Source organism: Koromonas humicola, from assembly GCF_059726255.1.
Map to the genome: position 1 here is coordinate 4,382,068 of NZ_AP040873.1, position 57,671 is coordinate 4,439,738.

Genomic DNA, 57,671 nt, shown 5'->3' on the forward strand with positions numbered 1-57,671 from the left:
GCGATCTGGTACCCGATCTTGATACGCTGTCCCTCACCACCCTCATTGCTGTCATTCGCATGGGCGGTCATCTTTGAGCCGCCAATTGTTGCTGCCACACCGAGGCCCAACATCAAAACGAGCAAGGAACGTCTCATGCTTTTTCTTCTCCCTGCGACTCACATCCTTCTTGCTTATTGAAGTGAGTCGCTATTTTGTGTAGGTGGACGGAACGAGATTGAGCCACTCCTGATGGCTCTGCTCGAAGGGGCGGCTGAAAACTCCAAGCTGCCGGTTTTGAGATGCTGGAATAAGTCGGCGTGCCGCTCACGACTAAGCTGCTAATGGAGAAAATTCGAGTATGGAGAAAAGATTGAGAGCCGGATTCGTAGGAGACGCCTCCGGCTCCATTACTAGAAGGTAAGGACGACCTTGCCGAAGTTCTTTCGTTCCAGCAGCAGACGGTGAGCATCGGCCGCTGCGCTGATGGGGAACTTGGCTCCGATGGTGGGCCGTATCTGGCCGCTCTTGATGTAAGGCATCATGGAGTCTAGCGCCTGCTGGATGAGTCCATGATTCAGCGACAACTTGGTGAGCCATAGCCCGTGTGCGCTGAGTCCCTTGTTATACATCGCTGAGGTGTTGAACTTTGCCGCCTGCCCGGTGGCGTTGCCGAACATGATGACGCGTCCGAACTCGGCGCAGCAGGCGAGGCTTTTGCCTGTGTGCTCACCCGCAAGGCTGTCAAATACAGCATCGACTCCCTCTCCTGCGGTGAGTTGGCGGATGCGTACGAGGTAGTCCTCGACGTTGTAATCAATTCCGTGAGTGAGGCCGAGCTGGGTGAGCTGCTTGAGTTTCTCCGGGCTGGAAGCCGTGCCGAAGGTTTCAAATCCGAGGATCTTGCCGAGTTGTACGGCAGCAGTGCCAACGCCCCCGGCTGCCGCATGAATAAGCACGCGGGGACGGTCCTTGGCGCGCGCTGGCGAGGGCTCGACAGATTCCTCCAGCAGTCCGGCTTTCCAATAGAGCAGCCACGCCGTGAAGTAATTCACCGGAAAGGCAGCAGATTGCGCTGACGACCAGCCTTCGGGCTGCGGCCAGTAGAAGCCTTCGGGAACAGTCATGAATTCGGCACAGGCGGAGTGCTGCGCATAGCCCATAACGCGACGCCCGTCCTCAGTGGTTCCAGCGAACTCGCGTCCCATGACGTAAGGCGGGTTTGGTCCGGAGGGATAGCGCCCAAGGGCGCCGAGAACGTCTGCGAAATTCACGCCGACGGCCTCGACCTGTACAAGGATCTCGTGAGCGGCGGGTGTAGGAACAGGAACCTCGCGGAGTTCGAGTCCGGCGGGGCCCTCAAACGATGTCACGACTATGGCTTTCATGCGCAAGATTGTACGGGTAAGCCGGAGGGAATGCTAGAAGAGCAGTTCAGAACGAGAATTTAGGTCAGAGTTGGATAGCTTTGGTTGGAAAACGCCCAACTCCGGGGTATCGCAGAATTCTGCGAGAGAGGCCAACGGCCGCTATAGATGAACTCTGCTGAGCGGATTAGAAAAGAAGAACCGGCGTGCATTCTCCCCCGAGAATAGCAGCGCCGGTTTCCCATCTCCTCAGGCTGCCCTGGGAGACTCAGCCGCTCATCTTTCCCTTGCGGGACGGCTAAAATTGTATCGATAGCGGTTAGCCCCTGATCTAAACAGAATGTTGCAGGGGCTACATAGCTCTAAGGTGCCCTGTGCGGCAGGGTTTTACAATCCCAAACTGGTTTATCGCGATTACCAGTGAGGTACTGTTGCAGAGCTTTGTTCTCAAAAGTTGCAATGTGCAACAAAGCCTGATAAACATTTACCCCTGACTTGACCGCAAGTTGGGTCAACGGACGCAATAAGTTGTAGTGTGGTATATACTTCGGTCTTTCTGTTCGGTGCGCAGGCACCGCGGCTTGGGTTCTGCGGGTTGAACCCCGGCTCTTTGATACGACATGTACTTGAATGCCAGCATATTAAGGCTGGCAATAACCGGGAGCGCCTCATCAGTTGGACTGGTGAATGCTAAGCTCCCGTTTGTAATTGGTACAGGGCCTGCAGGGAGGTCCTCTTGGATCTGGTCATAATTAGGGTTCTATTCATATTTGTAGTAGGCCTGGCGTGCTATCTTCTAGAGCCATTTGGTCTATCGAGGCTGATTGATACCGGCTTGGGCGTGCTCATGGGCGGAGCCGTCATCCTGTTTGAGGTGAGACTGCGTTCGATCAGCTTGAAGCGATTGATCGGCGCGGCTTTGGGCAGTGTGCTTGGTATCCTTGGCGCCTACCTTTTCAGTGTGGTGATCCGCAACGCGGTTCCGGTTGGCCACCTGCAGAGCTTCATGCAGATCATGGTGATGCTGGTCATGGCCTACGTGGGCCTGATCGTCGGTGCAGCCAAGGGTGATCTGCTGAATCTCGCGGCCTTGGGTGGAGTTTTTGGTGGCGAGAAGCAGTCGCGCAAGAGCCACAAGATCCTCGACACGTCGGTCATTATTGATGGCCGCATCGCCGACATTGCTGAAACCGGGTTCATGGACGGCGTCCTCACGATTCCAGCGTTCGTGCTGCGTGAACTGCAGTTAGTAGCGGACTCGGCCGACTCGCTGAAGCGCAACCGCGGTCGCCGTGGATTGGACATTCTGCAGCGCATCCAGAAGCTCACGAACATTCAGGTCATGATCGTGGAAGATGATTTTCCGGCGGTCCGCGAAGTCGACATGAAGCTGATCGAACTTGCCAAGCTCTATGAAGGCAAGATCGTGACCAACGACTTCAATCTGAACAAAGTAGCGCAACTGCATGGCGTAGCTGTGCTCAACATCAATGAACTGACCAACGCGCTGAAGCCGATCGTGCTGCCGGGCGAGATCATGAAGGTGTTCATCCTGAAAGAAGGCAAGGAATACAACCAGGGTGTCGCCTATCTCGATGATGGAACCATGGTGGTGGTCGACAACGCGCGCAAGATGATTGGCAAGACTGTGGAGATCTCAGTAACGAGCGTGTTGCAGACCACGGCTGGCAAGATGATCTTCGGAAAGTTCGATGAACGCGGCGTGACCGGAATGGCCAAGCCTGAAACGCGGCCTCCGGATATGCGGAAGAGTAACCCGCAACCGGCATCGCCCGATCAGCACACTGCTTCGGCCGGCACTGCCGCGACCACGACTGCGCACGAAGAGAATTCGCACTAGAGCGCTTCCTGCGCTCTGCACTCAATTCAGAAAGCGCGAGCCTCGGGTTCGCGCTTTCGTTTCGCGCGGCGGATGAAGACAGGGTCAATTTGCTGTTCGGTCCACCGCTGTTTATACTGACAAGCCCCTATGAAAGTTTACGTAATCATTCCCGCAGCAGGTCTGGGAACGCGCATGGGAGCCGCTCACGCGGGACAATCCCCACTACGCTCCAAGCAGTTTCTCGAACTCGATGGTGTTCCTATCCTTGTTCACACGTTGCGCAAGTTCGCAGCGGCGCCGCAGGTTGACTCCATCTGGATCGCAATGCGCAAGTCGGAAATCGACGGCTTCAAGGCCACGCTCGACAAGGCGGGGCTGGGCAAGCCTGTGCATATTATCGAAGGCGGCGAGCATCGGCAGGAGTCGGTAGGAAACGTTCTGGACGCACTGCCCGCGCATCCCGACGATCTCGTTTTAATACATGATGCGGTTCGCCCGTTCGTGTCTCAGGAGACGATTTCGGAAGTAATAGAGCAGGTGAAGAAGCACGGCGCGGTGATTGCCGGAGTTCCGGCGATTGACACGATCAAGCGTGTGGAACGCCGTCCTGACGGAGCTGTCATCGAGGCCACGATTCCGCGCGAGGTGATCGTGCAGGCGCAGACCCCGCAGGGATTCCGGTATGGGATCCTAAGCCCGATTTTCAACGAAGCGCGCATTGAAGGTTTCCAGGGAACGGACGAAGCCAGTCTGCTTGAGCGTGCAGGACATCCTGTGTACGTCGTAATGGGCTCGCCGAGAAACCTCAAAATTACAACTCCGGCCGATCTTGAGCTTGCTGAATTCTTTCTGGCGCAAGAAGCCCGTTTGCAAGGCGTCGCAAGATGAGCATGCGTATCGGGTTTGGCTACGACTCGCACGAGTTCCGGCAAGGTGTGCCCCTGGTGATTGGCGGCGTCAGGCTGGAACACACGCACGGTCTGGCCGGTCACTCCGATGGAGATGTGTTATTGCACGCCATCACCGATGCGTTGCTGGGTGCGGTAGGCGTGGGCGATATCGGAAGCTTCTTCCCGCCGAGCGATCCTCAGTGGAAAGGCGCGAATTCCGTGCTGTTCCTGGAAGAAGCTATGCGCCAGATCACGATGGCTGGATACCGCGTCGTGAATATCGACACGACGATGATCATGGCCGCTCCCAAGATCGTTCCACACGCTGAGAAACTGCGCGCTCGTGTTGCCGAGCTGCTGAAGGTGGTTCCGGCACGAGTCGGCATCAAGGCAAAAACTCCGGAGGGTACGGGTACTGACAATGCCGCAATCGCACATGCGGTGGTGTTGTTGGAGGCGATTCCGCTGGAGCCGCTGCTGGAGGAAGCCGAGGCCGTTGTGGCAGTGAAAGAAGCAGATGAAGCGGTCGACGAGATCATCGATGGCAATGGAAATGGAACCCGAACAGTTTGAGATCAGGATCTAGCTTGCGTCCGGTCGAAACTCGACGGTGATCATGGTGTCAATCTGTATCGGCTGGCCATTCAGCAGGTAGGGTTTGTATTTCCATTGCTTCACGGCCTGCATCGCAGACTGTGCGAACATGGTCTCGCCCGAGATCAATCGCAACTGAATCACATTTCCGCGTTCATCGATTGTTGCGGTCAAGGCGACCTTGCCTGAGAGCTGCTTGCGCCGCGCCTCTTCCGGGTACACCGGCTCAACCTTGTGTACCAGAAATGCGCGTGCGACATCCCCCGACACCCGTATCCGCATGACCTGCTTAGTGGTGGGGCTATCCAGGGGAAGAGCGTACGCCGATTGCGCAGGCTGCTGTGCCACTCCTGCAGAGATCATGAGAAGTGTCGCGCAGATAAGAGAACGCTTCTTCATGCGAGCAAGCTAGCAGAGACGGAGGCGCGTGTCCATCTGCCCCTCACACGGTTTCCATGGTGCTAATTGGAATCGCTCCCGAGTGCGTGGAATCTAAAACGCGTTGGTGGTGACGCAACATCTGTGGCCGGTTTCCGAATTGTACGTGGATGGCCTTAGAATATGGCTGGGCCGAAGCATGGCCTCAGTTAGAGGCTGACTCTTACTTTTTAGCTGCGCCACCCTTATCGATCATCGCCAAGGCAGAGGCGTTTGGAAAGGGACAACGTGGTCCGGTTGTCCGAAGCCGAGTCATCTCTGAAATAGATCAAATCAGCGAAAGCACGAGCCGCATTCAGAGCATCTAGCTCAAGCAGGCTCGCCGAGACAACTATGGGAACGCCTGGGAACCTGAATTCTGCTACGGAGAGCGCCAGCAAGCGTCCGGCGATCAAAGTATTCGTAGCCACTACGGTGATGCTCAGCTTTATCTCCTTCTGGAGAGCGGCTGCCATCGTGCTTGCTGATTTGGGCTCGTCCGCCTTTTACGTTGGTGGCGATGCCGAAAAGGTCATTGGCAAGAGCGCTCCGTGGTTTGTACTCGCGGTCATGCTGTTCAGCACCGCCGTGAGAATGATCTATATCGAGTCGAGCGCCATGTACACGCGAGGCGGCGTGTACCGCGTTGTGAAGCAGGCCATGGGCGGTTGGCTTGCGAAGCTCTCGGTTTCCGCACTGCTGTTTGACTATGTTTTGACGGGTCCAATCAGCGGCGTTTCAGCAGGGCAATACCTGATTGGATTGATTGTCGATACTGCGGGGCACTTCGGACACCCGATCAACATCAGTCCGCGCGAGACCAACTGGATTTCGGCAGCTTTCGGGTGCGCCGTAACGATCTACTTCTGGCGCAAGAACACGCAAGGCATTCACGAGTCGAGTGGCAAAGCTCTGCAGATCATGAAGATCACCTCGACCATGGTGGTGATCCTGATTATCTGGTGCACGATCACCATCATCAAACACGGTGCGCATCTGCCTCCACTTCCCTCTGCAGGCACGATGAAACTCGATCACGAGTCCCTGGGCTGGCTGTATGGATCGTGGTTGAGCAAGATTCCCTTCATCATGTTCCTGGTCGGGTTCGGGCACTCTGTGCTGGCAATGAGCGGCGAGGAATCTCTAGCGCAGGTCAATCGCGAAATTGAGCACCCGAAGCTGCTGAACCTGATCAAGGCTGGAATCGTCATTCTGGTGTTCAGCCTTGCATTCACCTCGCTGGTCTCGTTCTTCGCCGTGATGATCATTCCGGACGACGTTCGCCCGCAGTACTTTGCCAACCTGATTTCGGGTCTGGCCATGTACATGGTTGGGCCCTACGCGCTCAAGCTCGTGTTCCAGGCGTTCGTCGTAATGGTGGGCGTGCTGATCTTGTCGGGTGCAGCGAATACGGCGATCGTGGGAGCGAACGGCGTTCTCAACAGAATCAGCGAAGATGGCGTCCTCACGCCGTGGTTCCGCAAACCGCATAAGCACTACGGAACGAGCTTCCGCATTATCAACATGATCGTGATCCTGCAACTGGCTACGATCATCGCGACGGGCGGCAACGTGTACATCCTGGCTGGCCTGTACGCATTCGGCGTGGTCTGGAGCTTCTCGTTCAATGGCTTGTCAGTGGCGGTTCTTCGTTATAAAGACAAGCAGAAGCGCGAGTTCAAAGTTCCTCTGAATCCCAAGATCGCCGGAGTCGAGATTCCGGTTGGACTGGGACTGGTCACCATATTCCTGTTCATGATCGCCTTGGTTAACTTCATGACCAAGCCACTGGCGACAATCAGCGGTGTAACGTTCTCGGCTCTGTTCCTCGTCATCTTTACGCTGTCGGAACGCTATACGCAGCGCCACGGGCATAAGGAGATGCGCGAGGAGTTCAGGGTCAGCGAACAGCCGCTGGTCGACCGTGAAGAAATGCGTGTTCGGCCAGGCAATATCCTTGTGGCGATCCGAGATCCGCGCAACCTTTATTATCTGAATACTGTTCTGCAAATCACCGACACCACAAAGCAGGACGTGGTGGTGATGACGGCGCGCATCTACCACCGCGAGCACACATTCAGCGGTAACGCCAAAATTGACACAGATGAGTTGTTCGAAGAATACGAGCAGCAGTTATTTACGAAGGTCGTGGAACTGGCAGAAAAGCAGGGAAAGCATGTGTCGCTGATGGTGGTTCCGTCGGGCAATGTGTTTGACGCTATTCTGCAAACGGCGGCGCGGCTTGAGTCATGCCGGATTGTGTGTGGGCTTTCGAACCGGCTTACGTTGGATGAACAGGGAAAGCTGACGGGCGATGCCTGGGAGCGGCTGCCGGAACCGCGTCCGAACATCGTGCTGGAAATTCACGCCCCGGATCATACGATGCAGGAGTTCTACCTGGGACCGCACACGCCTCGGTTGCGCGACCAGGACCTCGAACTGCTGCACAAGATCTGGCTGGAGTTGAGCGCCGATCCAGAATTGGCCTCGCTGCACCATTACCACATTGTGGGTATGGCGCTGGAACGGTTGCAGGAAAGGCTGCACGGACCACAGCGCGAGCAGATTACGGAGTTGCTGAAGCAGGAGATGCACAAGTCAGACGACGAACTCAATTTGGACTAGACGAGATAAGTGCTCAGAAACGAACAGCGCGACCAAACGGTCGCGCTGTTTTGCGTTCGACGGAAACTAATCAGACGTGGGAAACGTCTGCGAAATTCGGTCGTGCCAGCAGAGAGTGTCCTCATCTACCAGGGCCCATAAGAAACCGAGAGCTACCGAGGCAAAGGAAATGAAAACGAAGCGCGCACGCATCGAGCGCTGCTTCCAGTGAGGAATGCTGCCGTCGAAAGTGCTGAGGCGAATGCCTCGCATCTTCATGCCCGGTGTGCGACCAGCGTAAAGCAGGAAAAGGTGCTGATAGACCGCCCAGAGGACGAAAGTTACGGCGAGCATCATCATCCAGAATGTCTTTGCATGAGGAACGTCGGGCAAAGCCCGGAATGCCATCGCGGCGAATGCTGCACCGCCTGCAGCCACGAATCCCAGATCGGTCAGTGAAGCCAAGAAGCGCTCGGAAATGAGTGCGACCCGCAAGGGTACTTCAATTTCAGGTTCGCGTGGTGCGCTGGACTCCTGTTCGTCCGCATCGAGTCGAATCTCCGGGAACAGCGAGCCCTGCACAGGCGGCATGATGTCCTCCGGCACCTCGAGAATGCGCGGACGATTGCTGATCGGCTCCGCGAGTTCATCCCGCGACGGTTGCGGAGCCAATGGGGGCTCCAGCAGCGGACGCCTGAAGACAATCACGTTACATTGCGGAGCTGGCGGCGGCAACTCTGCCTCAACCTCCGGCTCGAATACTGGCTCGGGTTCGTGCTCGGCCTGCGGAGCAGGCTCGGAGATGCGGATGTCATTCAGGAGCGCCTCTTCGGGCGATTCCGGACGAATCTCCAGATCCAACGCGACTTCCGAAGCAGCCTCTGGCTCGGCAACGTCGGCTGCAACAGACTGAGTCTCGGGTTCCAGCTCCCGTGCAGGCGCAGCGGCAGCAGCCGTGGCTCCAAGCGATACGGGGATGGGAAGACTGCTCTGCGCCAGCGATTCGGCATTGAGACGACGATAGTAGTTCGTATCAAAGGCGTTGCGAGCCGAAGGTGCAGTGGCACGGGTCTGGAGGCGTGGCGGCTCTTGTACCTCGCGCGCCCCAACTTGTGGCACAGGGCCTTGCCCGGTTGGACCGAAATCTAACGCGGGAGCCGCATCCGTGGCAATCTTGGCCTTCCGTCGCCGATAGCTGGTTACGCGTGAGGCGAGTTCTGCACGCCAGGCCTCGTCCGCTCCCGACTGGGGTGCATGATAACGATCGTCTGTAAACTGATGATCCATTGGGTGAGCTGCGTCCATTGTGGCCTTGACTACCACAGATGATTTGGGGACAGCTAATCTGTCCACAGATTCTGATGTGGTGAGGGCGCCGCGCGGGTTGAGATTTCGCGCGGCCACGGAAGGCACGGAGCACGTGCACGGTGTACCGCAGAGCGGACATTCCATGACGAATTTTGGAAAACACCAGAGCGTGCGAAAGGGAATTCCGAATCGTTAGACTTTGTGGCGGAGCCTCTCGCGTGCTAACGTGCAACCGAGGCGGTTTCCGCGCCACATGGATCAGTACAACGCATCCCGATGACCCTTCGCATTCTGAGAATTATCACAGTCACGATCGTAAGTCACCTGTTCTTGGCACCGCTGGCATTTACCAGTCAGTTGCCCATCGCATCTTCCAACTCCACCCTCGCGCCGCTTCCCTCACAAGAGGTGACGATCAAGGCGCAGCAACAGGAAAAGCAGGGCGATGTTTACAAACTCGATGGTGACGTCGAAATCTCGTATCAGAGCTACATTTTACGGGCTGAGCACGTTACTTATAACGACGCCACTGGCGCGGTAGAGGCGACAGGGCGCGTGGTTTTCGAAGGCGGTCCGCACGACGCTCACTTGACTGCGGGGCACGCGACCTACAACGTGAAGGATGAGACGGGCACGTTTTTCGATGTGGCCGGGACCTTTGGCGCCGTGACGAGGGGCCGCACGGTGGTGCTAACCACGAGCAATCCTTTTGTAATCGCGGGAAAAGAGGTTCGGAAAGTTGATCGCGACCGCTACGTTGTGCTGCACGGCAGCGTCACGTCCTGCGCGGAGCCGACGCCGACTTGGACATTCAACGCGCAGAAGATCGAAGTGGTTGCTGGCGAGGATGCGAAGCTCTACCACTCGAGCTTCAGGCTGATGAAGCTGCCGATCTTCTATTTACCCTATGTGCAGGCTCCGGCGACCCAGATGGCGCGTACCAGTGGTTTCCTGCTGCCGTCTTTTGGAAACACGAATGCCAGAGGAATCACGATTGGTGAGGCATTCTATTGGGCTATCAACCGTTCGAGCGATCTCACGGTTGGTGCAGAGTATTTCTCTTCTCGTGGCTGGAGTCAGTCGGCACAGTTCAGAATGAGGCCAACCGAGAACAGCTCGCTCGAAATGCACTACTTCGGCGTGCTCGATCGTGGCGATCCGTCAACGCACCAGGATCAGGGCGGCGAAGATGTCACGCTGATCGGTGAAACTAGTCGCGACCACTGGCGCTCGGCAGCAGATGTGGAATACCTGAGCTCGTTCCTGTTCCGGCAGGCGTTTTCGCAGACCTATACTCAGGCAGTGAATTCGGAAGTGAAGTCGGTTGTGTTCACGTCTCACAACCTGGCCGGGTTTTCTTTGAATGCCACCGCGCAACGTTATCAGAATTTCTATCAGGACAAGACGACCAACTCGTTTTCGAACCAGATCAAGATTCTGCACCTGCCCGTGGTGGAGGCTAACGCGCTGGATCGATCAGTCGGAGGCTCGCGATTGGTCTGGGGTGCCGATGCCAGCATTGGCGGTCTGCAACGGAGCGAACCGGGATTCGTGACTGCGAATCTGGTAGGTAGGCTAGATCTTCATCCACGGCTTGCGCTGCCGATCGAATGGAAAGGCTGGGACCTGCGTCCGGAAGTCGCGGTGCACGACACGCTCTACACGCAACAAAACTCCTCAGCAACGACTACCAATCCGCTTGGAGTAGCCAGTGGAAACTCGCTGAACCGCCGGGACCTCGAAGCCTCATTCGAGATAAGGCCGCCCGCGATAGAGAGAGTTTTCAATCGCGAGGTCCTGGGCCGCCGTCTGAAGCACGTCATCGAACCGAGTTTGACGTATCGCTACACGAGCGGCATCGAGCATTTCCAAAACATCATTCGTTTCGACGCCATGGACGTGCTGAGCGACACGAATGAGTTTGAGTACGACATCATCCAGCGAATCTATGGCCATCGCCGCTCCACGCATCACGAACCGGGATGCGAACCCGATGAGCAGGTTCCGCCTCAGGCTTCGGGCAAGGCAGCGCCTTCGAGCAGCACAGGGAACACGGCTTACATTCCGGGAATGACAGCGGCACGTGCTCGTTGCGAGGACGAGAGCAAGCAGACTCGCGAACTGCTGAGCTGGGAAGTGCGGCAAAAATACTATGTCGATGCGCGGTTTGGGCACGCTCTCGTACCAGGGCGTCGCAACGTATACACGAACACCGTGGATTTGACAGGTATTGCGTTCCTGGACGCCCCGCGCAACTGGAGCCCGGTCGTGAGCAAGCTCCGCATCCAGACCTCGGCCAATACCGATGTGCAATGGCAACTGGATTACGACACGCTTCGAGGCCGCATAAATTCAAGTGCGACGTTCGCGGAGTATCGTTTCGGGGAATACTTCGTTGGCGCTAGCCATTCCTTCTTCCACGTTCCCGCGAACACGGAAACGATCAGTCACGAGCCGCTTGTGTTCAACCAGATCCGAATGCTTGTGGGGTATGGGCATCCGAACAAGCGCGGTTTCTCAGGCGGATTCAGCACGGGCTACGACCAAAACTATGGCCTGATGCAATACACGGCGGCGCAGAGCAGTTACAACTGGAACTGCTGCGGTCTTAGCTTCGAATTCAGACGCATCGACGTACCGGGCGTTCGAACCGAAAATCTGTACCGCTATGCATTCAGCTTGGCGAACATTGCGACGTTCGGTAACCTGCGCAAGCAGGAGAGGCTGTACTAGAATCCGTCCGTCTGGCTTTCAGGTGGCAATTCGGGAGCAAAGATAATGAAGACCATTACCGTCCCGCTGCAGGCAAGGAAGAGGATCGCACTTGTGGCACATGATCACATGAAGGCGGACCTCTATGACTGGGTGCGCACCAATGTTGGCATGCTGCGAGAGCATGAGTTGTATGCGACCGGCACAACCGGTGCTCTGCTGGAGCGGGAGCTAGGGCTGAAAATCAGCCGACTCGAAAGCGGTCCGTTGGGCGGAGATCAGCAGATCGGCGCCATGATTTCGCGCAACGAACTCGACTTCCTAATCTTTTTCTGGGATCCGCTAGAACAACAGCCGCATGACCCGGACGTGAAAGCATTGCTGCGGTTGGTGAATGTCTGGAACATTCCCGTCGCAGGCAATCGCGCTACGGCTGACTTCATGATCTCCTCGCCGTTGTTGTCAGAGGTATATCCGCGCAGAGTGCCGGATTACGCTGCATACCGCACACGACGCATTGCGGACACGAGCGTAGATTGATCTTCAAGGAGTGGAAAAGCCGCCTCACCCGAGGCGGCTTTTGTTTTGGGACGCGTGAGCTAGTTTGCGCTCAGCACGTCATAGTTGTAATTGATCAGCAGGCGCTTGGGCATTACGCCATTGAACGGAATACTCTGCGTGAATGTCTGGTTGCCTACGAGTAAGAGTTGTCCAAGCTTTCCGACACGTCCGTCGTTAAGTTCGTAGTACACAGGCACCACCATGCGGAAGTTTGGGCTGACGCCAGACTGTGTGAGCTTCAGGGTGATATTGCCAGCTTCGCTGGTCGTCTCCAGCGAGTAGCTGGGGATTTCGGTGCCGTACACCCACTCATCGAAGAACCAGTCCATGTTGCCGGTGCCAGCTTGCCTCATGGATGTAGTCATGTGCTTCTCAACCATGGCTTTGAAGTCCTCGGTGCTAACGGACTTGTCACGGTAGGTATTCACGAAATCCTGCATCATCGCTTTGAAGTTCGCGTCGCCGGTCTTGTTGTCGTACATCATCATGCGGAGCATGTGCAGGATATAGGCGCCTTTTGGATAGATCACGTTTTGTCCGGTCCAGTTACCCACTTTGCCGGTCGCGACGCGATAGCCCATGGTGACGGAACCCACGTCGATGGGGCGATGACCATACTGATCTTTCTCAACCATGCGGTCGCGCAGGTCTTTCCAGAACTGCAGGTATTCCTTGCGATCATTGCGGACGTACTGCACGAACAGCGATGCTGAGAAGTCGGCGAACCCTTCACTCATCCACTGGTCGCGGTATCCGGTCCAGCTGACGGTGTGGCCCCACCATTCGTGCGCGACTTCGTGGGGCTCGACTACCTTCCAGTATTGCCCCTTCAGATCGTCAAGTCCGAGCTGATGACGGGTGGTGGTATCAAGGAAGTAGTAGATTGGCAGAAACACGAGTCCGGGCCACGCCTGGCCGTAGTTGCCTGCCGTCTGCTGTGTAACCTCTAGAGTCTTGTAGGACATCGGGCCGAAATAGTCGGAGTACAACTGCACCGAGAGCTGCGCCTCAGCCAGAGACTTCTTCAGCATAGGGAGGGTGCTCATCGTGCCGAGCGCGACCCCATTGGCGCCTACTTGGCCAAACCTGTCGTCCTGGTGTTCTACAGCTAACTGCAGTTGCTTGAAGCTGTCGGGGATTTCCTTGTTTGCGAACGCTGTGACCTGAACTCCCTGCTTCTCCAACTTGACGCTTTCGGATTTGAACTCGCCGAAGTTGAACCCTGCAACCGAGAGCGGCACGTCGGACTTCCACTGGGTGACATTCTGGCCGTTCTCTTCCTTCTGACTGACCTGATTCCCAGTTGCGGCCATGGTCAGGCGCTTCGGAACGCGCAGCGTCATGTCGTATTGAGCGAAGTCACCGAGGTGAGTATTCGGATACCAGGTGGAGCGCGCAACCGGGTAATAGTTGCCATCACCTTCGCGGCGCACGGCGTCCTTGCCGTTGTAGGTCGAAGTCACGACGACTTGCTCGCCCTTCTTGGCCGGTTTGGCCAAGACAACGAAGTAGTCTCCGTCTTCTTCGTGCTTTTCCTGAATCCAGCTCAGCGGCGCGCCATTGGCATCGGTCACCTTGGAAACGCGCAGCTTGGTGAAGAGATTGAACGGAACCACTCGGAGGTCATCCACCTGTGCCGTGAACGTTTCGGTGGTAGTGGCTGAAAGCTGCCCACCACGATCAATCGTTGCATCAATCTTGTGGCTGACGGGCTTTATGAAGCCGGTCTCATGCGATGTGTGCTTCACCTTCCAGCCATCGTGAGGCTCGGTTAGCAGGTGCCCACCGTACCAAATGCCTGACTTGGAATCCGCGAAGTCGATAAGCGCGACTTCTTCAGGCTGGAGCTCTCCGAACTCAACCCCGCGTGGATCAACCAGGAATCCAAGCTTGCCGAGCTTCTGGCCCTGAAAGAAGCCGAAGAAGTAGCCATCCGGATGTCCAGAGAGAACGGGTTGCAGGAGCCGCGCGGCAAGGTTGTACTTCAGCTCGGTGCGCAGATACTTCTGGTTTTCTTCCAGCAGATCGACAGAGCACCCGCCTGACGATTTGGTCGTGAGCGCAGCTTTCAATTCTTCCGGCGTGTTATCGGCAAAACGCAGGACCAGCTTCTCAAAATTCTCGCTGATTCCGGGGCCGTTGGTGAGCAGTTTCATCTGCTTCTGCTCGCGTGGGTCGTTGCTCTCCAGCGTGAATGTGCCATCACCGCGAAACACGGCACCGGTGACCATCCCCTGTACGGGGGCGAGGAGGCAGATAGTTCCGCTGCGCAGCTCAAAAGTGCCTGCATCGCGCACGAGTTTCACATTCTTGATTTCGTACGATTCACCAGAGACCTGGATATGCCGGAGTTGCACATACGCAGGCTCGGAATTCGCCGCAGGGGTAGTGTTTTCAACTGCAAACGTAGTGGATGAGATCAGAAGAAGAGCCGACAACATACTGCGAAGCAAAAGTTTCATTCGCATATTCCTTTGCAGAAAACGACAACGAGATTATCCCTGCAAAGTAGCTGGATTGCGACCAGAAAACACAACATGAAAGGCGCTATGGGTACGAAAAAGCCGCCCCCAAGTTCGGGAGCGGCCGTGAGCGGAATGAAACTTTAATTCTTGCTCAGCACATCGTAGTTGTAATTGATAAACAGGCGCTTCGGGACAGTCTTGCCGAGATGAATGCTCTGCGAGAGGGTCTGATTGCCGACCAGCAGCATCTGTCCAAACTTACCGACTCGACCATCGCTCAACTCAAAGTACACAGGCACGATCATGCGGAAACTAGGACTGACGCCAGACTGCGTAATCTTGATCGTGATTGCACCGCCCTCAATCGAGGACTCTGTCGAATAACCAGGAACCTCGGTACCGTAAACCCACTCATTGAAGAACCAGTCCATCTTGCCGTCGCCTGTGGCGTTGAGCGCGGGTGACATGTGCTTCTCGACCATGGCTTTGAACTGCTCGGTGCTCATCGGTCTGTTCTGGTAAGTGTGGACCACGTCACGCATCAGGGCTTTGAAATCGGCATCACCGGTCTGCTGGTTGTACATCATCATGCGGAGCATGTGCAGGACATATGCTCCCTTGGTGTAGATAACGTCGCGATAGAGGTTATAGCCTTGCTTTCCGCTGTTGAGCCGTCTGCCCATCGAGAGCGGTCCGGCATCCACAGGCCGAATGCCGAACTCATTCTTGTCCAGCAACAATCGGCGCTCGTCTTTCCAGAAATCGAGGAATTCCTGCCGATTATTGCGGACGATCTGCACGAAAAGAGAGGCGGAAAATTCTGAGAAGCCCTCGTCCATCCACTCATCGCGATAGGAGTCAATGCCGACGGTGTGCCCCCACCACTGGTGCGCGACTTCATGCGGTTCCACGGTTCGGAAGTAGCTGTTGTTCTCGTTCCATCCGAAAGCATGGCGCTGAGTGGTGTCGAGGAAGTAGGTGATGGGCATGAAGACAAGTTCGGGCCAGCTCTGGCCATAATTCATGGCCGTTTGCTGCGTCACGCGCACGTCTTTGTAGCTCATGGGGCCGAAGTAGTCGGTGTAGAGAGTGGTGGCGAGTTGTGCTTCGGCCAAGGCTTTCTTGAGCAGAGGGGTGGTACTCATGGTGCCCAGTTCTGAGACGCCGTTTTCGTTGCCGCCGAGCGATGGCGCTCCCCTCACTGCCACTCGCACCGCGGTGAGCTCTTTGAAAATGTCGGGCGGTTCCTTGTTCACGTAGCTTCCTACGGTGACCCCGAGCTTATCCAGCGTAGCGCTTTCCTGCTTGAAGTCACCGAAGTTGAATCCCGCAACGGAAAGTGGAACATCGCTCTTCCATACGGAGACGTTTTGCGAGCCTTCGTTTTTGCTGCTGACGAGCGTTCCGGTGGCTGCCATCGTATTGCCCTTGGGAATTCGCAGCGTCATCTCGTACGTGGCGTACTTGCCGAAGTGCGTGGTGGGATACCAGTTCTCGCGTGCCCGGGGATAGTAATTTCCTGTGCCCTCGTGAGAGACGGCGTCTTTGCCTGCGTAGGCGGTTACAACGGTGTACTTTTCTCCTTTGGCCAATGGCTTCGGCAGGATCACGAAATACTGCATGTCTTCGTGCATGTCCTCCTGTATCCACGGCAGATGCGTACCCGAGACGTCGCTCACGCTTTTGGTGCGCAGTCTCCAATAGAGGTCAAAGGGAATCACACGCAGACCATCGACGTTGGACGTGAATGTAGTGGTTGCAACGCCATCCAGGAAGCCGCTTCGCTCAATGGAAACCTCAAGGTTCTGATGCGCAATGCTGATTGGTCCAACCTCACTCGCGTCGGCAGTGTTGGCGGGATGCTGCGTGAGCTTGCCGCCATACCAGACGCCAAACTTCAGATCGCTGTAGGTGAACATCGCAACCTGATCGGGGTAAACCTCCACCTCTGGCGACGTGGACCGCTCGCCATAGGTGAGGAATTTCGGCACTCCTTGCGGGTCGATGACGAAGATCATGCGATTGCTGTACTTGCGTCCATTGATGAAGGCCAGAAAGAACCCGTCAGGTTTTGCGGCCAACACGGGCTGGAGGAGACGGCCACTGACGTTGTAGCGCAATGGGAGTCGAGTTTCTTTCTGAGAATCTTCGAGTAGGTCCGTGGCACAGCCCACGCTCGTTTGTTTGACCGATGTGGAGCGGGCAATTTCCTCGCCGCTGCCATCGGAAAATCGCAGCACTAGCTTCTCAACCTCCTCGGTCACCCCGGGGCCGCCCGAAAGAGCTTTCATCTGGTTCTGTTCTCTTGGATCCATGCTCTGCAAGGTGAACGTGCCATCACCACGGAATACGGCTCCGGTGATCATTCCCTGTACGGGTGAGAGCAAGCATACCGTTCCGCTGCGCAGCTCGAATGTTCCAACATCGCGAACTATGCGCAGATTGTGCACTTCATATCCCTTGCCCTGAATCTGCACATGGCGTAGCTGTGCATATATGGGGTCGGAGTTGGGAGCTGGAGCAGCGCCTTCGGAAGAGAAGCAGACGGTGGCGATAAGCAGAACTATGGGGATCAGCGAGGCGCGTAACGAAGCTTTCATTTGAGATTCCCTTTAGAGAGAAGCGACGTGGAAATTATGCGTCCAAAGTAGCTGATTTGAATGACAAATCGATTGGAAACTCCCATTACGGAATGCCGGCTGCAGAGGTTTGGTGTTTTCTGTTACGCTGAACCGTTCTGATGAAGATCCATACTTTACTGCTCGGGGTGTGTGGTTGCGCACTTGCGCTTGCCACGGGATGCGCAGCGCCAGGCGCACCTCTGCCTCCTTCACTGCGTCTTCCTGTTGCAGTGGACAACCTGTCTATTACGCGCAAAGGCGATCGCGTGCTGCTGACCTGGTCGCCTCCGACTGAAACCACTGACCATCAGCAAATACATTGGCCGACCACAACGCGAATTTGCCGCGTGCTGAATCAATTCCCTATTAACGAGTGCGGCGAACCGGTGAAGGAGATCAATACTACCGATCTCGTTTCGCTAGCTTCGTCACAGCGACGTCCGTTAGTGTCATTTGAGGATGTGTTGCCATCGAGGATTGTGGACGCAAAGAATCAGGCAACGTATGCGGTGGTGGTATTCAATGACCGTGGGCGTTCGGCGGGACTGTCAAACCAGGTGCGCACATCTTTGGTATCCACGCCTCCTCCGCCGGAGCATTTCCGTGCCACACTCGATGCCCAAGGCCCGTTGCTGGAGTGGGATGCGAGTCCAATTTCTGCTGCTTCGGCGGGAGCTTTGTATCGACTGCGGCTGTATCGCAAAATCCGCGGCAAGGGTGATTTCACTATCGTTGCCGAGCTGCCCTATCACCCAGGAATAGGCGAGGCTCGCGACAGCAACTTCGCATGGGAGCAGCAGTACGACTACAAGATCACGGCAGTAACGATGCTCGCGTCTGCGGAAGGCCGTCCTCCAGTTGAGGTGGAAGGCGATGATAGTGAGTCGGTGCATCTCACCGTGCATGACACTTTCCCGCCAACAGTTCCGAGTGGCTTGCAGGCAGTATTCAGCAGCGTGGGCCAGAAGCCCTTCATCGACCTTACGTGGGCGCCCGACACGGAGAGCGACTTGGCTGGATACATTGTCTATCGACGCACAGCCTCGTCGGGCTATGTGGTCGTTTCTGGTGGCACCCCCGTCAAGGCTCCTGCGTGGCGCGATGACGATGTTCATCCTGGGCAGAAGTACTACTACACAGTCTCTGCCGTAGATCTGCGCGGCAATCAGAGCGCGCAATCAGCCCCGGCGCAAGAGTCGGTGCCTTTGGAGGTTCGATGAAGTTCTGCCGCTTCTTAGGAATGGAAGGATCCCGGTTTGGTCTCGTGGAAACGCGCGACGGTCACGACTGCATTGTGAGCGAACTGGGAGTCCCGCAAATGCAGGTGAGCAGTGTTGGGGTTCCGGAACAGATCGTGATGCCGGAGGTCGGATCGGGCAAGAAGATCGATGATCCATTCCCGCTGGATCGAGCCAAGTTGCTGACGCCCTTTCCTATTGTCAGCAAGATCATGTGCGTGGGCCGGAACTATGCCGCACATGTCCGCGAACTGAATCATGACATGCCGACGGAGCCTCTGATCTTCAGCAAACCTCCTTCATCGCTGCTCGCGCCCGGTGGCGAGATCGTTCGCCCCAAGTTGAGCAAGCGCGTTGATTACGAAGGCGAGTTGGGAGTCATCATTGGACGCCGCTGCCACAAGATGAAAGAAGGCGAGAGCGCCAAGGATTACATCCTCGGCTACACGGTAGTGAACGACGTAACCGCGCGCGATCTGCAAAACATTGACGGCCAGTGGACGCGGAGCAAGGGATTCGATACGTTCTGCCCATTCGGGCCAGTCGTCGATACTGACCTGGACACGTCCAAGGGGATCAGCGTGCAGACACGGGTCAATGGCGAGGTTAAGCAGGACGGGAACACTCGAGACATGATGTTCAACATTGATCGCATCATCCATCACATCTCACAATTTTGCACACTTTTGCCCGGAGACCTGATCGCGACAGGAACTCCCGAAGGTGTAGGGCCAATTCAGGCCGGAGACGTCGTCGAGGTTACAGTCGAAGGAATAGGAACATTGCGAAACGCAGTGGTCAATGAGTGATTGAGCTGGTTTTGTCACCCGAAAGCGCGAGCCCTTCCGTGGGCCGCGCTTTTTTGTCGGAGCCGACACGCTGCTCCGTCTCCTCATTTTCGTAGTAAAGTCAAAGTAGAGCGGTTCCAGAAAGCCGCGCACGATCTCCAATGAATCTGCTGCGAATCTACACTCTCACTGGTGCTGTTGTTTTTGCTGCGGCCAGCTCTGTTCTATGGCGGCTCGGCAGGAACAAGATTACTCCCGAACAGCGCGAAGCCATGCGCCGCCAGCGCATTAGTGAGCAGGGCAGAATCACGGATGGAACCGTGCTCGACGTCCAGGAATTTGAGGCCGAGCCGGGCCACTTGCAACAAATGGTGCTCTACACGTATGACATTGCAGGCGTGCAGTACGAGTGTTCTCAGGATGTGACGAACCTGCATCCATTTCCAGATATTCACCACTGCCGTATCGGTGTTACGACCAGCGTTAAGTACGATCCGCACAGCCCTGGTAACTCCATCGTAGTTTCCGAGAGCTGGTGCGGGCTGCGAACCTAGGCACTTTGGCCAAGGTCTTATCAGCACTCTAGACCAGTGATTGCCAATCTTCTCCGCTCCGGCACCTTCCTCGGTGCTTCCTCTATCTAACCGGGTTAAGAACGTTACACCCCGAAATTCTTTATAGATTCAGGAGAACGGTGATCATGGGAGAGATCAGCGAACGACACCCGTTACGGCAACTTCTGACGGAGAAGATCAGGGAGAAACTCGGACAGGATGTGGGGCTGCGGGACGAGGAGATCTGGGCCTACCTTGCAAATCTGCTTACGGAATTCTGCGACACTCGCAACTTGTATGCGCTTAGGAATGTGCAGGGCCGTTCGCTCGACGACGTAGGCGAAATGCTGCTGGAAAGCGATCCGATCTTTGGCGAAGCACCATCATTTGATCGAGAGCGGCAGGTCCGAAAGCATATTGGGGATTTCACGCTCTTCTTCAGCGGAATGTTTCCTGAGTCGATCAATCGCTTTCGGCTGCGCCGCCAACGGCTGGAGAACTTTGTCGATTTCGTGCAGGCAGGCAAGGAAAGCTATTTCATCGTCAGCCAGTTTGACCAGATGGAATATCGCAAGGTGGCGTCGCTCTATGGAAGACTCTCACAGCAATTTGAAACCTGTGTCTTTGGGTTGAACCTTGTGCGCAAAGACTTGCGCGAAATGCAGTATGCATTGGTGCGGCCCGATGAAATTGTGATGTGAGTGTGAGCGCCAGCAGTTCAACTGGCGCTCATCCGATAGAAGCTCAGCGAGCTGTCCCCCTGATTCAGGCGGCGATAACGTTTCAATTCGCCCTCCCCTTCGCCCGGGTCGAATCGCTTGTCATGTTCAGCCACCACGACTCCGTGCTCGGTCAGAACGCTGGAGCGAGCGATAGTGCGAAACACTTCGGCATAAACGCCATGCAGGCGGTACGGAGGATCGAGGAAGCAGACATCGAACTGCACTCCGGCCTGATTCCATTGGCGCAGCCCTTCGGCTGAGTCGCGCTCCGCAATCTCGGCCTCCAAACCCAGCACAGCAAGATTCTCGCGCAGCACTCTCGCTGCGGGCGCGCTCGATTCGGCAAAGTGAACAGATAGAGCTCCTCGGCTCAGAGCCTCCACTCCTATCGACCCTGTTCCGGCAAACAAGTCAGCCCATCGGCAGCCCTCTACCATTCCGGCAGCGGAAAGAACGTTGAACAATGTCTCTTTCAGGCGGTCATATGTGGGGCGAGTCTCCGTTCCTTGCAGACTTTTCAAAGTCCGGCTGCGAAACTTTCCCGCGATCACTCTCATTTGGCCTCTTCTAAACCCGGCCCTTTGCCGTGTACTGTATTAGTAATGGCTTCGGCAGAGGTAAATCAAATCGCATGAGGCGCTGGTCCATTCCAGTACTCGATGTTTTCGGAATCCATTTCCGGGTGCACTTCAGCTTCCCGCTGATGTTCTGCCTTGTGTGGTTTCTCGAGACCGGACGCGGCCCGGAGGTGGGGCTGCGCAGTTTCGTGCTGATGTTACTCGTGCTGTTCGCGGTAATCACGCACGAGGTAGGTCACGCTGTTGCGGCCGCACGAAATGGAATTCGGGTGCGCAGCGTAGTGCTGTTGCCCATTGCCGGTATCTCGCTGCTGGATGAGCAGGCACAGCGCGGACTGGATGCGCGCCGCGAAATTCGGATCTCGCTCGCAGGTCCAATCGTGAATCTGGCGCTTGCGGCCCTAATCGGCGCAACGACACTACTTCTTCACCCGCATGTGCAGTTGTTCCATTTCCCATGGCTCACGCCTTTTGATCTTCCTCGCAGCTTCTTCTGGGCACAACTGTTCGTGGCCATCCTCAATCTGTTGCCTGCGTATCCGCTCGACGGAGGCCGCGTATTACGCGCAGTGCTGGCGACGAATGGAGACCAGGTGACGGCGACGCGCCGCGCTGTATCGGTGGGACAGTGGTTCTCGCTTGCGTTGTTCCTGTGTGGTGGCGCGATTTTCCTCGGATCGAGTTCGAGAAATCTTTGGATCATGATGGCTGGAGCGTTTCTGTTCCTTGCCGCGCAATTGGAAGATCGCAGCATGATTCTGCAAGCAGTGCTGGAGCGAGTTCGAGTGCGAGATGTGATGATCACGGATTTCATCACGCTCTCACCGGCGGATACGCTTGCCGATGCTCTGCAGCGCTCGGTTGATCCTCCGCAGGAAGAGTTCCCTGTGGTGCGTGACACTGACATGATTGGCGTCATAAGTCGCCAGCAAATGGTTGAGTGCATCGAGGAACAGGGCAATGGATACGTGCAATCAGCGATGCGACGTGAATACCCGGTAGCAAGTCCGCAGGAGTCGCTCGCGGCAGTGCTTCGCCGGATAGGGCAAGGAGGTTTGGCGATGATTCCGGTTGTCGAATCCGATTACCTGGTCGGGATCATCACGTTCCACAATCTCATGCGCAAGCTTACGGCGCTCTCGCTACGCCGTCCGTCGGCAAACACCACTCCGACTAACGCCCCCGCCCCTCAACCGTAAAGGGCAATGCCGCGATCTGCTCGATGCGTAGTCTGAATCGATATTTGTCTATCTCTTGCAAGGTCAGGAAATGTCAACACCAGTACAGGCAAAGACCGTAAAACCGAAAACGCAGAAGTGTTACGTATGTGGCCCGCAGAATCCCCATGGCATGCGGGTGCCCTTTTCCCCGGATGGCCCGACAGGTAGTCGCGCAGTGTACGTGGCGCGTGACGAGCATAATGGATGGCCGGGGATACTGCATGGAGGCGTGACGTTTTCGTTGATGGACGAGGCGCTGGGCTGGGCGGTGCATTTTCAAGGAATGAACGGCGTTACGGCTAAGGCAGAAACGCGTTTCCGCGAACCTATTCCGGTGGGAGCAAAAGTCGTTGTTCGTGGATGGACCATTGAACAGCGCCGTCGCCTAATGACGGCCCGTGCGGAAATCCGAATGGATGACGAGGCGCAGACATTGCTGGCTGAGACCGACGCGACGATGTTCCTGATGGATACAGATGAGAGTGACTGAACCCTTCGCCAAGCAGGCATAATCTATTGTGGTGACCCGGGGTTGCGGGTGATTACTGAAACATGCCGGAACTGCCTGACATTTCCGCATACATCCATGCTCTCGAGCCGCGAATCGTTTCGCAGCCGATAGAGCACATACGCGTGGCCAGCCCCTTTCTGCTGCGCACTGCGGAACCCCGCATTATTGAGCTGGAGGGCCGGGCGGTGCGCGAATTGCGCCGCATCGGTAAACGAATTGCCATTGGTGTCGAAGGCGACTTGTGGCTCGTGCTGCATCTAATGATCGCCGGTCGCCTGCACTGGCGACCCCTTGGTGCGAAGCTTTCCGGACGGCAGAACCTGGCCGCATTCGACTTCCCTACTGGCTCGCTCGTGCTTACGGAGGCAGGCACCAGGCATCGCGCTTCGCTGCACGTTTTACGTGGAGAAGACGGCTTGAGGTCGGTCGATCCCGGCGGCATAGATGTGTTCTCAAGCGACCTTGAAGCTTTTCGTACCGCGCTTACAGTCGAGAATCGGACACTGAAACGCGCTTTGACTGATCCACGTATCCTGAGCGGAATCGGCAATGCGTACTCAGACGAGATATTGCACGCCGCGCAGCTATCTCCTATCGCGCAGACACACAAGCTGAACCCAGAGGAATGGGCGCGGCTCTTCAGTGCGATCCGCGATACGCTGAGAACTTGGATTGATCGGCTTCGAGATGAGGCAGAGAAGAGTTTTCCCGAGAAGGTGACAGCTTTTCGTGATGGAATGGCCGTGCACGGTCGCTACGGAAAGCCTTGCCCAAGATGTGGCGACCCGATTCAGCGCATTCGATACGCCGACAATGAGACAAATTACTGTGCGCGGTGCCAGACTGGCGGAAAGCTGCTTGCCGACCGCAGTCTCTCGCGCCTGCTGCATTCAGATTGGCCTCGCACGATGGACGAACTGGAAGCTCTGAAACGCAGATAGAGTAGCGATTGGCGCTCCAGGGTTGATGTAGCGTACGCATTGCGCTCTCCCACCTTAGCTGCGCACAGCGCGTCGAAGGTGGGGCACCCGTCGACGAAAGCGAATGCAAACCCCTCAGATTCTGATCTTTGTGCTCCAAGGATTTTCGGTCGATGTTGAGTCTCGCGTACCAGGCGCGGTCACCTGTTGTTCCAAAATCGGAGGCGCCATGGGCCGGGGATCTACCGGGAGCAGGTTCGCGTGTTCGGCCGCCCATTTTGCGGCCAAGCCATTGAGCGGGCTTTTAGTGTTGTATTCCTGGTAGGCAATCATGCGTCCTATGCGCACGATGAGGTCGTCAAGCGATTCCGAGGCGGCCCAGAAATCTCCGATGCAGACGCTGCTCTCGTCGAAGTTGGGATGAAAGACGGGAGTTAGCATCCGACATTGCGGAGCGCGGCGCGGATACCCCAGCGTGAGATTCACTTCCAAGGTGTGGGAGCTACGTTCCAGAATCTCGCCGGCTGGCGCGACGTACAGGCCCTTGATCGCGTAATGAAATCTGTACACCTCTGGAGGCATTCCTGCTGTCTCGGTGATCTGGATGAGAGGCCAGTTGGAGAAGCGGCGAACAAGGTTCTCGTGGTCCAACATGAGACGTCGAATTCGTGGTGAAGCCATACGGAGTCCTCAGAAGTGAAACATGTTGCGAGCCGCAGTCAACACGACCAGTGAACAGCCTAATGCAAATCCTACGACGTTGCCGTACCGGCTCAGCCGCTCACGAAAGGACCACAGAACAATTCCTGCTATGGCTAAGGCCGGGAGTAAGGGGTTAAAAACGAATGCGCGAGCGATATCGCCGCGGAGTAAAGCCGCAATTGCGCGAGTCGAACCGCAGCCGGGACATTTCCATCCAGTTATGGAGTGGAACAGGCACGGTGGGTAGAACGCAAATTGTTCGGGCGGGAAGCGAAACAGCACAACGGCCAGAATCACTCCCGCCAGAAAGCACGCGCCTTTGACGCGCTTACTCATACTGTCGCGTATGCCTGCTGCTCCCGAGCCGCGCGAATCTTGTTGAAGTGATACTGGAAATAGATCACGTTGAAGAAGAACGTCATCACGCCACTCAACGAGAGGCCGATGTTCTCCGCGCCATTGAAATGATCTTCCAGAGCGCCTTTCAGGGTGAAGTATCCTGCGATCGTAAAGCCCACTCCCACCAAGTACATCACACCACGGAGAGCGCCGACTGCAGGATCGTGGATCTGTGCGATCCTGATAAACTGCGACCCAAACACCAGAACGATGCCGATCAGATACCAGAGAACGGCCTTGGTTTCCGGTACTAATCGTCGCACATAGCTGCCCTGGACGAAGAACCAGACGATGCTGAAGATTCCGCAGGTCACGATGCTGAGCGCCAGAACGGCAGCCCAATGCAATCCGGGCGGTAGAGGGTACTCATTCTGAACTGGCTGGTACGTCTGCGCCGCCTTGGGAGCAGGAACGGGAATGGTGCCGATGACAGATGAAATGGGCATCCACTCGGTCATTGCTTCACTGCGTGCAAGGTCGGTGAGCAGTATGTTGCCTGTGCCTACGTACCGCTGTAAATCGGCTAGCGAGTAGGGGCCGAACTCCTGAAGGTCACGCTTGATGTAGTAGTTCATATGAGTTCCCTTTATTTGAATGGCACACCAGAAGCATCAACCGTAACAGTGCACACCTCAACGATTGCCCAGATAGCACTGATGAAAGATCCAATGAAGAGTGTGAGCAAGGTGATGAGAAGCTGCGCAACTGCGCGCCCGGTGTAGCCGGCGTAGAAATTGTGGACGCCGAAGACTCCGAGAAAAATGCCGAGAAGGATGTAAGCGATGCGCTCCTTCTGTACGTAACCAGGACGAACAACTTGGGGCTGTGCGTACGGGATCTGTTGAGCATTTGGATATGGGGGGACAGGAGGAGGCGCGCCGATACCGACTCCCGGTTGCGGAGTTGGTGCGATGATGACGGAAACGGGCGTAAACTGCGCAGACCCTTCGGGACGTGCCAACTCCATAGGTTGAATGTTCCCGGAGGCGATGTAGGTGCGCAAATCAGCCTCGGTGTATGGACCGTACTCCTGGTTTCCGCGACGGACAAAGAAGTTCATTGTTCTCCCCGTTAGTGAAAGTCCTGTCCATCGCCATCACGCGTGATGGTGCAGGCTTCGATGATTGCCCAGATTTCGCTCGCGATGGACCCGTAGAAGCAAGTAAACACAGTTAAGCAAAGTTGCCCTGCCGCTTTGCGGTGGTATCCGGCGTAGAAGTTGTGAGCGCCGAATGCTCCGAGAAAAACGGCAAGCAGTACAAAAGTCGTGCGGCTCTTGCGGGCCTGAACTCCGGCATATCGTTCAGCCAGACTCAGCGGTGGCGCTGAACTCATGGTGCTGACGACTCCCGGCATCGGAGGTGGCGGAGGCATGTTGGAGGAAAGCATTGGAGGCGGAGCGATCGCAACTGGCGCAGGCGCTTCCGATACAGTCTCTGGCTGCTGAACTTGAGACAACTCTCCGGCTGAAACTCGTACGGTTGGCTCATCGCTGGGCGCATGTGAGCATCCGAAGACCGTGCAGCCACCGTTCTCCTCAAAGCAATCGGTGTGGTGTGGCGTTTCGCAGCCGGGACACACCGTTCTCGCCTCGCCCTCTTCTATGGGGCAGCGGCAATATGGACAAATCGCACTCACCGCTGCTTCTCCTGGAAGCGGAACGTATAACGCCCAATCTGCACAATATTGCCTGACCCGAGCACCGCCGACTGTCTCGGCTGGCCGTTGACGTAGACTTGGCCGCTCGCCTGCAGGTGGACGTGCGATCCCTTAATTTCAAGCACAGCGTGCTGGCCCAATATGTCTCGATCCTTGAATAGATAAATGTCCGATTGCTGGTTGCTTCCGATTATGGTCCGAGACTTGTAGAGAATGAATTGCTTACCAGCCAGGGGGCCTGCCGTTACATAAAGCCATCGGTCTTTGAGCGCGCTTTCTACCAGGCCCACCGCGACTCCGGTGAATACTGCGAAAAAGCAGAATCCGACAGCGCGGCTCGGGGCTCCGCCGTGTGTTGCAAACGCAATTGGATCGAAGATGATGCCCCCAATGCCAGCGCCTAGCATCCCGCCCAGCACTCCATAACCGGTCTTCTTAGCCGACTGGCCAACAATTCCGTACACAACACCAGCGGCGGCACCAAAGATCATCCAGGCAAACCCGCGTGCGACCCAGAATGCGGGACTGTGGGTGCTCTGAACGCCGAGAGACGCAATCAATGCGATGCCGATATTGAAGAACACATTCGCAATAAGGTCGAATATGAAGCCGAACACGAAACCCAAGGGGAGTGACAGCAGTCCGCGCATGACGGCCTTCTTGGCCGAGCGCTCTACAACGCTTTCTGCGATCGCAAAGCTCAGGCACATCATGGTGATGATGGCCGGCAGCATGAGCGCATTTCCCCAATGATGACCTTCACCGTCCACAAATCCGGGTTCGGAGATGCCCCAACCGATCAGCGCTCCGAGCAAGCCCGACAGACCCAGATACACCCAACCCCGCAGGAATATGCTGCCCTTCTCCTCGGGCGCGACAAAGTCTTGCGGCGCATCCTGGATGCTGCCGTAGTTGCGCGCTCCGGCCGGTGCGGCTTCGGGCTGCGCAGCGGGCGCTTCCTCGGCTATTACCGTGGCGAGGTCTTCCAGCGATATGCGGATTTTGTCCTTATCTTCCACTTGGGTCCTTTCGTGGCAGCATGTCGGAATTCTGCGGCGAAGCTTGCGGCTGTTGAACCTGCGAATTGGGCAATCCTGCATTGGGCGTGGCACCCGAATGTTGCCGATCGTAGATGCGCGGATCGAGAGGCTGGCCAGTGTAAGGATCCACCGGAATCGCAATGACGCGCTCCGGAGGGGTGAATACGTACAAGCTCAGCAGCATTCCCAATCCGAACACGGCAATGTAGGAGAGTACGGTTAAGATCCAGCCAAGGTAGGAGATCGTCGAAGCTTCGGTTTCTGGTTCAGCGATTCTTTCCGCTTCCTTGTGTGTTACTGCACCGAGCGCGGGTTCGGAGCGCTCTTCCGGAGTTTCGCCGCCTTTGGGATCGGAGACCGTGATCTTCTCGGCGCGGCGAATCTCCTCTCCCTGCCAAACGAAGCAGCCTTCCTCATCGCTGACTGGGTCAAAAACCCATGCCACCTGTCCGGGGGAGGAGAAGAAATTGCGATGAATGAAGGTGTCGTGGTCGGAGAGGAAGACGCCAAATCCAGGATGCGAGTGATACCAGCCGATGATGCGATCGTCGGGGAAATCGCGATCCTTCACCTTGTAAATGTGCTGCCACGTGTCCTGGGTGAAGGTGACGTGCGTTCCCGCTTGCTCCGCTTCGAGTCCGGATATGCTTGCCGTAATGACTGAGCGATCCTCGTCACTGCTGCCAATCAGAACTCCGCAAATTTCGGTGTCGAGCTCGGACCGAGCGTGCTGGCGGATATTGCGCAATACTTCGGCATCGATTGTTACGGCATGGCACGTTGCCTGACGTGTCTTCTTACTCATGCGCCACCTCACGGGCCAACGCTCCCAGCACAGTTGCCTCATCTCCGGCGATCAGATAGGCGATCTCGCGGGTGCCATTGCGTGCGATAAAAACATCAAACGGAGGCAGACCCAATGAGTCCAGAGTCCTTTGGCCGATTTCGTCGCGACCGTCATAACTGTGTACGGTCCGCACCACTCGCATCTGGCCGTCGTGAGGGCAGCGGCCCTCTTCAGACGAAACCGATCCGACGGGCACGAACAGCTCCTGCCGCTCGCCGCACGAGGGACATTCCAGTGACGAGATGACATCGCGGCTGAAATCGATTGCCACCTCGTCTGCGTTAAGGTCGCTACAGGCGCGCTTGTATAGCCAGTGCAGCGTCAACGCAGATGACGCGTCAGGCAGGCGAACAATCTCATCAAGCGTGTAGTGACTGGTGCAGTCGGGGTTTTCCGTGTACTCCACTACGTAAGACGTGTGGTTCAATCCCTCGAATACATACCCGCGTCCAGCAAGCGTGGGGAGTCCATGCAGCAGCTTGACCGTCTCCTGCACTTGAATTCCGCCGATAATCGACGAAATAGTCGGCGTTGTTGGTACCTTTCCGGCAGGTTCGGCTTCTCGCAGCAGAAGATTGCAGGACATTCGGCGATTCAGCAGAGCCCAGTCCACTTCGCCGAGTGTGCATTCGTAGCAGGGCGCTTGCCCGGGCAGGAAAACGCGGGCTACGCCATTGATCCCTTCGATTGCACCATCTACCCAGGGGCGGTTCATGAGCCAGCAGCACCGGTTGATCCACAGACGTGCTTCTCGATTATCCAGACCTGCGATGGCCACGTCGCACCAGTCGAAAAGTCCCAAACCTCCAGCCTGCGTGATGTTGAGTGCAAGCGGTTGAATGCGCAGTTCGGGCTCGAGTTCGCGAGCGGCAGAGGCAACGGCCTCGGCTTTCAATTGTCCGACATCACTGCGGCGACACAGCACGGCTCGTGAAAGATTCGACACTTCGAGGCGATCGAGATCTACGACTACGACCTGCCTGAATCCGAGCAAGACGAGGTTCTTGAGAATCTCGTTCCCAAGCGCGCCTGCGCCTATCAGCAAAACCCGAGTACGCGCGATTTTTTCCTGATTCCACCAGGGAATCAGGCTGAACCGGCTGAACCGATCCTCTTCCAATGCTTCTGCCGCAACTCTGATGGATTCCATGGGATGTGCTATCCGGCCGTAATTTCGGGCTGCAAGCGAAGGATGTCGCCGTCTTTTACTGCCGCTTCGGCCAGAGTCTGCGAGTCCTGAATCTGGCGGCCGGAGTTCTTGTGGTGGAACTTGTAGCTGAGCGGAGCGCCATCGGGACCATTGCCAGGCAGATTCAGTTTTTGGACAAGCACGGAGATGATCTTGCCCGACGCGGCATCGTCGGGTAGTTCAACAGGCACCCGCTTGTTTTCGGTTGAGTCGTATACGGTGACGTTAATGTAAGCCATGTTGCTTGCCTTCTCCCTGCATCAATGCGATTGCGACTGCCCACGCTGATTGCGGACAGCTTGCAAGAATGTCCGGTAGTGTTGGGCGCCATCTCCGCGCAAATTCCAGTCGGCTTCGTTCAGAATCACATCGGAACGTACTGCAAAGTTCAGGTTCTCGGAATTCGGATTGAAGCTCTTGTCCATCATCGAAGTAACCACGCCAACTAGATCGCCATTTTCGTCATACACGGGACCGCCACTGTCGCCGGGGCTGACCGGCGCTGAAATCTGGACGGTATTTTTGTCGAGACGCGACACTAGGCCCGTGCTGAGCGTGAACTTCAACCCCTGCGGGTGTCCGATCACGAAAACATTACGTCCGTCCTGCGGAGCTGCAATCGGCTGAACGAAATCTCCTGCTCCGGACTCACGCGGAATCCACAGCAAAGCCAAATCGAGGCGCTTGTGGGTGCCCACAACTCGCGCTTTTGCCCAACTTCCAGACTCACCGGTTACCACGGCCTTATCGACATTCGAAGTTACCGAACCGCTGCCGATCACGTGCCGTGCAGTGGCCACAAGATATCCGTCCCGGTCGGAATACAGCAGCATTCCTGCACCAAACGATGAGGAGGGGAGCTCGCGGTGGCTGAACCAGAAGTGCGACACCGGAGAAACAACGAGCACGAGCGGCTTGAAAACCTTTGCCACTTCAGCGCCGGTCAAAGTTTGTGCGCTTGGCAGATGTGGAAATTCCTGGCGCTCGTCAAATGAGGATAGAGCCCCGGAAATGTACATCGGTGTTGGGCCAGCAGATAGAGCAACAACGAAACCCAAAGTAGTAAGCAGCCCACTGACGATCAGCAATGTCGAACAGAAGCCAGTCCACGCCAGTTTGGTGCGCGCCGGTTGATTTCTGAACGATATTCGCAGCACGAGTACCACCAGGCAGAGGACGGGGAGTAGCAGCACAAGCACCCACATCAGCAATCGTACAGGCCACGAGATTTCAGGCTTTAGAGACGGCGAAAAGGGTGATGGCTCCTGGGTTGCGGAGCTTACCTGTGACAACTCGTCAGTCGAAACAAATACTTTGTCCATATTGTGATACTGCGGGCCGCAGTTCGATACAGGAGGAAAAATTGGACTGGGGCTTACCACATAACTTCTACAACGACTGCCTGCTACTTGGGAACGAAAATCTGACTCTAGAAGTCACCATAGTTACGCAATCAAGATATTGACTTCCGGCTGTTTATCAGTCACCGAGCCGCACGCTTTATCTGAGTTGTAACTCGCGCGAGAAATCTCGAGGTTGATGTTCGCGGTTCGAAGGAAGTTCTCGTGCTCAAGCCTGCACCAACACAAGTTTCCGGAAGAATTCTGGCGATCACTGAGAGGGGCTAATTCACTCGGGCTGGCCGCAAAGGGAGAGCGCCAGAGGGAACGGCAAACCAGAGTGGGTTGACATGCATTCCCGGCCGGTGTTAGTGTCTGGATCGCTAAATCGATTTAATAAATATTTAGCGCAGCGCAACTTTCGGCCGTGGAGATTGTAACCTCATGAACCAACGATCCCGACATTTTGCCACTGTGTTGCCGCTACTACTGATGCTTCTTGTGTCTCTTCCGGTAGTTGCGCAATTCAATGCAAGCTTGCAAGGCACAATTACCGACTCGACTGGCGCGGTCATTCCGAATGCCAAGGTCGTAGCAACGAATCAAGAAACTGGCGTTAGCCACTCGACAATTTCTGGCCCTCAGGGCTATTACCGCATCGGTGCTCTTCCTCCGGGAAAATACTCGGTGGCGATCGAAGCCACTAGCTTCGGAAAGAGCGTCACGACGGACGTCCTTGTGAGCGCTGAGTCGCCTCGCACGTTCGACGCATTGCTGAAGGCGAGACAGTCGTCAGAGACGATCACGGTCTCCGATGTAGCCGCAGGAATTGAAACCTCAACCGCTAACGTGTCAGGCACGCTGAACAGCGTGGACATCAACAACCTTCCCAGCACTGGGCGCAACGTGTATGACCTGTTGCGTTCGGCTCCTGGCGTTTTTGGCGACGCAGCGCGTAACAGCAACGGCACAGCCGTGGGCCTGGTAAACAACTCTGGTCCTAACGGCTCCGCGTCATCGATTTTCCAGACTGAAAACCAGGTCCAGATTTCCGGCAATGGCCAGCGCGTTTCGGCCAACAGCTACGAAGTGGATGGCGTCAGCGTAAACAGCCTCGAGTGGGGCGGCGCCGCGATTCTCACTCCAAACCTCGAATCGATCAAGGAAGTCAGCGTTACAACGAGCAGCTATTCGGCGGAAGACGGACGTAACTCCGGCGTTACCGTAAAGTCGGTTTCGCAGACCGGCACCAACACCTGGCATGGTAGTGCATTCTTTAAGGACGCCGAACCAGGCTTCAACTCTTACGCTCGCTGGGGCGGCCCGAATGGCCAAAAGCCCACCCGCGACAATGACAAGAATCATCAGTTTGCGGGAAGCATCGGCGGTCCGATTCTCAAGGACAGGCTGTTCTTCTTCGGAAGCTATGAAGGTCTGCGCCAGAACAGCAATCCTCTAACGCAGCAGTACGTAATCACTCCTGAACTTACCCAGCAGGTCCTCAGCAAACGCGCCGGTACTCCGATTGCATCGATCCTTGGTGCATCTGGCTATACACCTCGAGTTCGGCAGATCTTGAACGCTGATCCCGCGACCGCTTGCAAGAGCTTCCCGACGGGTGCCTGTCAGATCGTCAACGGAAAGTACGATCTGGGATCGATCACGGGTACGTATGGCAACTATGTTCAGGTGTACAACAACCCGACCGCGGCCGGAGTTGGTGGCGGACTCGATGGCATTCCAGACATCGAACAAGCCGTAGTGGATGCTCCGGGCAAGAAGATCGGTAACCAGTACAACGCCCGCGTCGATTACTCGCGTGGCAAAGACAATTTCGCAATCAGCACCTACATTACATATCTGAATAGCACGTCTGCATACGCTTCGAGTGGTTCTATGCCGGCCGCAGACGTCAACTACAAGCCAATCTCGCCGCTGGTGACATTGCTTTGGAACCGCACCATCTCGCCGACATGGCTAAACGAAGCTCGCGTCAACATGAGCCGCTTCGCCTATAACCAACTCGACTCCAACACCAACGTCAATTGGGGCTTCCCGCACCTGAAGGTTGAAGACCTGCATTCGATTGCCGAACTGCACATCGGTGCCGATCGCTCGGAAGGTACGCCGGGAGTGTTCGCTGAGAATCAGTACGAATTCCGCGACGTTGTGACGCATATTCTGAATAATCACTCGCTCAAGGCAGGCTTTGAATATCGCCGCGAGCAGGACAACAACAACCTCTTGGGTGGTGCTCGCCCGCTCTATTCGTTCGCCACTCTGTGGAACATGGCAAACGGCACGCCGATTTACGAAGCCATCAATGCAAGCCCGGTAACTGGTGGTCCCGCGGATGCTCAGCTTCACTTCCGCAGCACTGACATCGGCATGTTCTTGCAGGACGACTGGAAGGTTCGTCGCAACCTAACCCTGAACCTCGGTCTGCGCTGGGAGTACTTCGCTCCTTTGAGTGATGCGCATTCTCAGACTTCTAACCTGGTTCTGGGGACGGGACCGGGCTTGACGACCGCCCGCATCAAGCTTGGCGGGGACTTGACCAACAAGGACCTGAACAACTTTGCGCCGCGCGTTGGCTTTGCGTGGAGCCCCTATGCTGAAAACAAGATGGTGGTGCGTGGCGGAGTTGGTATTTCCTACAACCGCATCCCGAACTCACTATTCACGAATACGCATGGCAATCCTCCGAACTTCGCTCGCTTCGGACTTTGCTGCGGCACCTCCAGCGATGACTGGAGCACGCCTTTCGCGGGTGGCATGAGCTTCGCGATTGGCTCCAGCAAGTCACCAACGAGCTATCCGGTGAATACGGCTCTTGGCGGTGGTATTGACCCGACTACCAACCTGCCGAAGAACGGTGCCGTGGAAATCTGGAGCGCCGATCCGAACACGCGCACTCCGTACACTTATACCTACTCGCTCGAAATCGAGCACCAATTGCCGCAGCACATGATTGCGACGATTGGTTATCAGGGAAGCAGTGCGAGAAAACTGATCCGCATCGTCAATCAGAACTTCCTGCAGCCCTCTAGTGCCTACCTGATCACGGATAAGATCGCGCAGGACTACCAACCGATGGACGATGTCAACTCGGGCTTCAATTCTTTGAATCTCTCGTTGCATCGCGGCTTTGCCACGGGTTTGCAATTCGATGCGAAGTATCGCTGGAGCAAGAGCATGGACACGCTGTCCAACGAAGGCCCCGGTGCGCAGACGAACCAAGATTTCCCGATCAACCAGAAGTACATGCGTGGTCCCTCGGACTTTGACGCAACTCACTTCGTCGTCGGTTCGTTCATCTACAAGCTGCCCTTCTACAAGGGACGCACGGATGCCGCGGGCCTCGTGTTGGGCGGATGGGAAATCAGCAGCATCTACACCTGGCGTAGCGGCTTCCCTTGGACTCCGGAAACCTACACGCAGAGCTTGAAGTTGCCAACCGAAGTACAAATTGGTCCGGTTCGCCCGGTTCTGTATAAAGGCGGGGCAGGCTCGAGCGCAGACAGCGATACTTTCATGAAGGTCGGTGGAAACTTCCCGAACGCCGGCACGAATGCAGCGAACTACTTCACACCTGGACAGCTGAGCTTAACTACGCCTCCGGGAATCGGACGCAACTCATTCCGCGGCCCACGTTACTCTTCGTTCGATGCGACGCTGGGTAAGAACCTGCCGATTCCACACCTGTCCGAGAAGGCCAATCTTGATCTTCGGTTGAACGTCTTCAACGTGTTCAACAAGCTGAACCTCAATGACTTCGGTTATGCGAGCGACAGCACGCTGTTTGAAAGATCGACCTTTGGCATGGCGTCCGGAGCAAAGGCCGGTCGCGTGGCAGAAATACAGGCTCGGTTCAACTTCTAGGCCGAGTGATTGAAACAAATGGCGGTGGGCAAAGGTCCACCGCCGTTTTGTACCACGACTACACAAAACTATCTTTGCTAGTTGCTGACGCTAAGTCCGACGAGGCAACTGGACTTAACAGAGCCGAAAGGACTCTTTGTGCCCGGTGTGAGCCTGGCCTGATCGATCTGAGTTCAGAACACTGGAGACCCCGATGAGATCTACGAGTCTGAAATCAAGACTCATCCTGCTGCTTCTTATAATCCTTGTACTACCACAGGCAGCTCCGTTTAATTCGACATCATTTGCGAGTTCAGCTACTGCTACTGCTGCAAGCCCGCTATCTTCACCTGATATTGAGCGACGAGTTGATTCGCTCCTGAAGCAGATGACGCTCGAAGAGAAGATCGGTCAACTCAATCAATTTTCTGCCGGAGTACCAACCGGACCGGGCACTGGTCGCAGCGACTACAGCGAGATGATCGAGAAGGGACAGATTGGATCAATCTTCAATCTCTCTGGCGCCGAGAAGGTGAACGAGCTGCAGCGAATCGCCGTCGAGAAATCGCGGCTTCACATTCCTCTGTTGTTCGGTCTCGATGTCATCCATGGATTTCGAACGATCTTCCCTGTTCCGCTTGGGATGTCCGCAAGTTGGGACCCGGCACTGATTGAGCGCACGGCGCGAGTTGCTGGGCAAGAATCGGCCGCTGCTGGAATTCGTTGGACCTTTTCTCCCATGGTGGACATTGCTCGCGATGCACGCTGGGGCCGCATTGTGGAGGGTTCCGGAGAAGATCCTTTCCTCGGCGCGGCGATCGCGCGAGCCTATGTGCGAGGCTACCAGGGCAATTTGGACTCTCCCGATTCGATTGCCGCAACCGCCAAACACTACGTCGGCTATGGCGCGGCTGAAGCAGGTCGCGACTACAACTCTACAGAGATTTCAGAACACACCTTGCGCGAAATCTACCTGCCCCCATTCAAGGCGGCAGCAGATTCAGGCGTGCTCACCTTCATGAGCGCATTCTCGACCCTCAATGCTGTTCCCTCCACCGGTAACGCGTTCACCCTGCGGCGTGTTCTACGCGGCGAGTGGGGATTTAAGGGAATAGTCACCAGCGACTGGGCGTCGATTTCTGAATTGATCAAGCACGGTGTAGCCAACGACGGGCGCATGGCAGCGCAGCGAGCGTTCCTCGGTGGCGTCGATATGGACATGGAGAGCAGTCTCTACCAATCGCACTTGGCCGAACTGGTGCACTCTGGAGTCGTGCCTGAGAGTCTGGTAGATGAGTCGGTGCGCAATGTATTGCGGGTCAAGTTCGCGCTCGGCCTCTTCGAGCATCCATATGCGCCAACGAAAGAAGACGTCATGGTTGCACCGCTCCCACAGGCTTCGCGAGAACTGAGTCGGAAGATGGCCGAGGAGTCCTTTGTCCTGCTCAAGAACGACAACTCAAACGGCAAGTCGGTTTTGCCGCTCCAGGCACAAAGAGGAACGACGATCGGTGTGATCGGCCCATTCTCTGACAGCAAGCAGAACATGCTGGGCTCATGGGGCGCAGCAGGACATGCAGACGACGCAATCACCCTGCGACAGTCGCTGGAAGAGTACGCCAAGCCGCGGGGAATCAAGTTGTTGTTCGCCGAGGGCACTCCGATTCGAGGCGGTAATGGAGACTTTGCACGGGCTCTGAGAGCAGCACGCGCCGCTGACATCGTCCTGCTGACTGTGGGCGAAGAGGCGGACACGATGACCGGCGAAGCAGCATCTCGATCAGTTCTCAACCTGCCGGGGCGCCAAGAGGAATTGGTGAATCAGGTCGCCGCCGTGGGCAAGCCCACCGCGATGATCGTGTTTTCCGGACGCGCGCTTGTGCTGAGTGATGTGGAGCAGAAGGTAAACGCCGTTTTGGAAGCATGGTTCCCGGGAGTAGAAGCGGGTCCGGCACTCGTGCGCACTCTGTTTGGCGAAGTCAATCCGAGTGGACGCCTTACCGCCACGTTCCCGCACAGCGTCGGCCAGGAACCGCTGTACTACAACGAACTCAACACCGGACGGCCAGCGGATGGCGTTGACTTCTCACATCCCGGCACAACCACATTGGAGAAGTTCCGGTCTCGCTACATCGATGAGACGAATCTGCCGCTGTATCCGTTCGGGTATGGGCTCTCCTACAGCAGTTTCGACTACTCTCAGCCGATGCTGAGCGCGACTTCGATTAGCTCTTCGGCGCTGAACGGAGGAGATAAAACCGCCCAGCTCACAGTGTCTGCAATGGTGAAAAACACCAGCCAGCGAGCAGGGGATGAAGTTGTCCAGTTCTATATCGCACAGCGAGGAACCAGCGTGGCGCGACCGCGTCGTGAGCTGAAAGGCTTTCAGCGCATAACGCTCGCGCCTGGGGAATCGCGCAAAGTAGAGTTCGTCATCGACTTCGACACGCTGGCTTTCTGGAACGTAGATGGCAAGTTTACGACTGAACCGTCCGAGGTCAATGTGTGGATCTCGCACGACTCAGAGAGCGGCACACCCGTAAAGCTTGCCGTGCAGTAGCAAGCTTTACGGGTGTGCTTTAAATCCCACCGCCTGCATAGCGGCTTGCGCTTCCGGATTCGCCATGAACTCGTTCCAGACGAATCCGGTGCGCTGGTTTTCTGCCATCAACATCGTGATGCCCTGATCGATTCCCAGCACATCCGGATTCCACCAGTTGGTGAGCGGATTGAATGCGTCCGTAAACCCGTACTTTCCCCATGCCTGCGAGTAGTTCGCGCGGATGTTTCTAAGTACCTTGATGCAATCGGCATAGAGAAATGGGAGAGAGCCTCCGGCCGCGCACGGAACAATCGTCCCGTCAATTGCGCCCTTTGCAGGTGGACCACCCCAGGCCAGATAGCCTTTGGCCGAGTCAGACGCGGTGATTCCCCAGAGCGCATCGGTGTAATCAGAAAACTGGGATTGCAGCGAAAGGCAGAACAGCTTGTGTGCTTGGGTGGCCTTTACTGAGTTCTGGAAGTAATCGGTGTACTCGTCGCTCTTATTGCGGAAATCGAACCACGCGTGCGAGTACTGATGTGTGAAGAGCGGGTCGCCTGACGAAATGTAGCTGATCCCCTGATACGTGTACACCGGACGCGTCCACGCCTTCCATGTGTCGGGCGATAGTGGATGAGTGGGTGATCCAATACCAAGCAGGTAGATCATCATCAACTCGCAGTAGTGGCTCCACGTTGCTGACAGGAAGCCCGATTCTGGCATCCACCCCATCGAAAGCACCGTCCCGCCATTCTGCATCCAGGGCCAGTCCACGCGGTTGTAAATCTGCGTGGCGAGATTCACGATCTGCGCATTGCTGGCGAAGTGCTTGCGCGCGGTTAACACCCCACAGAGCAATAGAGCGGTGTCGATGGAGGAGACCTCACAGTTAAACGCACGCTTTCCCGTGGACCAGTCGATAAAGTGATACAAGAATCCGTGATTGCCTTCTACGGTGTTGAGAACCGTTTGTAGCGTGGTGATGACTCTCTGCTGCAGCGAGGCTGAATCCTTGTAGCCCCGTTGGTCGCCGATGCACAGAGCTGAAAGCGCAAAGCCGGTTGCTGCAATCGAAGCTACCGTATAGCTGTCCGTGCCGCTGACGTTAGCGCGATCCTTTGTGAGGCCGGTCTGCGGGTGCGACTGTTCCCAGAAGTACAGAAAGGCGGCGCGCTCGATGTCATCCATCAATTGGTCGTCTGTTCCGCTATATCCGGTTGGGGTAGAGCTTGCAGGTGCGCTCTTTCCAGAGGCGCATGAAGGCAGCCAGGCGAACGAAAAGACAGGCAATGCAAAGAGGGAGCGTGCTGCGTTGCTTAGGAAGGAGCGACGGGCAATGGACACCGGAGGCTCAACAATCTTGAGCTGCATAAGACCTCTACAAAATCGATTTAATAGCGATCAAAAGCATAACAAACCTCAATGTGAGGTCAATAGAAAAACGCTATCGGATACTTAGTTCTCTTGTCGCGCGCAGTTCCGTGTGCGACACTCTCTGCTAATGCTTCAGCGCAAGAGAACGAGAGTGCCGAATCCGGCAGAAGGCGGACCGAAACAGCCGCTTACGCTTAAGAGTTTGGCGGAGTATCTCGGTCTTTCTCCAGCGACAGTATCGATTGTCATCAATCAGACTCCTCTGTCGGCCTCGATTCCTGAAGCAACAAGGCAGCGCATTCTGAAGGCTGCACACAAGTTCAACTATCGCCCAAACATCGTTGCACGTTCCTTGCGTCAGCAGCGCACTTATTCCATCGGCGTACTCATTCCTGAACTGAGCGATGGTTACTCGGCCATGGTGCTGAGCGGCATCGAAGACTTTCTGCTGAAAAAAGGCTATGCATGGCTCGCGGCGAGTCACCGGCATAAAAAGAAGCTCATCCAGGAGTGTCCTCAACTGCTTTTCAACCGCGCGGTCGAAGGCCTCATCCTGATCGATACGCCGCTTGCGACTGATGTGCAGTGTCCAATCGTCTGCGTCTCCGGACACGACGTCAGAGAAGGCGTCACGAACATCGTCTTGAATCACAACAGGGCCGCCGAACTTGCTCTCGGCCACTTGATATCGCTGGGTCACACGCGGATAGCGTTCATCAAGGGACAGGAGTTCAGCTCAGATACTGACGTGCGCTGGAACTCCATTGTGACCATGGCAAAGAAGATGGGCATCGAGGTGAAGCCCGCTTTGTCCGCACAATTGCGCGGCTACTCGCCTTCTCCCGAGGTCGGCTACCAGGCAACAAAAGAGATACTCAGCCGGGGCGAGCCGTTTTCGGCGCTCTTCTCGTTCAACGACATTTCGGCGATCGGAGCCATCAGAGCTCTGCAGGAGTCTGGAAGGCGGGTGCCACAGGACGTCTCAGTAGTTGGATTCGACGATATTCGCTCGGCAGCGTTCCATATTCCTTCTTTGACGACAATTCGGCAACCGCTTGAGCAGATGGGATCGCTCGCGGCCGAACATCTACTCGCCCAAATCAGCGCTTCCACAAAACCCGCAATGGCTGAACTGCAAGTCGAACCACAGCTCGTGGTACGCGAATCGACCGCTGCGTTTTGCAATTCCTAAGCTAATCAAAGGGGAGTTGATCTCTGCGACTTCGTTCGTAGCTCTTGCGCCGGTGCGCTACGCCAGGATGGAAACTGCATTGTCGGTATCCGGGTCATCGCTGGCAATCTCAGCTAATAGATTTGCCAGTCGGAACTGCTCCCTGATGACATCGGCGAGTTGTGGCCGCGCAGTCTCGCCGAGACCAGAGCTAGGCATAATGCCGTTGGTAGGGTCAATTGCAGGAGTTGGAACTGTGTCAGTGAGCCGTTCTCTGAAGTGCGAGTAGACTTCCGCGACCGTGCGTGGCTCGCCGGAGGGCGCATAAAAGATAGACGTATTTGCTGCGGCAGCCTTCGGCAAAATGTCTGCGCCCAATGCGTTTGGATTATTGCGAACTGTTTTGAGAAGAGCGCCTGCGCCAGACGCTCCGAATAGGTGGGCAAGATAAAGTTCTGTTTCCCCAACTTTGCCTGGCACCTTCTGCTGGAGAGCGACACTGTTTTGTTTGTTCAGCTCGCAAGCCATTTCGGACGAGACGCGTGGGTCGTTCCGAAGGTCGAGAATCGCCTGCCGTACTTGCGGGTTCGCAACGTAGGCCGTACCATTCGCGCCAATCTCAATCTGGCCGGCATAGCTGCCCAATCCGTACTTTGCGCCACTCTGTTTCAGTGTCTGCAACCAGGTCTGTGATGTGAACTGGAAAAGGCCTGCCGCACTGCTATTGCTGGAGTGCGCCGCGGGATTCCCACCGCTCTCAATGCCCGCTTCCTTCATCAGGTATGAAAAGCTGACGCCGCTTCGAAGCGCTGCGCTGCGAATGGCTCCCCGAACTTGCTGCGAAACGCCTGCTGTATTTGCAGTAGAAACTTCGGGCTGTGCGTGATTGATGTCGCGGATTATATGCACGCCTCCAAGCACTAGAGTGCCCAAACTGAGACCAGCAAGTCCCCTGCCATAGCAGGGGACATCTGTGGGCGACGCTAATGCAGCGGGGCTAAGTTCTTGAAGCAATTGGATCAGAAAACATTGAAGCCACAATCGCATCAATCGAGAGCGACTCTTCCAGTCACCCTCGGTTAACGAATTCTAATGACCCTTTAATCGGTGGGAGGGCACTCTGTGATGATTCGCGATCGCTGTATGCGGGCGAATAGAAAACCGACAAGTTCCGGATTCGCGACAACTCGGGCAGTGATTGGGCATTCCTCAATGCACATGTGAACACCGCAAGCATTTTCCCCGTAGGTTCGTACTTGTAATATGGCATCTGTGACTACCTTTATGCCCTTGTTCAATATTGACTCCCTCTTCCGACAGATCCTCAAGCCTGCGCTGGGTTGCACGGAACCCGTCGCCGTGGCATTAGCCTCCGCAGCGGCGACCTGGGCTGCAAATGGCTGGACACCGCAAATCGAGCTTTCTGGCGCGCGTAGCGGACTTGGTGAATTGCGCGGACTGCATGTGCGGGTGAGCCGAAATATTTTCAAGAACACGTTTGCGATTCTGATTCCGAATGCGGCAGGGCACAAAGGAATTCTGATGGCAGCGGCGCTGGGACATGCTTGTGACCCACGCCAAGGCATGAACATTTTCGCGGAGTTGGACGAGGCGAAGGTTGGTGCGGCGAGCTCACTGGTACAGAGTGGCAAGGTGAAGGTGGAGATTGCCGAAGACGCTCCATCGGAGCTGTACATCGAAGTCGAGGCTGAGTTTGCGGCAAGCAGTGGTAGATGCATTGTCCGCGACGAGCACTCCAACATTGCTTGCCTCTCGCGCAATGGCAAGATCGTCTATGGCGCTCTGGAAGCACGGGCGGAGCAGCAAGTCGCCGACGAGGTGACCGCGTTGAAGGCGATGAAGATAGCCGACCTGCTCAAGTTGGTGGATGAGCTACCGGAGAGCGTGATGACGCTGCTGCGCACCACGGCGGAAATGAACGTGAAGGCTTGCAAATTAGGGCTGACGCGTCCCATGGGAATTGGCACTGGTTACTTTGGAACCGTGGACGAGAATGTGAACAGCTTCTCGCAGCACCTGGCTAGCCTGACTGCGGCAGGAAGCGATGCGCGCATGTCCGGGTTTCCTATTCCAGTCATGACTTCGGCGGGTTCGGGAAATCAGGGGATCATCGCTACGATTCCGGTGGTGACCTATGCAAGAACTCACAAGATAGATGAGCAGCGGATGCTGCAGTCTCTCGCACTCTCCCACTTGGTGACGATGTACATGACAAGCTACATCGGATACCTCTCGGCACTTTGTGGAGTTGCGATCAAGGCCGGCATCGGGGGCGCCTGCGGTGTGACATACGCAATGGGTGGCGGTACGGCGGAGGTGGAGCGCGCCATCAAGATCATGGCGGCGACGCTGACCGGCATGATCTGCGACGGCGCGAAGATTGGTTGTGCGCTGAAGGTGAGCAACGCCTCCGAGATGGCCGTGCGAAGCGCAGAACTTGCCATGCGGAAGGCTGAAGTCCCAGACGACAACGGAATTGTGGCCCCGACGGCAGAGGAAACGATTCGCAACCTGGCCGAACTCGGGCGTTCGATGGAGATAGTCGACCAGAAGATTATCGACATTATGCTTCAGAAATTGGGAAAGTCCGCCGCTCAGTCCAGATGAGTATTCGATTAATCACGTTGGCACGCCAATATTCAGACGGGAACGTCGTCCCACACCCATAGAGAAGTACGCTCAGGAACTGCGAGACATGGCTCCGATAATCACAACACTGCTGCTGCTTCTCTCTCTCTCTCTCTCTCTCTCTCTCTCTCTCTCTCTGCTGCTGCTCGTATTTTGAGCAAAGACTTGCTAGTTCAGGCACCGAACTGCGGCTCGTAAGCCATTTATTCTCAGCAGGTTAGTTGGACTGACTTCCGGAATCTTAAACTTAATGTTCGGCCGAAAGTGCTCAAATACAGGTAAAGACCAGCAGTTTGTGCCAATTATGAAAACAGCACAATTCTTGATGCAAGAATATGGCTGTATAGCTTTGCTCGGTAGGGTGCGGCGGCGATTTCGATTCCTTGGGGACTTTGTGCAGCGGCGTGGAGACGAGGTCGAGAGATTGGGTGGATTAGCTACCCTGGAAAAAGGTGTGGAGAGTTTTCATCCAATTCTTCACCTTCGGGCATTTCCCTATTCAGCATCTCTCAACCATCCCTAATTGGAGCAATTGAGTGTCAATGATGGCAGTATTGATCTGCACCGCTTAGCAAGATTCCGCTGCACTGGGCGGTATGCTTTGATGCGCATCAGGAACGCCCGAACTGAGTAGGGCTTTCCATGCCGATTCCTTTTCAGAGGCAACCTTCTTCTCTCCTAGTCGAGTGAATCTACTGCGGTGCTTTAGAGAAAGTCAATTGACGGTGCATTTGTCGGCTCGTAAGTGCTCCATGCTAGCAATGTGAGAGTAGCAATGGCTTGATTGATGACCTACTCTCTGTAGCCAGTCAGCGATGGTGCTATTCGCGGCGCCAGATCGCTCGGCAACATCCCTCATGAGTAGTTCATTTTTGACTTGGCTTACCGGAAATTCTCTACCAAGGTGACGTTGCTTTCCGCTCTTGCGAGTTCGGCCAGGAACAGCTGTTTGCCATCGGGAGTCAATGCGAGTCCGGCAAACGGGGTTGGATCATGTTTCATCACACGGACCACTTCCGTCTGCCCATTTTCTGGATGCAGCAGAACGATCGAAGAGCTTGCCTTGCGGGAATCGAGCAGATAGATTCCCCGAGAAGTCGGAGCCCAATAATTCTGGTGAGCTGTCACCGGGATATCTGCAATCTTGGTTTCGGGGCCACCACCAACTGGGCAGCGCCACAGTCCCGAGGTTTGGAATTTCGTGTAGTAGAGCAAACGTCCGTCGGCACTTTCTTTCCCAATCATGCCTCCGCCGGAGGTCATTTGTTGCGGAGGGGCCGATCCGTCTGCCGGAATTCGCCATATCTGCCAAGCGCCGGACCGGTTCGATCCGAAATAGATCCAACGTCCATCTGACGACCAACTTGGCACGATGTCGTTGGAATTCCCATTGGTCAGCATGCGAGGCTCGCCGCCGTTGGCGTCCATCAAATAGATATGACGAAAGCCATCGGGCCGCCCATCGAATGCGATGAGCTTGCCATCGGGGGACCAGTCTGGACTACCCGCATAATTCCCTGCGTTCGTGAGTTGGACCGGAGCTCGACCGTCTATACCGGCCGCCCAAATCTCTTGTGCTCCGGAACGCCATGACTGAAACGTCATTCGGTCTCCGCTTGCAGAAATTGACGGTGAAGAGTCCTGCTCGCTCGAGGTCAACACATCTTCTTCGGGCGCTTTCGAGCCTGCCTGCAGATTGATCCGAACGATGCTCCAGACTGCGTTTCCATGGCAGTAGGCCAAGCGACGACTCGAACGGGCGATGGTTGGAGCGTATGCGTCATCGGTTCCGACGGCTTCTCGCTGCGGTGTGCCTCCACCAGCCGACACCCTCCAGAGTGCCAGTGTGCCGCCACGATTGGAGGAGAAGACAATGGCAGAGCCGTTCGGAGTCCATGCCGTTCCGATAATCAGCCCGTGGTCAGATGTAAGCCGTCTCGGAGATCCATTTGGCAGATCCATTACGTATAGGTCTCGCACGGAACGGTCAGAACCTCGAACAAACGATAGCAACTTGCCATCGGGCGAAACCGCCGGCATCCAATCTCCGTCCCAGTCCGAGGGAGGAGTTGTAACCTTGCGGATGGCATGGCTCTTCAAGTCCAGTTCGACTATCTCGCTGGGACCGTTCGAGACAGCCCGTTGCGGAAAGATTAGTTTCGTGCCATCCGACGACCAGGTAAGGCCGCCATATTCCCAAACCGAATTGACGGGAAGTGTGTAAACCTGCTGTTCTGAACCTCCAACGGCTGGGACGACTTCAATAATGCTTGTCTGATCGGAGTGGCGAATGAGTGCGATGCTGTGTCCGTCCGGTGACCACGACGGACTCAGCTCCTCTTCGGGCGTAGTCGTTAAACGCACAGGAGCCGCCGAGTTCAACGCCTTTACATAGACGTGCCCGAGTCGCTCATCTGACTTAAGCCAAACGAACGCAATGGCATTTCCATCCGGAGAAAATGCTGGCTGCAGCACCGACCCAGGGTATGTCGTCAGAGGTAGGCTTATTAGGTTTTCAGACGATCGGCTGTTTGTGCGTTGCCAGACCAGGAATATGGCAATCGCGGTCAAAACTCCTATGATCGCGAAAGGCAAAACCCTCCGGCGTGTTCGTGACGTAACTGTAGGCGTTTGAGGCCGAACAGCAGGTTCTGGCTCGCGAGCCGGGGCTACCGCGGCAGCTTGGGGCGATACGGACGCAGAAACTGGTTCTTCAGCAACCGCGGTCACAGGAGCGATAAGCCGATAACCCACCTTCGGAACCGTTTGGATGGTGTGCTGCGACTTTGGGTCATCCTTGAATATGCGTCGCAATTCCGAGATGGCTCGGATCAGCACATCTTCGCCAACGAAAACATCAGCCCATACGGATGCGCGAACTTCCTCTCGAGTGACGACCTCTCCGGGTCGAGATGCCAAAGCCAGCAGCACCTGCATGACTTTTGGCTCGACGTGGATCGTACGGTTCTTGTATTCCACAGAGTTAATCTGTGGCCGAACCAGTCGCCCACCGACTTGGAAATCGCCCCGCAATATCACCTCACGCGATTGAAACGTGCTTGTAACGTTGTATAAACAATTTCTATGGACTCCATAACTCACGTGCTCTCAAGAGCTTGCGGCTACAGGAAATCCTCGGGTAAATGTCGCGCCCGTTCCCTCGCTATCATAAGCTGCTCTCCATATCTTTTGCGATTAGAAAAGACGAGGTGCTGAGAAGTAGTCAGCAGTCCTCCCGCCCGTCTTCTCACTTGGAGGCTGAATGAACCTTCGAATAACAATTCTCCTCGCTGTGGTCTTGGCAGCATTCGTTCCGGGCTGGGCGCAGATCGATACAGGGTCCATTGTTGGCTCTGTCACAGACTCGTCCGGGGCGGTTGTACCCAGTGCGACACTCACGGTCACCAATCAAGGTACGCACACGACGCAAGCCGTGAAGACCAACGCACAGGGACAGTATCAGGTGCTCGCTCTAATCCCAGGAGTTTACTCCCTAACTGCGAAAGCCCAGGGATTCGCTCCCCAGACTTTCTCCAATGTCCGCATCGACGTTCAGTCGCGTGTGGCGCTCAATGTGAAGCTAAAGATTGGCACGGATGAGCAACAAGTAGTTGTCTCTGAGACTGAAACCCAATTGGAAACACAGTCTGCCGATCTGGGCACGGTTGTCGATACCCGCACGATCAACGAACTTCCTCTGAACGGCCGCAATTATGCGCAACTCGCCCTGCTTGAGGCGGGCGTAAACAAGTACTACTCGGGGCCGAATGAAACGGCCGATCGTTTCAGTGTCAACGGAAACTCCGAACTTTCAAACTTCTTCGCACTTGACGGCGTGGACAACAACTCCAACTCCACCAACCTAGAAGAGAGCACGACTCAAGCTGTCCAGCCTCCTCCGGATGCGCTGGAAGAATTTCGGATTCAGACCCGCGTTTACTCGGGGGAATTTGGTAACTCCGCTGGCGGCGTCGTGAATGCCTCCATCAAGAGCGGTACCAACCAGTTCCATGGAGATGTTTGGGATTACCTCCGTAATGAAGCGTTCGATGCGAATAACTTCTTCGACAAGCGCCGGGGCAATCCGCGGGCACCACTGAAGCAGAACCAGTTCGGTGGCACCATCGGCGGTCCGATTTACCGCGATCGCACCTTCTTCTTCGCGGATTTTCAGGAAGTATTGATTCACACCCGTTCCACCCAGACGGCAACGGTTCCGACTCTGCTTATGAAAGGCAAGTCGCCGCTGGCGCCCGGAGTGTTCGACTTCAAAGAACTCAATATGAACGGAGCTACGCTTCGTTCCATCGTCCCTGGGCAGGAAAACTGCTTCAACGGAACCCAGATGGTTGCTACATGTCTGGACCCCGTGGGCGTGAAACTTCTGCAGGCGTATCCTGATCCAAACATCCCTTCGGAAGTGGCGAAAGCCGGAATAGCCAACAGCTTCGGAAACTCCAACTATCAGTACATAGTCTCTACTCCAAACACAACGTGGTCGATGGATTCGCGTGTGGATCACGTGATCGATCCCAAGAACCGCGTTTATGGTCGTTACAGCTACTTCCACTCAAAGGGTGTCAACCCGCAGTGGACGGCTGATCCTGTCATCGGCAGCAGTAACTTCGCAGCAGATACTCGTACTCACGGCCAGTCAGCAGTCGCATCATGGATCTACACTCGTTCGTCTTCGCAGTTGAATGAACTTCGTATCGGAGCCAACCGCATATTGGCTGCTAATGATCCTCCGGGAAATCTTCCGTTGGGACAGTCCGCAGCTGGGAACTATGGCCTCACTGGCGTACCGGTGAGTGCATATACCTACGGCTTGCCTCCAATTAGCGTTTCCGGTCTTCAGACCCTTGGTGGTTCCAGTTGGCGTCCGCAGCATCAGGTATCGCAGGTTTGGCAGTTGCTCGACGACTTCAGCTGGCTGCATGGCCGCCACAGCTTTAAGTTCGGCTATCAGTATCACCGCATGACGAACTCGTTCCTTGACATCCAGAACCCCCAAGGCAGCATGGGTGCTTCGGGACAATACTCCAGCGGGCAGGTTTCCGGCGCTACTGACCTCCTGCTTGGTGACATGAACAGCGCTTCGTATGAGTCTGTAGTTGTTCCTCACCTCTATCAGCCGGGACACAGTTGGTATGCCCAGGATGTGTGGCGTGTGACTGACAGACTGACCGTCACAGGTGGTCTGCGTTACGAACTCTATTCGCCTCTGCTTGAGCGCGATCACAAGATTGCCAACTTCAGCCCGCTGAATGGCGGCGCTATAGTGACCGCAAATCCTAAGGACAACAGTTGGTATGGCAAGTCAATGGTCAACGCCGACCTGAATGACTTCGCTCCTCGCCTTGGATTCACATACCAGGCCGAACCTAAACTGGTGGTGCGTGGCGGATACGGCATCTTCTATCAGCATCGCGACCGCTTTGGTTCAGAGAGTATCCTGAGCCTCAACGCTCCTTTCGTTGTGCAAGCGTCTCTCTCTCAGGCGAATGGAAGCACAACACCGGCCTTCGTTCTTCATAATGGCTTCCCCGGCACATCTCTTGTGGCAAATGCTGGCGTTTTGCCTGCTCTGTACACGTTACAGATACGTGGTGCTGACCCCAACATGCGCACGTCGTATGTCAGCCAGGCTAGTTTCGGCACGGAACTCCTCTTGGCTCCGCAAACGACTCTTAGCATTGACTACGTCGGGAACTTTGGGCATAAGATGGGCCGCATTGTGAACGCCAATCAGGGGCAACAGGTGTGGAACGCTGACGGCAGCTACGCTGGAGCCGCATTCCAGTACCAGAACCTGATCAACTGGAACGGAGTCGGAACGCAAAACCCACATTGGTTCACCACGTCGAGCTTCCTGGAGTACATGAAGCATGACGGAAACACCAACTTCAACAGCCTGCAGGCCGCCTTGCACCACAACATGACCCATGGGATCCAGTACGGTGCGAGTTACACCTGGAGCCACAGCATTGCGGACTTCAATGTTCCAATCAACGGCAATTACGTTGGGCAGAACGCCTATTGGAATCAGCGTGGCGAGCGCAGCGACCAAACGCTCGATGTGCGCCATCGCTTCTCCGGTAACCTGCTGTTCAAGTTGCCATTTGGAGAACATGGTCGCTATTTGCGAGACCAGCGCATCCTGAAGAACGTGGCCGACGGATGGCAGATCAACACGATCGTTAGCCTGCAGACCGGAAACCCGTTCACTATCTACGGTGATCAGGGCGACATGACTGGAAACCATGATGGATATGCCGACTGCATTGGCGATCCGTTCAAGGGTGCCACCAAGGACCCGCATCGGTACGTCGTTGATGGAGGAGGATTCTTCATCAATCCCGCAGCCTATGGGAATCCCACACGGGATTCAAACCTGGGACCTGCGTACGCCTATGGACACTTCGGTACTTGCCGTCCGTACAGCGCGCATGGACCTGGTTTCCGCAACACGGACCTGAGCCTATTCCGCAGCTTCCAGGTGCATGAATCGGTTCGTGTCGAGTTCCGCGCAGAGGCTTTCAATGTGTGGAACAACGTCAACTTTGGCGCACCGTATGGTTACATCGGCAACACGACTGCATTCGGTACTGTTTCGAGCACCGTCGGCAGCCCGCGCAACCTGCAGTTCGCGTTGAAGATTTTCTACTAACAACCATTGCTCGGGGCGGTGAACTCTTCATCGCTCCGAGCGCCTACTCCGCTGTGTACTGACTCATCATTGCTGTCGGTCAGTCTATGCCTGCATGTCTTGTTATTGATCTCGCAGAGTTCAGAGCTCGACTTTGGAGAGCCTTAAAAATGTTCAGCACTGGGTTCGCTCCGGCACTTATAGCAAGTCGCAAGATATGGTCGGTCCTCGCCTTCTTTGGAGTGCTAATTCTGCTGGTTGCCGGGTTTGGGTGCGGCGGAAGTGGTGATTCTTCGCAAACTGTCACCCCGACCGCGCCAGCGGCTCCGAAAGCGCTTTCAGCTTCTGCCGGGAACGCCAGTGTTTCACTCAATTGGTCCGCGAGCGCCGGTGCAGAATCCTACAACGTGTATCGTGCTACGAGCGCGGCAGGAGAGGGTAGCACGCCTCTGAAGGCGGGCATCGCGAGTACGAGTTATTCGGATTTGGGGCTGTCCAACGGCACAACCTACTACTACAAAGTTGCGGCAGTTAACACTGCCGGAACTTCCGCACAATCTGCAGAAGCTTCTGCCACTCCGACCGCTCCAGCACCCGTCCCACCGACGCCAACCGGTCTTTCGGCAAGAGCAGGGAATGGGCAGGTCGCGCTCTCGTGGACAGCAACGAATAATGCTACCTCGTACAGTGTCTATCGTGCGAACACGTCTGGTGGTGAAGGCACAACCGCATACCAAAGCGGCATCACCGCGACTCAGTTCACTGACACCGGATTGGTCAATGGCACTCAGTACTTCTATACAGTCGCGGCAGTTAATGTCAGTGGGGCGTCCGATCAATCTGGCGAGGTAAACGCAATTCCCTCAGCAGGACTGATAAGTGGCGTTGAAACGGATGCGGCTCGCTACGCTCCGGGAGCGACAGCTAAGATTTCTGTCACACTGAGCAACGTCGCGCTGACCGTTGCCGCTGGTGATGTTCAAGTTGCAATCACACATCTCGGCACACTGGTCGAGAATTTGCCATCACAATCGTTCAGCTTGAATTCGGGTGAAACCGCCCAGATGAGTTTTGACTGGACCACGCCGGTACACGACTTTCAGGGATATTCGGTCGAAGTCACGGCAGTTGACGCGACGCGGTCAGTGCTGGGGAGTATGAATTCGGCAATCGATGTCTCCTCGACGTGGACGAAGTTTCCGCGTTATGGCTATGTCGCGACGTATCCCTCGCAGTCGTCCTCCACATCAAGCAACCACATCGCCGCGCTGAATAAGTTTCACATCAATGGAGTGCAGTTCTACGACTGGCAATGGAAGCATCACATTCCGCTCGCTGGAAGTGTTTCCATTCCGTCAGCATCGTGGGTGCAACTGAATAATCAAACGAACTATCGCCAGACTGTACTCGATTACATCGATGCAGCGCATTCGTATGGCATGTCTGCCATGAACTACAACCTGGTCTACGGCGCGTGGGCAGACTATCGCACGGATGGAAGCGGAGTGAAGCCCGAATGGGGGCTGTACTTGGCGAAGAATGCTACAAGCCAATACAACGTCTCGTTCACCTCAATTGCGTGGGCCACTCCATATATCTACCTGTTTGATCCAGGCAATACGAACTGGCAGTCGTATCTGATCGATCAGGAATCGAAGGTCTTTCAAGCGTATCCGTTTGATGGATGGCATGCCGATCAGATTGGCCCTCCGGGAACTGTCTATAACTATTCCGGCCAGCAATTGACCCCCTCCAGCGAATACTCATCCCTGCTGAATGTGGCGAAGTCAACGCTGAACAAGACAGTGGTGTTCAACACCGTTGGCGGATACGGGCTTGCCGACGTTCTGTCTTCTGAGGACTTCGCATATGTTGAGTGTTGGCCGGTTTTGGGACAGACGACCTACAACGATCTCAAGGCCATGATTGACTCGGTTGCGAGCGCGAAGCCGGGAATCGGAGTGGTTCTGCCAGCGTACATGGACTACTCGTACGCGCAATCGAAGACCGGGGTATTCAACGCCCCGGGGGTTCTGTTAACCGACGCCGTAATTTTCGCAAGTGGTGCGTCACACCTTGAACTCGGCGGAGGTTCACAAGGCGTCAGCGGTGTTCAAATGCTCGACAATGAGTACTTCCCGAATACAAATCTGAAACCCACTGCCGCACTCCTACAAAGCCTTCGGAGTTACTACGATTTCGATGTGGAGTACCAGAACCTACTGCGTGGTGGGTTGGCGAACAATAACAACATCATCGAACTCACCGGAGTAAAAAGTAGTAACTCGGCAGTAGCGGGTTCGGTTTGGGCATTCTCGAAGAATGACTCGAACCGCCACATGATCAACTTCATCAACATGATTGGCGAATCGAGCATCAACTGGCGAGATGACAACGCTAATTGCCCGGTGCCAACAAGTCAAAGCAACATTCCAGTGAAGTACTACTACGGGTCCGGTGCAGTGGGCACCGTGAGTTGGGCTACGCCGGATTCTGGCAACGGCAGAATGGCTAGCCTTCCTTTTACGACGGGGCAGGACAGCCAAGGCAGCTATGTCGAGTTCACCTTGCCCTCGCTAGCCTATTGGGACACGGTGTACATCTCCGTTTCGCAGTAAGTCGCGCTCTTCCTCCTCCAAAGGGGGCGGCATACATTCTGTCGCCCCCGATTTTAAAAGCAATTATGGACGCCAACTATCGACCAGAGGAGTCGTTCGTGATCAATCACGATTTACATCCACAACGCACTATGGGTGTTGTCAACCGAGCATTCATTTTCGTTTTCTTACTACTTACTGCTATGTGTGCCAACGCTTTCGGAGAGAGCCCGCTTTATAAGTCGAAGAGCTACACAGTGTGGGCGGATAGGGTCACTGAGGGCTCATTTACCGCACAAGCGATTTCCCCTAGCGAGATAGTCTCCAACTATCCCTCGTCTGCCGGCGCGTCCCAGAGATCGTGGAAGGTCACTGGCGATCTTAGCCGCTATCCACGACTGCAATCCCCTGTGGCACTCACCGACGCTCTGTACAACTTGTCGTTGGATGAACTACGACAGGACACGAGAGCCGATGGCGCCTTTAATGCCGGCGCACAATGGCAAGGCGTGTGGACGAGAGATGTGAGTTACAGCATTCTTCTATCGCTCGCCGCAATCGACCCCGAAGGTTCCAAGAAGAGCCTGCGTATGAAAGTGAAGCGTGACCGCATCGTGCAGGACACTGGGACTGGCGGATCATGGCCGGTTTCAAGCGACCGCATGACTTGGGCCTTGGCAGCCTGGGAGATCTACCTTGTGCAGGGAGACCGCAGTTGGCTGAAGTGGAGCTATGACGTGATCGTGAACTCTATCCGAGATGACGAAAGCGTCGTCATGGATCCCGTGACGGGGTTGGCGCGAGGCGAGTCGTCATTTATGGATTGGCGCGAGCAGACGTATCCCCGCTGGATGCAGCCTGTCGACATCTACAACTCCGAATGCCTAGGAACCAATGCTGTTTACTATCGTACGTACCAGATTCTTGCAGCAATGGCACGGGAGCTTGGAGTTACTTCCAAGCAGTGGACGCAGAAAGCCAATGCGATCAAGGCAGCGATCAATCAGCACCTGTGGATAGATCGTCTCGGCTATTACGGGGAGTATCTGTATGGTCGCGAACATTTGGTGTTGTCACCGAGATCGGATGCGCTTGGAGAATCCCTTTCAGTGCTGTTTGATATTGCAAGCCCTGCCCAACAGGATCGGATCATTCAATCAACGCCAGTTATGGAATACGGCATTCCGACAGTGTATCCACAGAATCCCGGAATTCCTGCTTATCACAATCGGTCAGTGTGGCCTTTTGTAGAAGCCTATTGGACACTCGCTGCTGCCAAGCGTTCAGACAAAGCAGCAACCCTGCAGGGATTGGCTTCTATTTATAGGTCTGCCGCGCTGTTCGCGACGAACAAGGAGAACTTTGTAGTCGATACGGGCAATGCTGAGGGAACACAGATTAACTCTGATCGCCAGCTCTGGAGCGTGGCCGGGAACCTAGCGACTGTGTACCGAATCCTGTTCGGAATGCACTTTGAACTAGACGGATTACATTTCGCTCCTGTTATTCCGGCACCGTTCGCGAGCACTCGCACACTGTCGAACTTCCAATATCGAAGCGCGAACCTTTCTATCAAGGTAAGTGGCCACGGCGATGTGATAAAGCGTTTCATCCTCGACGGAAATGTCGCGAAGCCCTTTGTTCCTGCAACGCTGACTGGAGACCATAGCGTTGTGATCGAAATGGGAGAGCCTCTTCCGACCGTTGCTGACGGCCGCGTCGCGAAGCATCTCGTGGCGCCGGATACTCCGCAGGTCCGTGTGGAACGTCAGGGGATTTCATGGAATGCGGTAGAGAACTCAACAAAGTATCGCGTGTACCGCAACGGAAGAGCTCATGAGATTACGAGTGGTACGTCCATTGTGGTTAACCCAGGATCGAGCTTAACGCAGTACCAGGTTTCCGCCATAGGCAATGAAGGAGTGGAGTCGTTCTTAAGTGAGCCGGTTCGAGTCAATGCGGTCCCGATCATTGTTTCGGCTGTTTCCGATGGTGCATCCGTCAACGCGACGAAGTTCGTTGTGCTCGATCAGAAACAGAATCCCAATCTGATAGTGACCAGCAAGATCGCAGCAAAGGGCAAGTACAGCGTTGCCATCTACTACGCAAACGGAAGTGGGCCTATAAATACGGACAACAAATGTGCGATTAGAACCTTTTATGTTGATGGCAAGCGCATCGGCGTTGTCGTTTTTCCGCAGCGGGGTAGGGATGAGTGGAATAACTGGGGATGGAGTAACTCGTTGCAACTGTCATTAGGTTCCGGTAGTCATAGCTTTGAACTTCGCCTGCAGCCTGAAAATCTGAACATGAATGGAGAAGTAAATGACGTTCATATTGCGTCCTTCGCTCTATTCCCAATTGAATAACTATCGTCGCATTCGTGCACGGTGCATCTTCAACACTGACCGACTTCTGTGTATTGCGACGCTCGCTGCTTTAGCACTGTTCCCAGTTGTTGCGGCTGCAATCGACCGTCCAGCCCTGGCGTTAGATGTGACTACCGACAAGGGACGATATGCACCAGGCGAAGCGATTCACGTGCAAGTTGATTGCGATCGAAAATCATCAGAGTTGGGCTCAGTCCTGAATGTTGAGCTCAGATTGCTTGATCGAGCTGTCACGGTTACTGACGTGAAGAAGCAGCTATCACCGAGCGAACTCTCGACTGGTAAGTTCGAGATAACACTGTCTGCACCAAGTCCTGATTATCGAGGGTATCGGCTGGAACTCTCCGTTCGTAATGAACAAGGTGCTGTTATAGCTGATGGCAGTTCCGCAGTCGATGTCTCCTCGGACTGGCGCAAGTTTCCGCGATATGGATATGTGGCTCACTTTGATCCCGGAATTCCGGCCTCATCCTGGGTCGGCGAGCTTGTGAAATACCACATCAACGGCCTGCAATATTACGACTTCCAGTACAAGCATCATCTTCCGTCACCTCCTGCCGAATTGGTGAACGCGCAATGGCACGACATCGCGGGCCGAGTTACATCAGGAAAGACGTTGCAGGAGTTTCTTCGTGCGGCAAAGAGTCGGAACATGATGAGCATGGCATACAACGCCAGCTATTCCGCATACTCCGACGCATTTCATGACGGAAGTGGAGTGAAGCTTGAGTGGGCTACATGGCCGGACAAGAATGGTCCGCGAACCGAGGCTACTGTAAAGGCGTATCCAATGCCGGCCGGATGGTCCACAGACCGCCTGATCTACATGAATCAGGACGATCCTCGCTGGCAACAATACATAGGGATGCGAATGCAGGAATTGTTTACACGTTTTCCATTTGATGGATGGCACGTAGATAGTTTCGGCGTTGATGGCGCGTTCGACTATCGCGGAAACCCGGTCGACTTTTTCGGCGGCTTCTGGAAGTTTGCCAATGCCGAAAAAGATTTGCTGAAGCGGCCCATCCTGCTAAACACCGTAGGCGGCGGAGGACAAAAGCAGATGGCCAATTCGTCCGTCGAGTTCGTGTACTCTGAGCTTTGGCCTGAGGATCACCCAACTTACAAGAGCATCGCGGATGCAGCAGAAGAGATTCATGCCTCGAATCCAGAGAAGGGGCTTGTGTTTGCTGCATACCTTCATCGAGCGCTTTCTGACAGGCTCCAAGGTAAATCGCATTCCATAACGCAATTCAACGAGCCTGCTGTCCTGCTTGCAGATGCTACGATCTTCGCCTCGGGGGCTGCGCATATTGAATTGGGAGATGGCGATCGCATGCTTTCGAACCCGTACTTTCCTTCCGACTCTGCAATTACGGTCTCGCCAACTCTGCGGAAGAAATTGCGGAACTACTACGATTTCCTGGTGGCTTACGAGAACTACTTACGTGATGGGCTCGTAGCCACAGATCAGACTCCGAGTCTAGTCAATGTGAGGCAGAGTACGTCGGCAGATCCGGGCTCGGTCTGGACGATCACGAAGCAAAAAGGCAGCTGCACGACGGTGAGCCTGATCAATCTCACGGGCCAGACTGCCACGGATTGGCGCGATGACAGTATGAGCTATCGCGAGCCCCCTACCTTGCGGAACATCAACCTGCGAACTGCCGAGGCACGCCGCCCAATGTCGGCTGGGTGGGCCTCGCCGGACGTCGACTTTGGCTCATGGCATCCTCTAGAAGTTAGGACCAATGGCTCGTACTCAGAAGTGACCATTCCCGAGTTGCACTATTGGACGCTTTTGATTTTGCAGGATGGATTATCCCCGGAATGCAGTCATTTGTAATTTTGCAGATACTTTGGTGAATGACAACGGCGTCCAACTGCTCGCTCGTGCTTCATTGACATTTGCAAATGAAGCGCGAGCGACGTCGATGTAGTGTAATGCACAAGGCAGGGACGCTCTAAGGTTTCAAAGAACGCACGAGATCAACGTACTGCTGCATAGCTGCTTGGGCTGATGTGCCTTTTACCTTACTCCACGCCTCGAACTTAGCCTTGCCGAGAAAATCAAAAGCTCCGGAGCTTCGCCTTGGGCATCACCTTGAGTAGCCTGCTTGAAAAGTGCATACAGTTTGAGCATCGTCATTGTTCGCCCGCTGCGAGAGATCCTTTACGTTGTCTTGAGCTTTCAGAAACTCTTCATCCCAACTCGAGATGCGCGTCCTTTCGCTACGCAATCTTGCTACGAGAACTACATACGGTTAGGTCGCCCCTAGCTGAGAGCAGAGACAATATGAGCCAACCCTTTCAGTTGTACAAGAGCAAGGTCTCAACGGCCCACGGCGGCGTCGGCTGCCCGGCCCTCCGTCTCCTACTGGATTCTGTACTGGCTTCTATTGCGCGCAAGGAGAAAGAGAATCGTAGGAAGACAGCTTGATTCGACTGGGCTCTTACAATGCCGAGCAGTTAACTGCCAGATTGTGTGTTGTGAAATTGGTTGAAGTTTGGCCGCGGCGGCCAAACCTTAATGATAATCACTGCTGCCGCCTCCGCCGCCGCTGCTGCTGCTGCTGCGCGGTGGCGTATGATGGACGATCATGAGCATTACTAGCACGATTCAGAGTGACATTGTTGCGGCGATGAAGGCGCGGGAAGAGTTGCGCCTGTCCACTTTGCGGATGGTGAAGGCCGCGCTGAAGAACAAAGAGATCGAGAAGCGGTCGGCGCTCGACGAAAAGGAAGAAATGCAGGTGCTTTCGACGCTCATCAAACAGCGTCGAGATTCAGCCGATGCATTCACCAAAGGCGGCCGTGAGGAACTTGCGAAGAAGGAGTTGGACGAGATCACGTTCATCGAAGGTTATCTGCCTAAGGCGGTGGGCCCCGCCGAGATTGAGGCTGCGGTGAAGGCCGTCATTTCCGAGATGGGATCCCCGACAATGAAAGACATGGGAACGGTGATGAAGAATGTTATGGCTCGTTTCGCAGGCGCTCGCGTCGAGGGCAAGCAAGTGAGCGATGCAGTAAAGAAGGCGCTATCTGCCTAGGGCGCACTTACAGGAAAGAAAACGCGAGCCAATTGGCTCGCGTTTGTTGTCTGCGGGAAGGTCTACCTTGCTCGCCGCACTATGACGAAAACTCCGTCGGGAAATTTCTCACCCGTAAACTCCACAACTCCGTCGCGTACGAATCCGCGCAGTTCCTTGATGGCTTCGCGCTCTACTGGAGGTTTGGCGTAAGCGTCGGCATGATCGAGTGTTTTGCGTCCCATTCCGCGGTCCATCGCTTCGTTCGCGAGCCGGTCGGCATCTTTGTTCAGATGTCGCAGTACGTGGCGTATCTCGAAACGATCCAGTTTTCGAATCAA

43 protein-coding genes and 1 pseudogene (2 of these 44 only partly in view) are annotated in these 57,671 nt (G+C 55.5%); 22 read left to right on the forward strand and 22 right to left on the reverse strand.

Annotated features, from left to right (window positions below):
- Together AC6IZD_RS19090 and AC6IZD_RS19095 are read right to left on the reverse strand one after the other, a co-directional pair.
- A protein-coding gene (locus AC6IZD_RS19090) for a hypothetical protein (protein ID WP_497785263.1) crosses the window boundary here: on the reverse strand, nucleotides 1-137 show its start. The gene continues 409 nt to the left of window position 1, outside the view; only the first 137 of its 546 coding nucleotides appear in the window; it begins with the start codon at nucleotides 135-137; its stop codon lies off the left edge, out of view.
- Between the two features lie 255 nt (nucleotides 138-392).
- A complete protein-coding gene (locus tag AC6IZD_RS19095; protein ID WP_497785265.1) occupies nucleotides 393-1,367 on the reverse strand; it encodes a quinone oxidoreductase family protein in 975 nt (324 codons plus the stop codon).
- A gap of 715 nt (nucleotides 1,368-2,082) precedes the next feature.
- Here AC6IZD_RS19095 and AC6IZD_RS19100 point away from each other — a divergent pair.
- The 3 genes from AC6IZD_RS19100 (at nucleotide 2,083) to ispF (ending at nucleotide 4,652) form a co-directional block, all read left to right on the forward strand.
- Complete coding sequence (locus tag AC6IZD_RS19100; protein WP_497785267.1) at nucleotides 2,083-3,207, forward strand: PIN/TRAM domain-containing protein; 1,125 nt, start codon at nucleotides 2,083-2,085, stop codon at nucleotides 3,205-3,207.
- Between the two features lie 129 nt (nucleotides 3,208-3,336).
- Nucleotides 3,337-4,077, forward strand: a complete 741-nt coding sequence (ispD, locus tag AC6IZD_RS19105; RefSeq protein ID WP_497785269.1) for a 2-C-methyl-D-erythritol 4-phosphate cytidylyltransferase — start codon at nucleotides 3,337-3,339, stop codon at nucleotides 4,075-4,077.
- The gene (ispF, locus tag AC6IZD_RS19110) at nucleotides 4,074-4,652 is read left to right on the forward strand and encodes a 2-C-methyl-D-erythritol 2,4-cyclodiphosphate synthase (RefSeq protein ID WP_497785271.1); all 579 of its coding nucleotides are present in this window, start codon (nucleotides 4,074-4,076) and stop codon (nucleotides 4,650-4,652) included. The genes ispD and ispF overlap by 4 nt, the downstream gene beginning before the upstream one ends.
- Nucleotides 4,653-4,661: 9 nt before the next feature.
- Here ispF and AC6IZD_RS19115 read toward each other — a convergent pair whose 3' ends face one another.
- Nucleotides 4,662-5,072, reverse strand: coding sequence for an energy transducer TonB (locus AC6IZD_RS19115; protein ID WP_497785273.1), 411 nt, complete (start codon nucleotides 5,070-5,072; stop codon nucleotides 4,662-4,664).
- A gap of 372 nt (nucleotides 5,073-5,444) precedes the next feature.
- Here AC6IZD_RS19115 and AC6IZD_RS19120 point away from each other — a divergent pair, with 372 nt between their 5' ends.
- Nucleotides 5,445-7,715: an APC family permease gene (locus AC6IZD_RS19120; RefSeq protein WP_497785274.1), complete on the forward strand. Its 2,271-nt coding sequence runs from the start codon at nucleotides 5,445-5,447 to the stop codon at nucleotides 7,713-7,715.
- A gap of 66 nt (nucleotides 7,716-7,781) precedes the next feature.
- Here the strand turns inward: AC6IZD_RS19120 and AC6IZD_RS19125 are convergent, their stop codons facing one another.
- Nucleotides 7,782-8,981, reverse strand: a complete 1,200-nt coding sequence (locus tag AC6IZD_RS19125) for an RDD family protein (RefSeq protein WP_497785275.1) — start codon at nucleotides 8,979-8,981, stop codon at nucleotides 7,782-7,784.
- Nucleotides 8,982-9,278: 297 nt separating this feature from the next.
- Between AC6IZD_RS19125 and AC6IZD_RS19130 the strand changes: the two genes are divergently transcribed.
- Nucleotides 9,279-11,735, forward strand: coding sequence for an LPS-assembly protein LptD (locus tag AC6IZD_RS19130; RefSeq protein WP_497785277.1), 2,457 nt, complete (start codon nucleotides 9,279-9,281; stop codon nucleotides 11,733-11,735).
- Nucleotides 11,736-11,780: 45 nt separating this feature from the next.
- Nucleotides 11,781-12,254, forward strand: coding sequence for a methylglyoxal synthase (locus AC6IZD_RS19135; protein WP_497785279.1), 474 nt, complete (start codon nucleotides 11,781-11,783; stop codon nucleotides 12,252-12,254).
- A gap of 59 nt (nucleotides 12,255-12,313) precedes the next feature.
- Here AC6IZD_RS19135 and AC6IZD_RS19140 read toward each other — a convergent pair whose 3' ends face one another.
- Together AC6IZD_RS19140 and AC6IZD_RS19145 are read right to left on the reverse strand one after the other, a co-directional pair.
- A complete protein-coding gene (locus tag AC6IZD_RS19140; RefSeq protein WP_497785280.1) occupies nucleotides 12,314-14,737 on the reverse strand; it encodes a M1 family aminopeptidase in 2,424 nt (807 codons plus the stop codon).
- 143 nt (nucleotides 14,738-14,880) lie between these two features.
- Nucleotides 14,881-17,340, reverse strand: coding sequence for a M1 family aminopeptidase (locus AC6IZD_RS19145; RefSeq protein WP_497785281.1), 2,460 nt, complete (start codon nucleotides 17,338-17,340; stop codon nucleotides 14,881-14,883).
- Nucleotides 17,341-17,480: 140 nt separating this feature from the next.
- Here AC6IZD_RS19145 and AC6IZD_RS19150 point away from each other — a divergent pair, with 140 nt between their 5' ends.
- The 4 genes from AC6IZD_RS19150 to AC6IZD_RS19165 all read left to right on the forward strand — a co-directional run bounded on the left by AC6IZD_RS19150 (nucleotide 17,481) and on the right by AC6IZD_RS19165 (nucleotide 20,642).
- A complete protein-coding gene (locus tag AC6IZD_RS19150) occupies nucleotides 17,481-18,581 on the forward strand; it encodes a fibronectin type III domain-containing protein (RefSeq protein ID WP_497785282.1) in 1,101 nt (366 codons plus the stop codon).
- Nucleotides 18,578-19,408, forward strand: coding sequence for a fumarylacetoacetate hydrolase family protein (locus AC6IZD_RS19155; protein ID WP_497785283.1), 831 nt, complete (start codon nucleotides 18,578-18,580; stop codon nucleotides 19,406-19,408). Before AC6IZD_RS19150 ends, AC6IZD_RS19155 begins: the two co-directional genes overlap by 4 nt.
- Nucleotides 19,409-19,548: 140 nt before the next feature.
- Nucleotides 19,549-19,941, forward strand: a complete 393-nt coding sequence (locus AC6IZD_RS19160; protein WP_497785284.1) for a hypothetical protein — start codon at nucleotides 19,549-19,551, stop codon at nucleotides 19,939-19,941.
- A gap of 146 nt (nucleotides 19,942-20,087) precedes the next feature.
- Nucleotides 20,088-20,642 (forward strand): hypothetical protein, encoded by a 555-nt coding sequence (locus AC6IZD_RS19165; RefSeq protein WP_497785285.1) that lies wholly within the window; start codon nucleotides 20,088-20,090, stop codon nucleotides 20,640-20,642.
- A 17-nt stretch (nucleotides 20,643-20,659) separates the two neighbouring features.
- Here the strand turns inward: AC6IZD_RS19165 and rsmD are convergent, their stop codons facing one another.
- On the reverse strand, nucleotides 20,660-21,220 hold the full coding sequence (gene rsmD, locus AC6IZD_RS19170) for a 16S rRNA (guanine(966)-N(2))-methyltransferase RsmD (protein WP_497785286.1): 561 nt from the start codon (nucleotides 21,218-21,220) through the stop codon (nucleotides 20,660-20,662).
- A 74-nt stretch (nucleotides 21,221-21,294) separates the two neighbouring features.
- Between rsmD and AC6IZD_RS19175 the strand changes: the two genes are divergently transcribed.
- From AC6IZD_RS19175 to AC6IZD_RS19185, 3 genes are all read left to right on the forward strand, one after another.
- Nucleotides 21,295-22,440, forward strand: coding sequence for a site-2 protease family protein (locus AC6IZD_RS19175; RefSeq protein ID WP_497785287.1), 1,146 nt, complete (start codon nucleotides 21,295-21,297; stop codon nucleotides 22,438-22,440).
- Between the two features lie 70 nt (nucleotides 22,441-22,510).
- Nucleotides 22,511-22,951, forward strand: coding sequence for a PaaI family thioesterase (locus AC6IZD_RS19180; protein WP_497785288.1), 441 nt, complete (start codon nucleotides 22,511-22,513; stop codon nucleotides 22,949-22,951).
- 62 nt (nucleotides 22,952-23,013) lie between these two features.
- A complete protein-coding gene (locus AC6IZD_RS19185) occupies nucleotides 23,014-23,913 on the forward strand; it encodes an Fpg/Nei family DNA glycosylase (protein WP_497785289.1) in 900 nt (299 codons plus the stop codon).
- Between the two features lie 114 nt (nucleotides 23,914-24,027).
- Here the strand turns inward: AC6IZD_RS19185 and AC6IZD_RS19190 are convergent, their stop codons facing one another.
- The 10 genes from AC6IZD_RS19190 to AC6IZD_RS19235 are packed head-to-tail and all read right to left on the reverse strand — an operon-like array spanning nucleotide 24,028 to nucleotide 31,050.
- Complete coding sequence (locus tag AC6IZD_RS19190; RefSeq protein WP_497785291.1) at nucleotides 24,028-24,573, reverse strand: ubiquitin-conjugating enzyme E2; 546 nt, start codon at nucleotides 24,571-24,573, stop codon at nucleotides 24,028-24,030.
- Nucleotides 24,574-24,582: 9 nt separating this feature from the next.
- On the reverse strand, nucleotides 24,583-24,930 hold the full coding sequence (locus tag AC6IZD_RS19195) for a DUF2752 domain-containing protein (protein ID WP_497785292.1): 348 nt from the start codon (nucleotides 24,928-24,930) through the stop codon (nucleotides 24,583-24,585).
- Complete coding sequence (locus AC6IZD_RS19200; protein WP_497785293.1) at nucleotides 24,927-25,568, reverse strand: GYF domain-containing protein; 642 nt, start codon at nucleotides 25,566-25,568, stop codon at nucleotides 24,927-24,929. The genes AC6IZD_RS19195 and AC6IZD_RS19200 overlap by 4 nt, the downstream gene beginning before the upstream one ends.
- Before the next feature lie 11 nt (nucleotides 25,569-25,579).
- A complete protein-coding gene (locus AC6IZD_RS19205) occupies nucleotides 25,580-26,053 on the reverse strand; it encodes a TM2 domain-containing protein (protein ID WP_497785294.1) in 474 nt (157 codons plus the stop codon).
- Nucleotides 26,054-26,064: 11 nt separating this feature from the next.
- The gene (locus AC6IZD_RS19210) at nucleotides 26,065-26,631 is read right to left on the reverse strand and encodes an NINE protein (RefSeq protein ID WP_497785295.1); all 567 of its coding nucleotides are present in this window, start codon (nucleotides 26,629-26,631) and stop codon (nucleotides 26,065-26,067) included.
- A complete protein-coding gene (locus tag AC6IZD_RS19215) occupies nucleotides 26,628-27,671 on the reverse strand; it encodes an FHA domain-containing protein (protein ID WP_497785296.1) in 1,044 nt (347 codons plus the stop codon). The genes AC6IZD_RS19210 and AC6IZD_RS19215 overlap by 4 nt, the downstream gene beginning before the upstream one ends.
- Nucleotides 27,661-28,497 carry a Mov34/MPN/PAD-1 family protein gene (locus AC6IZD_RS19220; RefSeq protein ID WP_497785297.1) on the reverse strand — a complete coding sequence of 279 codons (837 nt, stop codon included), beginning with the start codon at nucleotides 28,495-28,497 and terminating at the stop codon, nucleotides 27,661-27,663. Before AC6IZD_RS19220 ends, AC6IZD_RS19215 begins: the two co-directional genes overlap by 11 nt.
- Nucleotides 28,490-29,689 (reverse strand): HesA/MoeB/ThiF family protein, encoded by a 1,200-nt coding sequence (locus AC6IZD_RS19225; protein ID WP_497785299.1) that lies wholly within the window; start codon nucleotides 29,687-29,689, stop codon nucleotides 28,490-28,492. The genes AC6IZD_RS19220 and AC6IZD_RS19225 overlap by 8 nt, the downstream gene beginning before the upstream one ends.
- Nucleotides 29,690-29,697: 8 nt before the next feature.
- Nucleotides 29,698-29,967 carry an EsaB/YukD family protein gene (locus AC6IZD_RS19230; protein ID WP_497785300.1) on the reverse strand — a complete coding sequence of 90 codons (270 nt, stop codon included), beginning with the start codon at nucleotides 29,965-29,967 and terminating at the stop codon, nucleotides 29,698-29,700.
- Nucleotides 29,968-29,988: 21 nt separating this feature from the next.
- Nucleotides 29,989-31,050: a S1C family serine protease gene (locus AC6IZD_RS19235; RefSeq protein WP_497785302.1), complete on the reverse strand. Its 1,062-nt coding sequence runs from the start codon at nucleotides 31,048-31,050 to the stop codon at nucleotides 29,989-29,991.
- Nucleotides 31,051-31,512: 462 nt separating this feature from the next.
- Here AC6IZD_RS19235 and AC6IZD_RS19240 point away from each other — a divergent pair, with 462 nt between their 5' ends.
- Both AC6IZD_RS19240 and AC6IZD_RS19245 read left to right on the forward strand, forming a co-directional pair.
- Nucleotides 31,513-34,950 carry a TonB-dependent receptor domain-containing protein gene (locus AC6IZD_RS19240; protein ID WP_497785304.1) on the forward strand — a complete coding sequence of 1,146 codons (3,438 nt, stop codon included), beginning with the start codon at nucleotides 31,513-31,515 and terminating at the stop codon, nucleotides 34,948-34,950.
- A gap of 193 nt (nucleotides 34,951-35,143) precedes the next feature.
- A complete protein-coding gene (locus tag AC6IZD_RS19245) occupies nucleotides 35,144-37,489 on the forward strand; it encodes a glycoside hydrolase family 3 N-terminal domain-containing protein (RefSeq protein WP_497785305.1) in 2,346 nt (781 codons plus the stop codon).
- 6 nt (nucleotides 37,490-37,495) lie between these two features.
- On the opposite strand, the gene AC6IZD_RS19250 is transcribed toward AC6IZD_RS19245, so the two are convergent.
- Nucleotides 37,496-38,842 (reverse strand): glucoamylase family protein, encoded by a 1,347-nt coding sequence (locus AC6IZD_RS19250; protein ID WP_497785307.1) that lies wholly within the window; start codon nucleotides 38,840-38,842, stop codon nucleotides 37,496-37,498.
- 154 nt (nucleotides 38,843-38,996) lie between these two features.
- Here AC6IZD_RS19250 and AC6IZD_RS19255 point away from each other — a divergent pair, with 154 nt between their 5' ends.
- Complete coding sequence (locus tag AC6IZD_RS19255; protein ID WP_497785308.1) at nucleotides 38,997-40,037, forward strand: LacI family DNA-binding transcriptional regulator; 1,041 nt, start codon at nucleotides 38,997-38,999, stop codon at nucleotides 40,035-40,037.
- Between the two features lie 57 nt (nucleotides 40,038-40,094).
- Here the strand turns inward: AC6IZD_RS19255 and AC6IZD_RS19260 are convergent, their stop codons facing one another.
- Nucleotides 40,095-40,925: a transglycosylase SLT domain-containing protein gene (locus tag AC6IZD_RS19260; protein WP_497785310.1), complete on the reverse strand. Its 831-nt coding sequence runs from the start codon at nucleotides 40,923-40,925 to the stop codon at nucleotides 40,095-40,097.
- Nucleotides 40,926-41,279: 354 nt separating this feature from the next.
- Here AC6IZD_RS19260 and AC6IZD_RS19265 point away from each other — a divergent pair, with 354 nt between their 5' ends.
- On the forward strand, nucleotides 41,280-42,644 hold the full coding sequence (locus AC6IZD_RS19265; RefSeq protein ID WP_497785311.1) for an L-cysteine desulfidase family protein: 1,365 nt from the start codon (nucleotides 41,280-41,282) through the stop codon (nucleotides 42,642-42,644).
- A 903-nt stretch (nucleotides 42,645-43,547) separates the two neighbouring features.
- On the opposite strand, the gene AC6IZD_RS19270 is transcribed toward AC6IZD_RS19265, so the two are convergent.
- The gene (locus AC6IZD_RS19270; RefSeq protein WP_497785312.1) at nucleotides 43,548-45,644 is read right to left on the reverse strand and encodes a winged helix-turn-helix domain-containing protein; all 2,097 of its coding nucleotides are present in this window, start codon (nucleotides 45,642-45,644) and stop codon (nucleotides 43,548-43,550) included.
- A 283-nt stretch (nucleotides 45,645-45,927) separates the two neighbouring features.
- On the opposite strand from AC6IZD_RS19270, the gene AC6IZD_RS19275 reads away from it, so the two are divergent.
- The 4 genes from AC6IZD_RS19275 to AC6IZD_RS19290 all read left to right on the forward strand — a co-directional run bounded on the left by AC6IZD_RS19275 (nucleotide 45,928) and on the right by AC6IZD_RS19290 (nucleotide 56,147).
- Nucleotides 45,928-49,335 carry a carboxypeptidase-like regulatory domain-containing protein gene (locus AC6IZD_RS19275; protein ID WP_497785313.1) on the forward strand — a complete coding sequence of 1,136 codons (3,408 nt, stop codon included), beginning with the start codon at nucleotides 45,928-45,930 and terminating at the stop codon, nucleotides 49,333-49,335.
- Nucleotides 49,336-49,484: 149 nt separating this feature from the next.
- The gene (locus tag AC6IZD_RS19280; protein ID WP_497785315.1) at nucleotides 49,485-51,932 is read left to right on the forward strand and encodes a glycoside hydrolase family 66 protein; all 2,448 of its coding nucleotides are present in this window, start codon (nucleotides 49,485-49,487) and stop codon (nucleotides 51,930-51,932) included.
- A 65-nt stretch (nucleotides 51,933-51,997) separates the two neighbouring features.
- Entirely contained in the window at nucleotides 51,998-54,280 is a 2,283-nt protein-coding gene (locus AC6IZD_RS19285; RefSeq protein ID WP_497785317.1) for an MGH1-like glycoside hydrolase domain-containing protein, read from the forward strand.
- Nucleotides 54,237-56,147 carry a glycoside hydrolase family 66 protein gene (locus AC6IZD_RS19290; RefSeq protein ID WP_497785318.1) on the forward strand — a complete coding sequence of 637 codons (1,911 nt, stop codon included), beginning with the start codon at nucleotides 54,237-54,239 and terminating at the stop codon, nucleotides 56,145-56,147. Before AC6IZD_RS19285 ends, AC6IZD_RS19290 begins: the two co-directional genes overlap by 44 nt.
- 118 nt (nucleotides 56,148-56,265) lie before the next feature.
- Here the strand turns inward: AC6IZD_RS19290 and AC6IZD_RS19295 are convergent.
- Nucleotides 56,266-56,450 (reverse strand): annotated as a pseudogene (locus tag AC6IZD_RS19295) (acyl-CoA-binding protein).
- Between the two features lie 451 nt (nucleotides 56,451-56,901).
- Here AC6IZD_RS19295 and AC6IZD_RS19300 point away from each other — a divergent pair.
- Nucleotides 56,902-57,351, forward strand: a complete 450-nt coding sequence (locus AC6IZD_RS19300) for a GatB/YqeY domain-containing protein (RefSeq protein ID WP_497785319.1) — start codon at nucleotides 56,902-56,904, stop codon at nucleotides 57,349-57,351.
- A 62-nt stretch (nucleotides 57,352-57,413) separates the two neighbouring features.
- Here AC6IZD_RS19300 and AC6IZD_RS19305 read toward each other — a convergent pair whose 3' ends face one another.
- Nucleotides 57,414-57,671: the 3' portion of a ribonuclease HI family protein gene (locus AC6IZD_RS19305; RefSeq protein ID WP_497785321.1), read on the reverse strand. 354 nt of this gene lie beyond the right edge of the window; 258 of the gene's 612 nt are visible here — the last part of the coding sequence; the start codon falls outside the window, past its right edge; it ends in the stop codon at nucleotides 57,414-57,416.

Bases quoted from the DNA above. Each gene is read 5' to 3' on its own strand.
- AC6IZD_RS19150 (WP_497785282.1), top strand. From the start codon at position 17,481: ATGAAGATCCATACTTTACTGCTCGGGGTGTGTGGTTGCGCACTTGCG.
- AC6IZD_RS19205 (WP_497785294.1), bottom strand. From the start codon at position 26,053: ATGAACTTCTTTGTCCGTCGCGGAAACCAGGAGTACGGTCCATACACC.
- AC6IZD_RS19190 (WP_497785291.1), bottom strand. From the start codon at position 24,573: ATGGCTTCACCACGAATTCGACGTCTCATGTTGGACCACGAGAACCTT.
- AC6IZD_RS19160 (WP_497785284.1), top strand. From the start codon at position 19,549: ATGAATCTGCTGCGAATCTACACTCTCACTGGTGCTGTTGTTTTTGCT.
- AC6IZD_RS19285 (WP_497785317.1), top strand. From the start codon at position 51,998: ATGGACGCCAACTATCGACCAGAGGAGTCGTTCGTGATCAATCACGAT.
- ispD (WP_497785269.1), top strand. From the start codon at position 3,337: ATGAAAGTTTACGTAATCATTCCCGCAGCAGGTCTGGGAACGCGCATG.
- AC6IZD_RS19175 (WP_497785287.1), top strand. From the start codon at position 21,295: ATGAGGCGCTGGTCCATTCCAGTACTCGATGTTTTCGGAATCCATTTC.
- AC6IZD_RS19165 (WP_497785285.1), top strand. From the start codon at position 20,088: ATGGGAGAGATCAGCGAACGACACCCGTTACGGCAACTTCTGACGGAG.
- AC6IZD_RS19300 (WP_497785319.1), top strand. From the start codon at position 56,902: ATGAGCATTACTAGCACGATTCAGAGTGACATTGTTGCGGCGATGAAG.
- AC6IZD_RS19115 (WP_497785273.1), bottom strand. From the start codon at position 5,072: ATGAAGAAGCGTTCTCTTATCTGCGCGACACTTCTCATGATCTCTGCA.
- AC6IZD_RS19195 (WP_497785292.1), bottom strand. From the start codon at position 24,930: ATGAGTAAGCGCGTCAAAGGCGCGTGCTTTCTGGCGGGAGTGATTCTG.
- AC6IZD_RS19280 (WP_497785315.1), top strand. From the start codon at position 49,485: ATGTTCAGCACTGGGTTCGCTCCGGCACTTATAGCAAGTCGCAAGATA.
- AC6IZD_RS19245 (WP_497785305.1), top strand. From the start codon at position 35,144: ATGAGATCTACGAGTCTGAAATCAAGACTCATCCTGCTGCTTCTTATA.
- AC6IZD_RS19140 (WP_497785280.1), bottom strand. From the start codon at position 14,737: ATGAAACTTTTGCTTCGCAGTATGTTGTCGGCTCTTCTTCTGATCTCA.
- AC6IZD_RS19185 (WP_497785289.1), top strand. From the start codon at position 23,014: ATGCCGGAACTGCCTGACATTTCCGCATACATCCATGCTCTCGAGCCG.
- AC6IZD_RS19235 (WP_497785302.1), bottom strand. From the start codon at position 31,050: ATGGACAAAGTATTTGTTTCGACTGACGAGTTGTCACAGGTAAGCTCC.
- AC6IZD_RS19135 (WP_497785279.1), top strand. From the start codon at position 11,781: ATGAAGACCATTACCGTCCCGCTGCAGGCAAGGAAGAGGATCGCACTT.
- AC6IZD_RS19120 (WP_497785274.1), top strand. From the start codon at position 5,445: ATGGGAACGCCTGGGAACCTGAATTCTGCTACGGAGAGCGCCAGCAAG.
- AC6IZD_RS19155 (WP_497785283.1), top strand. From the start codon at position 18,578: ATGAAGTTCTGCCGCTTCTTAGGAATGGAAGGATCCCGGTTTGGTCTC.
- rsmD (WP_497785286.1), bottom strand. From the start codon at position 21,220: ATGAGAGTGATCGCGGGAAAGTTTCGCAGCCGGACTTTGAAAAGTCTG.
- AC6IZD_RS19290 (WP_497785318.1), top strand. From the start codon at position 54,237: ATGACGTTCATATTGCGTCCTTCGCTCTATTCCCAATTGAATAACTAT.
- AC6IZD_RS19240 (WP_497785304.1), top strand. From the start codon at position 31,513: ATGAACCAACGATCCCGACATTTTGCCACTGTGTTGCCGCTACTACTG.
- ispF (WP_497785271.1), top strand. From the start codon at position 4,074: ATGAGCATGCGTATCGGGTTTGGCTACGACTCGCACGAGTTCCGGCAA.
- AC6IZD_RS19130 (WP_497785277.1), top strand. From the start codon at position 9,279: ATGACCCTTCGCATTCTGAGAATTATCACAGTCACGATCGTAAGTCAC.
- AC6IZD_RS19225 (WP_497785299.1), bottom strand. From the start codon at position 29,689: ATGGAATCCATCAGAGTTGCGGCAGAAGCATTGGAAGAGGATCGGTTC.
- AC6IZD_RS19220 (WP_497785297.1), bottom strand. From the start codon at position 28,497: ATGAGTAAGAAGACACGTCAGGCAACGTGCCATGCCGTAACAATCGAT.
- AC6IZD_RS19275 (WP_497785313.1), top strand. From the start codon at position 45,928: ATGAACCTTCGAATAACAATTCTCCTCGCTGTGGTCTTGGCAGCATTC.
- AC6IZD_RS19125 (WP_497785275.1), bottom strand. From the start codon at position 8,981: ATGGATCATCAGTTTACAGACGATCGTTATCATGCACCCCAGTCGGGA.
- AC6IZD_RS19265 (WP_497785311.1), top strand. From the start codon at position 41,280: ATGGCATCTGTGACTACCTTTATGCCCTTGTTCAATATTGACTCCCTC.
- AC6IZD_RS19095 (WP_497785265.1), bottom strand. From the start codon at position 1,367: ATGAAAGCCATAGTCGTGACATCGTTTGAGGGCCCCGCCGGACTCGAA.
- AC6IZD_RS19250 (WP_497785307.1), bottom strand. From the start codon at position 38,842: ATGCAGCTCAAGATTGTTGAGCCTCCGGTGTCCATTGCCCGTCGCTCC.
- AC6IZD_RS19145 (WP_497785281.1), bottom strand. From the start codon at position 17,340: ATGAAAGCTTCGTTACGCGCCTCGCTGATCCCCATAGTTCTGCTTATC.
- AC6IZD_RS19180 (WP_497785288.1), top strand. From the start codon at position 22,511: ATGTCAACACCAGTACAGGCAAAGACCGTAAAACCGAAAACGCAGAAG.
- AC6IZD_RS19230 (WP_497785300.1), bottom strand. From the start codon at position 29,967: ATGGCTTACATTAACGTCACCGTATACGACTCAACCGAAAACAAGCGG.
- AC6IZD_RS19200 (WP_497785293.1), bottom strand. From the start codon at position 25,568: ATGAACTACTACATCAAGCGTGACCTTCAGGAGTTCGGCCCCTACTCG.